Source organism: Azohydromonas sp. (genome assembly GCF_035325925.1).
Lineage (GTDB): Bacteria > Pseudomonadota > Gammaproteobacteria > Burkholderiales > Burkholderiaceae_C > Calidifontimicrobium.
The window spans coordinates 1-55,586 of the sequence record NZ_DAOKZA010000015.1 but is presented as its reverse complement, the minus strand read 5'-3'; the positions used below and the strand labels follow the sequence as shown (position 1 = coordinate 55,586).

Sequence of the window (55,586 nt, the reverse complement as noted above, 5' to 3'; positions counted from 1 at the left end):
TTAGGGCTGCTTGGTTCCCCACCTGACCCGGTTGGCCGCGCTTCCATGCGAGGAGGCCCGTCGCGCACGATTGTAGGTGAGCGGCCTGGCCGGGCGCCGGGGCGCGCGGGCGCCGGCTACAGTTCGTTGCGACTGCCGCCGAAATCAGTCCACCATGCCCGCCTTCGACGCCCAAGCCGCCCGCGCCCTGGCCCGCCGCACGCACGGCGTGCGCGAGATCCTCGCCGAGATGAAGACCGCGATCGTCGCCGCCTGCGAGCGCGGCGAGTTCGAAGCCGCGGTCAAGCTGCCCGACGCGCGGGTCGTGCCCGCGGGCACGTCGAGCAACAACGCCGCGTTCCTCGTCGAGCACCTGCTCGCGCGCGACCTGCCGGCCTGGGCCGAATCGGTGCGCCATGCCGCGCACGCCGGCTACAACCTGCGCCCGTCGTGGTGCGGGCTCGACAACGGCGCCGGCTGCGACGGCGTGCTGCTGTCGTGGAGCCTGGTGCTCGACGAGCCCGAGACGACGCCGCAGCTGATGTCCGCCGCTTCGGCCTACCGGCTGGCGCAGTCGTCGCGCGCACACCACCGCTGGGTCGAGCAGGCGCAGGACGCGGTGCGCCGTGCCGCGGTCAAGGGTGCGTCGCACTGCATCGTGCACGACGAGGCCACCCCGGCGGGCGACGCCGGCTGGGCGCGGCGGCGCGAACTGCTCGAGCAGGCGGGCTTCGCGACCGAGCTCGTGCCGGCGCAGGGCGGCGCGGCGCTGACGATCCGCTGGTGAGCGCCCCCGGCACCGGGCTGCTCCCCTCCGGTCCCCGGAGGGGGAAGGGAAAAGGGTTCGGGCGGCAGGCGCGCGGTCAGCGCAGTTGCAGCTCGTCGGCGCCGAAGACCAGCCCCAGCGGTTCGATCAGCACGCGCTTGTCGCCGGCCTCGACACGCCCGGCGATCCAGGCCTCGTGGCCTTGCGCGCGGGCGACGTCGACGCAGCGTTGCGCGTCGGCCTCGGCGACGTACAGCGCGAAGCCGGCGCCCATGTTGAAGGTGCCGTAGGCCTCGCGGTCGTCGAGGCGCGCGTGCTGCTGGATGAAGCGCAGCACCGCCGGCACCTCGGGCAGCGCGTGCATGCGGTAGGTGAACGCGCCGGGGTGTCGCATCAGCTTGCGCCAGCCGTGGCCGGTGACGTTGGCCGCGTAGTGCACGTCGATGCCGGCGTGCGCCAGCGCCTCGGTGACCGGCGCGTACAGCGGCGTGGGCACCAGCAGCGCCTCACCGTAGTTCAGCGTCGAGGTCACCGGGCTCAGGTAGCCTTGCGGCAGCCGCTCGACGAGCTTACGTGCCAGCGTCAGCCCGTTGGCGTGGATGCCGCTGGCCGCGAGCAGCACGATCGCGTCGCCGGCGGCGAGCCGCGCGCCCACGCTCAGGCGCGACTTCGGCTGCACGATGCCGGTGCACGACGCCGCGAGGTCGATGCGTCCGGCCTCGACGATGCCGGCCAGCGCCGGTGTCTCGCCGCCGCCCCAGGCCACGCCGCAGGCGTCGCACGCGCGCTTCCAGCCGTCGACCAGCGCCTGCGCGCGCTGCGCGTCGGCGAACCAGTCGCTGCCGCCGGCGGCCCAGTAGGCCTGCACCACCAGCGGGGTCGCACCGACCGTGATCAGGTCGTTGACCGCCATCGCGATCGTGTCCTGCGCGATCGCGTCGTAGTGCGAGCGCCCGGTCAGCCGCGTCATCTCGTCGGCCACCAGCGCCTTGCTGCCCAGGCACTCGACGATGCTGGCGAGCAGGAACGGCCCGACGTCGACCACGTAGGCCGACTCGCCGCGCGACGCCGCGACCTCGGCGACGCCGTGCACCGCGAGGTTGGCCGCGGTGGCCGCGGCGGCGCGCTGCGCGGCGACCTTCAGCGGATCGATCAGGTCGTAGTCGACGCCCGACCGGTGGTAGGTCAGGGCGGTGGCGCTCGCGTGGCTCATGCCGGCATTATCGACCCCGGGGCCGCGAGGGACCGGCCCGTAGAATGAAGCGCATGTCGTACGTGGTCCTCGCGCGCAAGTACCGGCCGCGCTCGTTCGAGCAGATGGTCGGGCAGGAGGCGGTGGTGCGTGCGCTGACCAACGCGCTCGAGCGTGGGCGTCTGCACCACGCGTACCTGTTCACCGGCACGCGCGGCATCGGCAAGACCACGGTGTCGCGCATCCTCGCCAAGAGCCTGAACTGCACCGGCCCCGACGGGTGCGGCGGCGTCACCGCGCATCCCTGCGGCGTGTGCCAGGCGTGCACCGAGATCGACGCCGACCGCTACATGGACTACGTCGAACTCGACGCCGCGAGCAACCGCGGCATCGACGAGATCCGCGACCTGCTCGAGCGCGCCGCGTACAAGCCCAGTGTCGGTCGCTTCAAGGTCTTCATGATCGACGAGGCGCACCAGCTGACCAAGGAGTCGTTCAACGCGCTGCTGAAGACGCTCGAGGAGCCGCCCGAGTACCTGAAGTTCGTGCTGGCCACCACCGACCCCGAGAAGATGTTGCCGACGGTGCTGTCGCGCTGCCTGCAGTTCAACCTGCGGCCGATGGCGCCCGAGGTCGTGCACGAGCACCTGCAGCGCGTGCTCGACGCCGAGGGCGTGAGCGCCGAGCCCGGCGCGCTGCGCCTGCTCGCGCGCGCGGCGCGCGGCTCGATGCGCGATGCGCTGTCGCTGACCGACCAGGCGATCGCCTACGGCGGCGGCGCGTTGGACGAGGCCGGCGTGCGCGCGATGCTCGGCAGCGTCGACCCGCACCACGCCGAGCGGCTGGTCGACGCGCTGGCGCGGCGCGACGGTGCCGAGGTGCTGGCCGGCGTCGACACGCTGCGCGAGGCCGGGCTGTCGGCCGCGGCGACGCTCGAATCGATGGCGCTGCTGCTGCAGCGCATGGCGGTGGCGCAGGCCGTGCCCGAGGCGCTCGACGACGCCGACCCCGACACCGCCATCGTGCGCCGGCTCGCCGATGCGCTGCCCGCCGACGAGACGCAGCTGCTGTACAGCCTCGTGGTCCACGGTCGCGCCGAACTGGGCCTGGCGCCCGACGAGTACGCCGGGCTGACGATGACGCTGCTGCGCCTGCTCGCCTTCGCGGCGGGCGGGGCGCCCGGCGCCGCGGCGCGCGCGGCATCGGCCGCGGCATCCGGCGGCGAAGCCGCTCGTGCATCCGGCGGCGAGGCGGCTGCGGCGTCGCGCGCGGGCGCGGCGCCGCTGCGCATCGCGCCGCGCGCGCAAACCACGGTCGCGCGTCCTGGGCCAGCCGCGGCACGCGCGACGCCGCCCGTGGCCGTCGTGCGAGCCGCGCCGACGCGCGCCGCCGAAGCGCCGTCGCACCGCGCCGGCGCCCCCGCGGCCGAGGAGCACGCGCCATGGGACCGCGGTGCCGACGATCCCGCGCGGGCCGAAGACGCGCTCGACGCGGGCGCGCCGGTCACCGCGCCGTCACGCACGGTGGCGCCGGAGGCGGCGCTGGCGCCCACCGCGCTCGGCGAACGCTGGGCCGCGGTCGTCGCCGAGCTCGACCGCCGCCAGGCGATCGGCGCGCTGGTGCGCGAACTGGCGCTGCAGGCCGAACTGGTCGAGGTCGACGACGCGGCGGGGCCACCGCGCTGGCGGTTGCGGGTGGCGCGCGAGTCGCTGCGCGCGCCGGTGCACCGCGACAAGCTGCAGGCCGCGCTGGCCGGGCAGCTCGGGCACGCGCTGCAGCTCGAAGTCGACGCCGGCGAGGTCGCCGACTCGCCGGCGCTGCGCGAGGCCGCCGAGCGCGAGCGGCGCCAGCGCGAGGCCGAGCAGCTGATCCGCGACGACCCGCTGGTGCGCGAGCTGATGGCGCAGTTCGAGACCGCGCGCATCGTGCCCGGCTCGATCAAGCCGCACTGACCCCACGAACCCCACGGACCCGAGGAGCCGACGATGATGAAGAACCAGCTGGCCGGGCTGATGAAGCAGGCCCAGGCGATGCAGGACAACCTCAAGCGCGCGCAGGAGGAACTGGCGACGATCGAGGTCGAGGGCCAGTCGGGCGCCGGGCTGGTGAAGGTGGTGATGACCTGCAAGCACGACGTCAAGCGCGTGGCCATCGACCCCAGCCTGCTCGCCGACGACAAGGACATGCTCGAGGACCTGGTCGCCGCCGCGTTCAACGACGGCGTGCGCCGTGCCGAGCAGGTGACGCAGGAGAAGATGGGCAAGCTCACCGCCGGGCTGCCGCTGCCGCCGGGCATGAAGATGCCGTTCTGATGGTCCCCCCCCGAAGCGGCCCGCGGCCGCCTCCCCCCCGGGGGGGCGCGGCCCGCGGACCGGCAGAGCCGGATCCGCGGCGGCAGCTTGCCGGGGTCGGCGGCATGCATCGCGAGGGCGTGCCCGGCAGCGTGGAAAGCCGAGGCTGACGGTGGCCGAGTCGAGTCTGGCGTCGCTCGTCGACGCGCTGCGCCGCCTGCCGGGCGTCGGCGTCAAGTCGGCGCAGCGCATGGCGTTCCACCTGCTGCAGCACGACCGCGACGGCGCGCTGCGGCTGGCGCAGGCGCTGCGCGACGCGGTCGACAAGGTCGGGCACTGCGCGCGCTGTCACAGCTTCAGCGAGGCGGCGCTGTGCGACACCTGCCGCGACCCGCGGCGCGACGCGCGGCTGCTGTGCGTCGTCGAGACGCCGGCCGACCAGGCCGCGCTCGAGCGCACCGGCAGCTACCTCGGCCTGTACTTCGTGCTGCTCGGACGGTTGAGCCCGCTCGACGGCGTCGGCGCGCGCGACATCGGCGTCGCGCCGCTGCTCGAACGCGCCGGCGACGGCGTCGTCGAGGAGGTGATCCTGGCCACCAGCTTCACCGCCGAGGGCGAGGCCACGGCGCACCTGCTGGGGCAGGTGCTGCGCGAGCGCGGGCTGAAGGTCACGCGGCTGGCGCGCGGCGTGCCGGCGGGCAGCGAACTCGAGTACGTCGACCTGTCGACCATCGCGCACGCGCTGGTCGATCGCCGGTGATCGGACCACCCCCGCGGCGCCTTCGGCGCCTTTGCCTCGAAGGGCGCCGCCAGCGCGCCGGCGGCGCCGGACCCGCGGCCGCCGCGCGAGGGGCGCGCTCGACCACGCGTCGCACGCGACGCGGCCACACTCAACGTCGGCCCGCGCGCTTGGCCGGGGCCTTGGCGGTGGACTTCGGTCCCGGCTTGGTCGCCGCGGCGCTGCGCGCGCCGCCACCGCTGGGGCGCACGTAGACCACCACCTGCGCGCCGGGGGCGAAGCGCGCGCGGGTCGAAACCTTGTTCCAGCGCGCGACGTTGGCCGCGCTGGTGCCGTAGCGCCGCGCCACCGCGACGACGCTGTCGCCCTTCTTGCCGGCGCGGAACACGACGCGCTGCAGCGGCACGCGCTCGGGGGCCAGCGCGATGGTCGCGTGGTCGGCCACCTGCGGCGGCACGTCGGCGTCGCGGTTGCCGCTGCGCGGCACCAGCAGCACCGAGCCGGCGCGCACCAGCATGCGCGGCGGGATCTTGTTGACCTCGCGCAGCCGCGCCTCGGTCATGCCGACGAGCTTGGCGGCCTCGGCCGGCTTGAGCGTGCGCGGCGCGCGCCACGCGGTCCAGCTGGCGAGCGCGCCCTTGTGGTAGGCCAGGTTGCGCACGAACGCGTCGGCGTTGTCGTAGGGCAGCAGCACCTGCGGGGTGCCGGCGGCCAGGATCACCGGCTTGTTCAGCTGCGGATTGAGCTGGTGGAACTGCTCGGCGCTGACGCCGGCCAGCTGCACGACGAGGTCGACGTCGATGTCGCGCTCGATCGGCACGGCGAGGAAGTACGGGTGGTTCTCCAGCGGCGGCAGCGCCAGGCCGAAGGCCTGCGGGTCGAGCACGATGTTCTTCACCGCCTGCAGCTTGGGCACGTAGTGCCGCGTCTCCAGCGGCATGCGCAGGCTCAGGTAGTCGGTGGGCAGGCCCGCGTCGCGGTTGCGCCGGATCGCGCGCTGCACGTTGCCTTCGCCCCAGTTGTAGGCCGCCAGCGCGAGGTGCCAGTCGCCGAACATGTTGAACAGCCGGCCGAGGTAGTCGAGCGCGGCGCGCGTGGACGCCAGCACGTCGCGGCGGTCGTCGCGGAACAGGTTCTGCTGCAGGTCGAAGTGGCGGCCGGTGGCGGGCATGAACTGCCACATGCCGGCGGCCTTGGCGTGCGACATCGCGGTCGGGTTGAACGCGCTCTCGATGAACGGCAGCAGCGCCAGCTCCATCGGCATGCCGCGTTTGTCGAGTTCCTCGACGATGTGGAACAGGTAGCGGCTGCCGCGATCGGTCATGCGCTGCACGTAGTCCGGGCGATCGGCGTACCAGCGCTCGCGCTCGCGGACGAGGTCGGTGTCGAGGTCGACGATCGCAAAGCCGTCGCGCAGGCGCTGCCACAGGTCGGTGTGCGCGCCCTGGGCGTCGAGGTCGACCGCGACGTCGGGGCGCACCGGGTCGATCGCGGTGACCACGGCCGGCGGCCCGGCAGGCGCGTCGACCGGTGCCTCGGCGCGCGGTGGCTCGGCCGGCGCCTCGGGCGCCGAGGCCGGCGCGGCGGGCGGTGCCGGCGGGGCCACCACGGCCGGTGCAGGCGGGGGCTCGACCGGGCGGTCGGGTGCGGTGGCGCAGGCTCCCAGCAGCAGGGCGGCCAGCAGCGGCGCGGCCAGGCGCAGGCGTTGCTTCATCGGAATGCGTTCTTCCATTCGCGCAGCGCGCCGAGCACCTCGGACGGGGTCGAGGCGTCGAGCGCGGGTTGTCGGGCCCGTGCGGCCTGCGCCACCGCGCCGACCGCGCAGCGCAGGAACGGGTTGACCTCGCGTTCGATCGCGATCGTCGACGGCAGCGTCGGCAACCCTCGCGCGCGCAGCGCCTCACAGCGCGCGCGGTAGGCCTGCAGTTCGGCGTTGCCCGGCTCGACCGCGGCGGCGAAACGCAGGTTCGACAGCGTGTACTCGTGCGCGCAGCACACGCGCGTCGCGCCGGGCAGCGCCGCGAGCTTGGACAGCGACGCGTGCATCTGCTGCGGCGTGCCCTCGAACAGCCGACCGCAGCCGGCCGAGAACAGCGTGTCGCCGCAGAACAGCAGCGGCGCGTGGCCGGCGTCGCCGCGCCAGTGGTAAGCGACGTGGCCGGCCGTGTGGCCCGGCACGTCGAGCACCTCGAACTCGAGGCCGAGCAGCGTCACGCGCTGCCCCTCGCGCACCGGCGTCACCGGCCCGGCGATGCGCTCGCCGGCCGGCGCGTAGACGGGACCGTGCCACGACGCGCACAGGTCGTCGAGGCCCCCGACGTGATCGCCGTGGTGGTGCGTCACTAGAATGCCGGCCAACCGCAAGCCCCTGGACTCGAGCGCGGCGCGCACCGGTGCGGCGTCGCCCGGGTCGACCACCAGGGCCTCGCCGCCGCGCGCGAGCAACCAGATGTAGTTGTCGTCGAACGCGCGCAGCGGGGTCAGTTCGAGATGCATCGCCTCGATTATAGAAATCGACCCCGCGCGACCCCCACGTCCTCGACCGCATGGAGCCTCAGCGCCACACCGTGTTCAGCGACTTCGGCCCCGGTGCCGAGCTGGCCGCGTGGCTGGCCACGCCGCCGGGGCGCTACCTGCTCGCGTGGGAACAGTCGCGCGTGGACCAGGTCGTCGGCGACCTGTTCGGCTTCCACGCACTGCAGCTGGGCCTGTGCGCGCTCGACGCGCTGCGCTGCAACCGCATGCCGCACCGCTGGTGCGCGAGCGACCACCTGGACCTGGTGTCCACGCCCGACGTCGCGCCGCCGGCGGCGCTGGCGCTGCACTGCGACTTCGACGCGCTGCCGTTTCCCGCGGCGAGCATCGACCTGGTGGTGCTGCCGCACACGCTCGAGTTCGCGCGCGACGCGCACCGCACGCTGCGCGAGGTCGAGCGCGTGCTGGTGCCCGAGGGGCGGGTGGTGATCTTCGGCTTCAACGCCGCCAGCCTGTGGGGCCTGCGCCAGCGCGGCGGCCGGCTGCGTCGGCGTCTGGGCGGTGCGCGCGACACCTTCCTGCCGCGCGACGGCGAATTCATCGGCTACTGGCGCCTGCGCGACTGGCTGAGGCTGCTGAGCTTCGAGGTCGAGGGCGGGCGCTTCGGCTGCTATGCCCCGCCACTGACGTCGCAGCGCTGGCTGCAGCGATGGGCCTGGATGGACCGCGTCGGCGACCGCTGGTGGCCGGTGTTCGGCGCGGTGTATTCGCTGGTCGCGGTCAAACGCGTGCGCGGCATGCGCCTCGTCGGGCTCGCGCGCGAGACGCGCCGCCGCACGAAGGCCGCCGCGGCGGTGGTCGCGAACCGCCGGCGCGACCTGCACCGTGACCCCCAGTGAGAAGCGAGCACGACCCGTGACGACGGCATCGACGAGCGACGACCCCGTGACCATCTACACCGACGGCGCGTGCAAGGGCAACCCCGGGCCCGGCGGCTGGGGCGCGTGGATCCGCTGGGGCGGGCACGAGAAGGAACTGTGCGGCGGCGAGGCGCACACGACGAACAACCGCATGGAGCTGACCGCGGTGATCGAGGCGCTGGGCGCGCTCAGGCGCCGCTGCCGCGTCACCGTGCACACCGACAGCGAGTACGTGCGCAAGGGCATGACCGAGTGGATGCCGGCGTGGAAGAAACGCGGCTGGCGCACCGCCGACGGCAAGCCGGTGAAGAACGTCGAGCTGTGGCAGCGCCTCGACGCGCTGCGCGACAAGCACGAGGTGCACTGGCGCTGGGTCAAGGGACACGCCGGCGATGCCGGCAACGAACGCGCCGACGCGCTGGCCAACCGCGGCGCGGCGATGGCGCAGGGCCGATGACCGCGCAGACCGCTCGGTTCGGATTTCGACGCTACAGTCAGCGCAAACTCGGGATCGAATCACTTGAGAGCATTGCACACCGTCGTCGCCGTCGTCGGCATTGCGTTGGCCGCGGGTGCGGCGTGGTGGTACCAGCACCGCGCGCCCTCCGGCGCCGGCAACGCCGTCCCGGCGCCGCAGGTCGGCGCGCCGGCCGGACGCGCCGACGCCGCCGCGGGCGGGCCGGTGGCCGTTGAAGTCGGGCGCGCCGAGGCGGTGACGATCGACGACGCGTTCAGCACCGTCGGCACGCTGCGCGCGAAACAGGCCGTGATGCTGCGCCCCGAGGTCAGCGGGCGCGTCGTCACGCTGGGCTTCGTCGACGGCCAGCGCGTGCGGCGCGGCCAGTTGCTGGTGCAGCTCGACGACCGCCTGCCCGCGGCGCAGCTGCAGCAGGCGCAGGCGCAGGCGTCGATCGCACGCGCCAACCTGCAGCGCAACCGCGAACTGGCGGCGCAGAACTTCGTCAGCCAGAGCGCGGTCGACCAGAGCCAGGCGACCCTCGAGGTCGCCGACGCCCAGGTCGCGCTGGCGCGCGCGCAGCTCGAGCGCATGAGGATCGTCGCGCCGTTCGACGGCGTCGCCGGCATCCGCATGGTCAACCTGGGCGACTACGTGAAGGACGGCGCCGACCTGGTGGCGATCGAGGACACCTCGGCGCTGTGGGTCGACTACCGGCTGCCCGAGCGCTACGTCACGCGCGTGCGTGTCGGGCAGACGGTCGAGGTCGCGCTCGACGCCGCGCCCGAGCGCCGGCTGAGCGCACGCATCGAGGCGCTGGACGCGCAGGTCGACGCCGACGGCCGATCGCTGCTGGTGCGCGCGCGCATGGACAACGCCGGCGGCACGATGAAGTCGGGCATGTTCGCGCGCACGCGCACGGTGTTCGCCAGCCGCAGCCGGGCCATCGTCGTGCCCGAGGAGGCGCTGGTACCGCTGGGTGAGCGCCAGCTGCTGTTCAAGGTCGTCGACGGGCCCGGCGGCAAGGTCTCGCAGCGCATCGATGCCAAGGTCGGCATGCGGCTGCCGGGCAAGGTCGAGGTGCTCGAGGGCCTGCGCGAGGGCGACCTGGTCGTCGTCGCCGGCCAGGCGCGGCTGCTGCGCGGCGAGGCGCTGCCGCTGCGCGTGGTCGAGGTCGGCGCCGCGGCGTCGGCACCGGCGCCGGCGGCGTCGGGTGGTGTCGCGCCGCGCCGCGTCGGCGCCGCCGTCTGAGGCTTCCTTCCCGATGCGGCTGTCCGAGACCTCGATCCGCCGGCCGGTGTTCGCCACCGTGCTGTCGCTGCTCGTCGTGCTCGTCGGGCTGGTGTCGTTCGACCGTCTGACGGTGCGCGAGTACCCGCGCATCGACGAGCCGGTGGTCACCGTCAACACGCGGCTGATCGGCGCGTCGTCGGAGGTCATCGAGTCGCAGGTCACGAAGCCGCTCGAGGACTCGATCGCCGGCATCGACGGCGTCGACATCATCACCTCGATCTCGCGCGCCGAGCAGAGCCTGATCACGGTGCGCTTCAAGCTCGAGAAAGACCCCGACAACGCGGCCGCCGACGTGCGCGACCGCGTGTCGCGCGTGCGCGGGCGACTGCCCGACGCGGTCGACGAGCCGATCATCGCCAAGGTCGAGGCCGACGCGACGCCGACGATCTGGCTGGCCTACACCAGCCAGACGCTGTCGCCGCTGGAGCTGACCGACCTGATCAACCGCATCGTCAAGCCGCGCCTGCAGACGGTGCCGGGCGTGGCCGACGTGACGATCGGCGGCGACCGCGCGTACTCGATGCGCATCTGGCTCGACCCGGACAAGCTCGGGGCGTACCGGCTGACGGTGCAGGACGTCGAGGACGCGTTGCGGCGCCAGAACCTGGAAGTGCCGGCCGGGCGCATCGAGAGCCGGCAGCGCGAGTTCAACGTCACCGCGCGCACCGACTTGAACACCGTCGCGCAGTTCGCCGACGTCGCGCTGCGCACCGTCGACGGCTACACGGTGCGCCTGCGCGACGTCGCGCGCGTCGAGGAGGCGGCGGCCAACGAGCGCTCGCGCGTGCGGCTCAACGGCGTGCCGTCGATCTCCACCGGCGTGGTGCGCAACGCCACCGCCAACCCGCTCGAGGTGGCCGCCGGCGTGCGCGCGGTGATGCCGCTGATCCAGCGCGACCTGCCCGACGAGGTGACGGTGCTGCTGGCCAACGACAACTCGGTGTTCATCGACCGCTCGATCCGCGCGGTCTACACCACGGTGGCCGAGGCGGTGGTGCTGGTGGCGCTGGTGGTGTTCGTGTTCCTGCGCACGCTGCGCGCGTCGATCATCCCGCTGGTGACCATCCCCGTGAGCCTGATCGGCGCGTTCGCGATGATCGCCGCGGCCGGGTTCACGATCAACACGCTGACGCTGCTGGCGCTGGTGCTGGCCATCGGCCTGGTGGTCGACGACGCGATCGTCGTGCTCGAGAACATCTTCCGCCACATCGAGGAGGGCCTGGCGCCGTTCCAGGCGGCGCTCAAGGGCATCCGCGAGATCAGCTTCGCGGTGGTCGCGATGACGCTGACGCTGGCGGCGGTGTTTGCGCCGCTGGCGTTCACCCCGGGGCGCACCGGGCGGCTGTTCGGCGAGTTCGCGCTGACGCTGGCCGGCGCGGTGCTGGTGTCGGGCTTCGTGGCGCTGACGCTCACGCCGATGATGTGCAGCAAGCTGCTGCGCCACAACCCGGCGCCCAACCGCTTCGACCGCGGCATGGAGGCGCTGCTGGTCGCGCTGACCGCGCGCTACCGCGCCGCGCTGGGTTGGGTGCTGCGGCACCGCTGGGTGGTGCTGGTGGCGATGGTTGCGGCCGCCGGGTCGAGCTGGTGGATGTTCGTGACCGCGAAGTCCGAACTCTCGCCGATGGAGGACCGCGGCGTGATCATCATGCCGGTGCGTTCGCCCGACGGCGCGACGCTCGAATTCACGGCGCGCTACCTCGACGCGATCGACGCGATCGGCGCGCAGTATCCCGAGTTCGACCGCCGCTTCATGTTCATGGGCGGCGGCCAGGTGTCGCAGGGCACCGCGCTGTTCCGCACCGTCGACTGGACCGAACGCCAGCGCACGACGCAGGCGCTGGCGCGCGACCTGCTACCCAAGGTCAACGCGCTTCCCGGCGTCAGCGCGTTCCCGATCACGCCGCCGAGCCTCGGGCAGGGCTTCCGCTCGCGGCCGGTCGAGTTCGTCATCCAGACCAGCGACAGCTACGCCAACCTGGCGCGCGTCGCGCAGGACTTCCTCGCCGAGATGGCGAACAACCCTGGCATCGTGCAGCCCGACATCGACCTGCAGCTCAACAAGCCCGAGATCTTCATGGAGGTCGACCGCGCCCGCGCCGCCGACATGGGGGTCAACGTCGACGCGGTCGCGCGCACCGTCGAGACCATGCTCGGCGGCCGTGCGGTCACGCGCTACAAGCGCGACGCCGACCAGTACGACGTGATCGTGCAGACCGCCAGCCGCGGCCGCACGACGCCCGAGGACATCGAGCGCCTGTTCGTGCGCGGGCGCAACGACACGATGGTGCCGCTGGCGTCGCTGGTCAAGGTGCGCGAGGCGGTGAGCCCGCGCGAGCTGAACCACTTCAACCAGCGCCGCTCGGTGACCATCACCGCCAACCTGGCGCCCGGCTACTCGCTGGGCGAGGCGCTGCGCTTCATGGACGACACCGCCGCGCGCGTGCTGCCGTCCGGCTACGTGACCGAGCTCAACGGCGTCAGCCGCGAGTTCCGTGCGTCGTCGGGCGCGCTGGGACTGGTGTTCGTGCTCGCGCTGCTGTTCATCTTCCTGGTGCTCGCGGCGCAGTTCGAGAGTTTCGTCGACCCGTTCGTGATCCTGATCGCGGTGCCGCTGACGATGGTCGGCGCGCTGCTGGCGCTGCGCTTCACCGGCGGCACGCTGAACGTGTACTCGCAGATCGGACTGATCACGCTGGTCGGGCTGATCAGCAAACACGGCATCCTGATCGTCGAGTTCAGCAACCAGCTGCGCCAGCAGGGGCGCAGCGTGACCGACGCGGTGCTCGAGGCGTCGAGCATGCGGCTGCGCCCGATCCTGATGACCACCGGCGCGATGGTGCTCGGCGCGGTGCCGCTGGCGCTGGCCTCCGGCGCCGGTGCCGAGAGCCGCCAGCAGATCGGCTGGGTGATCGTCGGCGGCATGTCGCTGGGCACGCTGCTGACGGTGTTCGTCGTGCCCACCGTCTACACCTGGTTCGCGCGCCGCGGCGTGCCCGGCGAGATCACGACGCCCGAGGTCGCGACGCCACAAGGCGCCGAACCCGCCGCACGCTGAGCCGCGCCGCCGCTGCGCGTCAGACGAGCCCGTCGAACGGGGCCACGTCGACGAGTTCGCCGGCGGCGACGTCGCCCTGGCCGTGGTGCAGCACGACCAGCCCGTTGGCCTGGCTCATGCTGCGCAGGATGCCGCTGCCCTGGCTGCCGGTGATCGCCACCTGCCAGCCGCCACCGGCCGCGCGCGTGACGATGCCGCGCTGGTACTCGGTGCGCCCGGGCTTCTTGCGCATCGCCTCCGTGCTGGCGGCGCGCAGCAGCGGCAGCGGTTGCGGCGCGGCGCCCATCATCTGCAGCAGCGCGTCGCGCACGAAGGCGTAGAAGGTGACCATCACCGCCACGGGGTTGCCCGGCAGGCCGAATAGGATCGCGCCGCGCCCGCCGTCGACGGCGATGCGGCCGATCGCCATCGGCCGGCCCGGGCGCATCGCGATGCGCCAGAACAGCACGTCGCCGAGCCGCTTCATGACCTGCTTGGTGTGGTCGGCCTCGCCGACGCTGACGCCGCCCGAGGTGATCACCGCGTCGGCGCTCGCCGCCGCGGCGCGGAACGCCGTCTCGAGCGCCGCCGGCTCGTCGCGCACCACGCCCATGTCGATCAGTTCGACGCCCAGGCGCTGCAGCATGCCCCAGACCGTGTAGCGGTTGCTGTCGTAGACGCAGCCGGCGTCGAGCGGCTCGCCGATCGAGCGCAGTTCGTCGCCGGTGGAGAAGAACGCCACGCGCAGCCGCCGCCACACCGGGACCTCGGCGCGGCCGAGCGACGCGAGAAGCCCCAGGTCGGCGGGGGTCAGCCGCCGGCCGGCGGCAAGCGCCACCTCGCCGCAGGCGAGGTCCTCGCCCTTCAGGCGCCGGTTGTCGCCCGCGCGCACGACACCCGGCGGGATCGTCACGCGGTCGCCGTCGGCGCGGGTGAACTCCTGCGGCACCACGGTATCGAGCCCCGCGGGCATCACCGCGCCGGTCATGATGCGCACGCAGTGGCCCGGTGGCACGTCGGCGTCGAACCGCGCGCCGGCGAAACCGGTGCCGGCCACCGGCAGCGTCGTCGGCGCGTCGGCGCGCAGGTCGGTGCCGCGCAGCGCGTAACCGTCCATCGCCGAGTTGTCGTGCGCCGGCACGTCGATCGTCGAGACCACGTCGCGCGCCAGCACGCGGCCCAGCGCGCTGCGGATCGCGACGCTCTCGACCGCGTCGACGCGCGGCACGAGGCGGGCGATGAACTCCTGCGCCTGCGCCACCGGCAGCGCGTTCGGGTCGTAGCCGGCGACGCACGAGGCGATCTGCTCGAGGCTGGCGGGGGTGTCGGTCATCGTCGTCGCGGCGCGCCGATGTTCAGCCGCCGATGTAGTGCATCTCGACGCGCCGTTCACCGTCGGTCGGCGCCCGTCCGGCGCTGCGCAGTTCCGAGTAGCGGTCGTCGCGGCCGGCCCAAACCTGGCCGACGGCGCCGGCGAGCTGCGCGTCGCTGGCGCCGCCGCGCAGCAGCGCGCGCAGGTCGTGCCCGCGCGTGGCGAACAGGCACAGGTACAGCTTGCCTTCGGTGGACAGGCGCGCGCGGTTGCAGTCGCGGCAGAAGGCCTGCGTGACGCTGCTGATCAGGCCGATCTCGCCGCCGCCGTCGCGGTAGCGCCAGCGCTCGGCGGTCTCGCCGCTGCAGTTCGGCTCGACCGGCTCGAGCGGGAACACCGCGTGCAGCCGCTCGAGCACCTGCGCCGAGGGCAGCACGTGGTCCATGCGCCAGCCGTTGGTCGTGCCGACGTCCATGAACTCGATGAAGCGCAGGATCACGCGGCCCTCGTAGCGCTCGCGGAAGAAGCGCGCCATCGGCACGATCTCGTGGTCGTTGGTGCCGCGCTTGACGACCATGTTGACCTTCAGCGGCCCCAGCCCCACGCGCATCGCCTCGTCGATGCCCTCGAGCACGCCGGCCACCGGGAAGTCGACGTCGTTCATCGCGCGGAACACGCGGTCGTCGAGCGCGTCGAGGCTGACGGTCACGCGCTGCAGGCCGGCGGCCTGCAGCGCCGCGGCCTTGCGCGCGAGCAGCGTCGCGTTGGTGGTCAGCGTCAGGTCCAGCGGCCGACCGTCGACGTCGCGCAGCGCGGCGAGCATCGCGATCAGCTGCTCGAGGTGCTTGCGCAGCAGCGGCTCGCCGCCGGTCAGGCGGATCTTGTGCACGCCGTGCGCGACGAACACGCGCGCCAGCCGCGTGATCTCCTCGAAGCTCAGCAGCGACGCGTGCGGCAGGAAACGGTAGGTGCCGTCGAAGATCTCCTTGGGCATGCAGTAGCTGCAGCGGAAGTTGCAGCGGTCGGTCACCGAGATGCGCAGGTCGCGCAGCGGCCGCCCGAGCCGGTCCGACAGCAGCCCGCTGGGCGGCTGCGGCACCGCCGGCACCGCCGGCACCGACGCGCGGTAGCGGTGGTCGGCGATCGGAATCGTGCGTTCGGCCATGCGGCCGATTGTGCCGCCACGCGCCGCGCCGCCGCCGGCGCGCCGCCTCAGGGCCTGTCGTCGGCAGGGCCGGCCGGCAGCGCAGTGCGCACGAACCGGTCGTCGGCCGACGGCGCGCGGCGCGCGCCGTCGAAGCGGCGCGCCCAGTAGTCGACGCGCAGGCTCTCGACGCGCACTTGCGCGCCGACGCGCGGCGCGTGGATGAAACGCCCGCCGCCGATGTACACGCCGACGTGCGAGAAGCGGCGCCGCAGCGTGTTGAAGAACACCAGGTCACCCGGCTGCAGCGCGTCGCGTTCGACGCCGACCAGGCCCGGGGCGTGCGCCTGCTCGTGCGCGGTGCGCGGCAGCGCCCAGCCGGCGGCGACCGCGTAGACATGGCGCGTGAACCCGCTGCAGTCGAAGCCACCCTGGGTCGGGTGCGCGGCGCCGTCGCCGCCGCGCGCGTACGGGCGGTCGAGGAAGTTCAGCGCGGCGAGCACGATCTCGGGCGCCCCGCCGTGCGGCGCGCCGGCCCCGGGCGACGCTGGCTGCGATTCGCCGGCGCGCGGCACCGGCGCGCCCGCACAGCCTGCCAGCACGAGCACGACGGCGACGGCAGCGAAGACGGCAGTGACCGGGTGTGGCGGCATCGCGGCAGAATACCAGCCGAAGACCCGTCGTCAAGACGGAATGTCGTGACGAGTCAACGACTTACGCACGATTCACCAAGTGGCGCCGAGGCGCCGGGAGTTGTCATGTTCAAGGGTTGGCTGCTGCACAAGGGCGACGGGGCGGTCGACGCCGCGCTCGCCGACATCGACGAGGCGCGCCTGCCCGCCGGCGACGTGCTGCTCGCCGTCGAGTATTCGGCGCTGAACTACAAGGACGGCCTGGCGCTCACGAACCGCGCGCCGGTGGTGCGCCAGTGGCCGATGGTGCCCGGCATCGACGGCGCCGGCACGGTGCTCGAGAGCACGCACGCCGACTGGAAGCCCGGCGACCGCGCCGTGCTCAACGGCTGGGGCGTCGGCGAGACGCACTGGGGCTGCCTGGCCGAACGCGCGCGGCTGAAGGGCGAGTGGCTGGTGCCGCTGCCCGCGGCGTTCACGCCGCGGCAGGCGATGGCCATCGGCACCGCCGGCTACACGGCCATGCTGTGCGTGATGGCGCTCGAGCGCCACGGCGTGCAGCCGGGCGACGGCGACGTGCTGGTCACCGGCGCCACCGGCGGCGTCGGCAGCGTCGCGGTCGCGCTGCTGGCGCGCCTGGGCTGGCGCGTCACCGCGGCGACCGGCAGGACCGCCGAGGCCGACTACCTGACCTCGCTTGGCGCCGCCGCGGTGGTCGACCGCGCCGAGTTCGCCATGCCCGGCAAACCGCTGCAGAAGGAGCGCTGGGCGGCGGCGATCGACGCGGTGGGATCGCACACGCTGGCCAACGTGCTGGCGCAGACGCGCTACGGCGGCATCGTCGCGGCGTGCGGACTGGCGCAGGGCATGGACCTGCCCGGCACCGTGGCGCCGTTCATCCTGCGCGGCGTCACGCTCGCCGGCGTCGACAGCGTGATGGCGCCGATGCCGCGCCGGCGCGAGGCGTGGCAGCGGCTGGCGCGCGACCTCGACCCGGCGCGGCTCGAGGCGATGACCGCCGAGGTGGCGCTGGCCGAGGCGGCCGACGCCGCGCGGCGGCTGATGGACGGCCGGGTGCGCGGTCGCATCGTGGTTCGCGTCGCCGGCTGAGCGCCGCGGCGCACGGCCCGCCCGTCCCGTTGACGCCGGCGACGGTCCGTCGCCCGCCCGGGCATTTCGTCGCCGGGGCGGCGCAGCCCGTCGCAGGCCCCCTGGGCGCGCCGCCGACGCAGGCATAGACTGCGCGCGCTTCACGAGAGCGACGCGATCGCGGCGGTCACGCGCCGTCGCGACAGGACAAGGCAAAGGACGGTGCGATGAACAAGAGGCGCATGGCCTGGGGGGTGGGCGCGCTGCTGATGGCGGCGGCGCTGGCCGCCACGGCGACGGTCGGTGGCGGCAAGGGCTGGTTGGGGTTCGGCAAGAAGAAGGACAAGCCCGAGGTCACGCTCGAGTTCGCCGCCGCCGAGGTGGTGCGGCCGCAGGCCGCGACGATGCCGCTGGTGCTGTCGTTCTCCGGGCCGCTGGTGGCGCCGAACAGCGCGGTGGTGCGCACCAAGTCGCCCGGCACGCTGCTCGCGCTCGCGGTGGCCGAAGGCAGCCGCGTGCGCGCCGGCCAGGTGCTGGCCACGCTCGACCTCGCCGAACTCGACGCGCGCCTGGGCGAGCGCCACGCGATGCTCGAGTCGGCGCGCGCGCAGCTCGCGCGCGCCGAGCGCGACCACGCGGCCAACCGTGCGCTGGCCGACCAGAACTTCATCTCGCCGAACGCGCTGCAGGCGTCGCAGACCGCGCTCGACGCGGCGCAGGCGCAGCTGCGCGCGGCGCAGGCGCAGGTCGACACGCTGCGCGTGACGCGCCGCGATGCGGCGCTGGTGGCGCCGATCGCGGGGCTGGTCGCCAAACGCCACGCGCTGCCGGGAGAGAAGCTCGCCGCCGAGCAGCCGGTGCTGACGCTGGTCGACCTGCGCACGCTCGAACTCGCCGGCAGCGTGGGCACGCACGAGGTCTCGCGGCTGGCGCCCGGCATGCCGGTGCAGGTGCAGGTCGAGGGCGTCGACGCCGCGCTGCAGGCCACGCTGGCGCGCATCGCGCCGGCCGCCGAGGCTGGCACGCGCGCGATCGGCGTCGTCGTCGCGCTGGCCAACCCCGACGAGCGGCTGCGCGCCGGGCAGTACGCGATGGCGCGCGTGACGCTCGACGACGGCGTCGAGCGGCTGACGCTGCCGGCCGGCGCGATCGTCGGCGCCGCCGGCCAGCACGCGGTATGGGTCATCGCCGACGGCGCGCTGGCGCGCCGCAGCGTCACGCTGGGGCGCCGCGACGGCGCCGGCGGACGCGTCGAGGTGCTCGGCGGCGTGTCGCCGGGCGACACGGTGCTCGGCGCGCGCTTCGAGCAGCTGCGCGAGGGCGCGAAGGCGGTGGTCGCCGCGGGCGCGTCGACGGCGCCGGTGGCGTCGAATCCGGCGGCGCCGGCGGTGAACTGAGGGCGCGGCGATGTGGATCACCCGCGTGTCGATCGCGCACCCGGTGTTCGCGACGATGGTGATGGTCGCGCTGACCGTGCTCGGCCTGTTCAGCTATGCGCGCCTGGGCGTCGAGCAGATGCCCGACGTCGCGCCGCCGGTGGCCTACGTCGACGTGCGCTACCCGGGCGCGAGCCCGGAAGCGGTCGAGCGCGAACTGACCAAGCCGATCGAGGAGGCGCTCAACGGCATCGCCGGCGTCAAGCGCATCACCTCGCGCAGCTTCGAGGGGCGCAGCCAGACCAGCGTCGAGTTCAGCCTGAATGCCGACATGGGCCGCGCGATGCAGGACGTGCGCGACCGCGTCGCCGCGGTGCAGGCAGCGTTCCCGCGCGACGCGAAGGCGCCCACGGTGGCGCGCTACGACAGCGAGAACAGCCAGCCGGTGGTCGTCGCCGCGCTGCGCTCGGCCACGCGCAGCCCGCGCGAGCTGTCGCTGCTGGCCGAGCAGACGGTGGCGCGCCGGCTGCAGCGCGTCGAGGGCGTCGCGCGCGTCGAGGTCAACGGGCTGGCCACGCGCGAGGTGCGCGTCGACCTCGACCCGGCGCGGCTGGCGGCTTACGCGGTCACGCCGGCCGAGGTGGCGCAGGCGCTGGCGCAGGTCAACACCGACCAACCGGTCGGGCTGCTCAGCGAGCCGCTGGCCGACGCGTTGCTGCGCGTCGAGGGCCGCGTGCGCGACCCGCGCGAGTTCGCCGACCTCGTGGTCGCGCACCACCAGGGGCTGCCGCTGCGACTGGGCGACCTGGGCACGCTCGTCGAGCGCGAGCGCGAGGCCGAGTCGGTGGCGCGCATCAACGGCCAGCCGGCGGTCAACTTCAACGTCTTCAAGCAGCAGGACGCGAACATCGTCGCCACCGGCGAGGCGGTCAAGGCCGCGCTCGACGAACTGCGCAAGACGCTGCCCGCCGACGTCGACCTGCCGCTGGTCTACGCCAACAGCGACTGGGTGCAGGACAGCCTGCGCGGGCTGCAGCGCACGCTGATCGAGGGCGCGGCGCTGACGGTCGCCATCGTGTTCCTGTTCCTGCACTCGTGGCGCAGCACGGTGATCACCGGGCTGACGCTGCCGATCGCGGTGATCTCCAGCTTCATCGCGGTGCACGCGTTCGGCTTCACGCTGAACTTCATGACGATGATGGCGCTGAGCCTGTGCATCGGCCTGCTGATCGACGACGCGATCGTCGTGCGCGAGAACATCGTGCGCCACCTCGCACTGGGCAAGGACCACCATCGCGCGGCGCGCGAGGGCACCGAGGAGATCGGACTGGCGGTGATGGCCACGACGTTCGCGATCTGCGCGGTGTTCGTGCCGGTCGCGTTCATGGGCGGCATCGTCGGCAAGTTCTTCTACCCCTTCGGCATCACGGTGGCGGTGGCGGTGCTGGTGAGCCTGTTCGTCAGCTTCACGCTCGACCCGATGCTGTCGTCGGTGTGGAAGGACCCGCCCGGCGAACGCCTGCGGCGCCTGCCGGTGCTCGGCAGCCTGATCCGCGCCACCGACCGCGGCCTCGACGCGCTGCACGCGCTGTACGAGCGGCTGATCCGCTGGGCGTTCAGCGCACGACGCTTCGCGCTGCCGTGGCCCGCGTACGGCCACCCGTTCGACGCGCAGGCGCGGCGCGACAAGACCCAGCCGCGGCGCTGGCGGCGCGCGACGCTGACGCCGCGCGGCGTGATCGTCGCCACCGGCGCGGCGAGCTTCGTCGTGGCGCTGGCGCTGGCGCCGGTGGTCGGCAGCGAGTTCGTCCCCGAGACCGACCAGAGCTTCACGCAGCTGAGCGTGCGCATGCCGGTGGGCTCGAGCCTGGCGCGCAGCGACGCGAAGATCCGCCAGATCGAGGACATCCTCGCCGGCTTCCCCGAGGTCAGGACCGTGTCGACCAACGTCGGCGGCGAGGGCCAGGGCCTGGCGGTGGGACGCAACCAGGCGGTGCTCAACATCGGGCTGGTCGACCGCGACCAGCGCCGCCGCACGCAGAAGCAGGTGGAGGACGCGATCCGCGAGCGCATCGCGAAGATCCCGGGCATCGAGGTCTCGATCGGCTTCAACCGGCCGATCTACGTCGCGATCCTCGGCCACGACGCCGACGGGCTGGTCAAGGTCGCGCAGGACTTCGCCGAGCAGGTCAAGCGCATCCCCGGCGTCGTCGACCTCGAACTGTCGGCCAAGCCGGGCCTGCCGACCTACGCGGTGCGGCTGAAACCCGCGGCGGTGCGCGAGCTCGGGCTGACGCCGCCGCAGCTGGCGTCGAGCCTGCGCGCCTACGTCAGCGGCGAGGTCGCGACCTACTGGACCACGCCGGACGGCGAGCAGGTCGAGGTGCTGCTGCGCCTGCCGCAGGTGCAGCGCGAACGCGTCGAGCAGTTGCGTGCGCTGCCGGTGGCCTTTGCGCGCGACGGCACCGCCATCGCACTCGACCGCGTCGCCGACATCGTCGCGGTGGCCAACCCCGAGGTGATCCGCCGCCAGGACCTGCAGCGTCGCGAGGCGATCTTCGCCGGCGTCGAGGGCCGCCCGGCGGGCGACGTCGGCGCCGACGTGCAGAAGCTCGTCAAGAGCACGCAGCTGCCGCCGGGCTACCGCTTCGACGTCGGCGGCGCGACGCGCGACCAGCAGGAGGCCTTCGCGGCGATGCTCGGCGCGATGGCCCTGGCGGTGATCTTCATCTACATCGTGCTGGCCAGCCAGTTCGGCAGCTTCCTGCAGCCGATCGCGATCATGGCCAGCCTGCCGCTGGCGCTGATCGGCGTGATGCTCGCGCTGCTGCTGTGGCGCAGCACGCTCAACGTGTTCTCGATGATCGGGCTGGTGATGCTGATGGGGCTGGTGGTGAAGAACGCGATCCTGCTCGTCGACTTCGCCAACCATGCGCGCCGCGCCGGGGCCAGCGTGCCCGACGCGCTGCTGCAGGCCGGGCTGATCCGCATGCGCCCGATCATCATGACCACCGCGGCGATGATCTTCGGCATGCTGCCGCTGGCGCTGGCGCTCAACGACGGCGGCGAGATCCAGGCGCCGATGGGCCGCGCGATCATCGGCGGGCTGATCACCTCGACGCTGCTGACGCTGGTCGTCGTGCCGGTGCTCTACAGCTACCTGGTGCGCCAGCGCCGACCGGCCGCGGCGGGCGAGGGCGGCGGCGCGGTGCTGCCCGCGGCGATGCCGGCCGATCGGCACTGAGGCCGCCCGGATGCCGGCCGCGCCGTGCGTCAGCGCATCGCGGCGAGCAGTTCGTCGTCGAGGCGCAGCGCACGCCGGCGCGCCGGGCGCTGCGCCAGCCGGTCGGCGTAGGCCGCGAAGCTGTCGCGCCGTGGCAGGCTGCCGAACTGCAGCGCGAACGCGACGCTGGCACCGACGTAGACGTCGGCGGCGCTGAAGCGGCGGCCGGCGATGTGTTCGCGCCCGGCCAGCGCGCGGTCAACGGTGTCGACGACGGCGTCGAACGAGCCGTACCCGACGAAGCCGCGCTGCGCGTCGGTCGGTTCGACGCCGAGCGCGCGGTCGGTGATCGCCGCCTCGAGCGGGCCGGCGGCGAAGAACAGCCAGCGGTAGTACGCGCCGCGCTCGGCCGGCGGCGGCGCCAGCTGCGCCTGAGGGAACGCGTCGGCGAGGTAGGCGCAGATCGCGGCGCACTCGGTGACGACGACGTCGCCGTGGCGCAGCGCCGGCACCTTGCCCATCGCGTTGATCGCCAGGTACTGCGGCGACTTCATCGTCGTTGCGAAGGCCAGCGGCTCGACGCGGTACGGCACGCCGATCTCCTCGAGCATCCAGCGCACGGTGCGACCGCGCGAGCGCGGGTGCGTGTACAGGGTCAGGTCGTGGTCCGTCGGCGAAGTCCTCGCGCAGCGCGCGGAGCATGACCTCGGCCGCGACCCGCGGCGGCCGCGCAGCGGACAATGCACCTGGCGGCCCCGACGCTGATGCCCGCACGCCAGCGGCCCGGCCGCACGCACGAACGATGAACACGAGCACCACGGCGACTCCGACCCTCGTGGCGGCCGATACCCCGGCGCCCGCCCCGGCCTGCGAGCTGCGCCTGCCGGTCGGCGGCATGACCTGCGCGTCGTGCGTGCGCCGCGTCGAGAAGGCGCTGCTCGGCGTCGACGGCGTGCAGGCCGCCAGCGTCAACCTGGCCACCGAGACCGCGACGGTGCAGGCGTCGCCGGCGGTGTCGGCGCAGCGGCTCGTGGCCGCCGTGCGCCAGGCCGGCTACGAGGTGTCCGACGCCGAGCACACGCTGCGCATCGACGGCATGACCTGCGCGTCGTGCGTGGCGCGCGTCGAGAAGGCGCTGATGCGCGTGGACGGCGTCGCCGCAGCGAGCGTCAACCTGGCCACCGAGACGGCGCGCGTGACCGCGCTGGCGACGGTGACGGCCGACGCGCTGGTCGCCGCGGTCCGACGCGCCGGCTACGCCGCGCACGTGCAGACCGAGGCCGACGTCGCCGGCACCGCGCAGGGCTGGCGCGCGCCGCCGTGGCTGCCGGTGGCGCTGTCGGCGCTGCTGACGCTGCCGCTGGTCGCGCCGATGCTGGCGATGCCGCTGGGCATCGACGCGATGCTGCCCGGCTGGCTGCAGTGGCTGCTGGCCACGCCGGTGCAGTTCGTGTTCGGCGCGCGCTTCTACGTCGCCGGCTTCAAGGCGGTGCGCGCGGGCGCCGGCAACATGGACCTGCTGGTCGCGCTGGGCACCAGCGCCGCCTACGGGCTGTCGCTGGTGCTGCTGTGGCGGCACGCCGACCACGGCACGCCGCATCTGTACTTCGAGGCCTCGGCGGCGGTGATCACGCTGGTGCTGCTGGGCAAGTGGCTCGAGGCGCGCGCCAAGCGCCAGACCAGCGATGCGATCCGCGCGCTGCAGGCGCTTCGACCGGCGTCGGCGCGTGTGCGTCGCGACGACGGCGCCGAGGCCGAGGTGCCGCTGGCCGAGGTGCGCGCGGGCGACGTGGTGGTCGTGCGGCCGGGCGAGAAGCTGCCGGTCGACGGCGAGGTGCTCGAAGGGCGCAGCCACGTCGACGAGTCGCTGATCACCGGCGAGAGCCTGCCGGTGGCCAAGGGCGCGGGCGACCGCGTGACCGGCGGTTCGGTCAACGCCGAAGGCGTGCTGGTGCTGCGCACCACCGGCGTCGGCGCCGAGACCACGCTGGCGCGCATCATCCGGCTGGTCGAGTCGGCGCAGGCGGCCAAGGCGCCGATCCAGCGCCTGGTCGACCAGGTCGCCGCGGTGTTCGTGCCGGTGGTGCTGGTGATCGCGGCGCTGGCGTTCGCCGGGGGCTGGTGGCGGCTCGGCGACGCGCAGGCAGCGCTGATCAACGCGGTGTCGGTGCTGGTCATCGCCTGCCCGTGCGCGCTGGGGCTGGCCACGCCGACGGCGATCATGGCCGGCACCGGCGTCGCCGCGCGCCACGGCATCCTGATCAAGGACGCGCAGGCGCTCGAGGTGGCGCACCGCGTGACCCATGTGGCCTTCGACAAGACCGGCACGCTGACCGAGGGCCGGCCTGCGCTGGTCGCGCTGGTCGCCGCCGACGGCGACGACGAGCCGGCGCTGCTGCGCGACGCGGCGGCGCTGCAGGCGCGCAGCGAGCACCCGCTGGCCCGCGCGGTGCTCGAGCGCGCGCGCGCCGACGGCATCGGGCCCGCGGCTGCCGACGGCGTGCGCGCGCTGCCCGGGCGCGGCATCGAGGCGGTGGTCGACGGACGGTTGCTGGCGATCGGCAGCACTCGGCTGCTGCACGAGCGCGGGCTCGATGCCGGCGCGCTGGCCGGGCGCGCCGCGGCGCTCGAGGCCGACGGGCGCACGCTGTCGTGGCTGCTCGAGGGCGAGGGCGCGACAGGCACCCCGGCGCGCGTGCGCGGCCTGCTGGCCTTCGGCGACGCGCCCAAGGCGTCGGCCGCCGACGCCGTCGCGCGGCTGCGTGCACTGGGCATCGAGGCGGTGATGCTCACCGGCGACAACCCCGGCAGCGCGCAGGCGGTGGCGCGGCGGCTGGGGATCACCGAGGTGCGCGCCCAGGTGCTGCCCGAGGCCAAGGCGCAGGCCGTGATGGCGCTGAAGGCCGGCGGCGCGACGGTGGCGATGGTCGGCGACGGCATCAACGACGCGCCGGCGCTGGCGGCCGCCGACGTCGGCATCGCGATGGGCAGCGGCACCGACGTCGCGATGGAGACCGCAGGCATCACGCTGATGCGCAGCGACCCGCGGCTGGTGGTGGCGGCGATCGACATCTCGCGCCGCACCTACGCGAAGATCCGCCAGAACCTGTTTTGGGCCTTCGCCTACAACGTGGTCGGCATCCCGCTCGCCGCGGTGGGGCTGCTCAACCCGGTGATCGCCGGCGCGGCCATGGCCTTCAGCAGCGTCAGCGTGGTGACCAACGCGCTGCTGCTGCGGCGCTGGCGCCCGCCGCCGACGTGACGAAGCCCGCCGCCTCGCGGCGGCGGGCTGCGGCGCGGGACCGCGTTACTTGACGGTCAGCACCCAGGCCGCGAGCTGCTTGGCCTCGGCCTCGCTGACCTGCGGGTTGGCGGGCATCGGCACCTGCCCCCACACGCCCTTGCCGCCCTTGATGATCTTCTGCGCCAGTTCGTCGGCGGCGCCCGCCTTGCCGGCGTACTTCGCCGCCACGTCCTTGTACGACGGGCCGACGAGCTTCTTGTCGAGCGCGTGGCAGGCCATGCAGTTCTTCTTCTTCGCCAGTTCGGCGTCGGCGAAGGCGGGCGAGGCGGCGAACAGGCCGGCGACGACGGTCAGTGCGAACAAAGTCTTCATGTTTCCTCTCGGCGGGTCGAAATAGCGCGTTAACGTACAGGTACCGAAACGGAATTCTAGGCCCGGCGGTTGACCCCGCCGGCGCGAAAGGGGTTGACGATGGCGTTCGTGGTTCTCGGCGTGCTGCTGATCGCCGCCAAGCTCGCGGAACTCGGCCCGGTGGCCGACCTGTCGTGGTGGTGGGTGCTCGCGCCGTTCGCCCTGGCGGTGCTGTGGTGGTCGTTCGCCGACTCGTCGGGGCTGACGAAGAAGCGCGAGATCGACAAGATGGAGCAGCGCAAGGCCGAGCGCCGGCGCAAGCACCTGGACCACCTCGGCATGGACGAGCACGGCCGGCGCGTCAAGTGAGCGTGCCGCGCCGGCGTGGCGCCGGCGTTCACGATTCGTAACGATCGAGCACCGCGCCGTGGCTGGCGCTGGCCGCGTTGTGCGCGAACTTGGCGAGCACGCCACGCCGGTAGCGCGGTGCCGGCGGTTGCCACGCGGCACGGCGGCGCGCGATCTCGGCGTCGTCGACCTCGAGCTGCAGCAGCCGGCGGTGCGCGTCGATGGTGATCGTGTCGCCCTCTTGCACCAGCGCGATCGTGCCGCCCTCGTGGGCCTCGGGTGCGACGTGGCCGACGACCATGCCCCAGGTGCCGCCCGAGAAGCGCCCGTCGGTGATCAGCCCGACCGACTCGCCCAGGCCCTGGCCGATCAGCGCGCCGGTGGGCGCGAGCATCTCGGGCATGCCGGGGCCGCCCTTGGGGCCGAGGTAGCGCAGCACCATCACGTCGCCGGCCCGGATGCGCCCGGCCATGATCGCCGCCAGCGCCGACTGCTCGTCGTCGAACACGCGCGCCGGTCCGGTGATGCGCGGGTTCTTCAGCCCGGTGATCTTGGCCACGCTGCCCTCGGGGCTGAGGTTGCCCTTGAGGATGGCCAGGTGCCCCTCGGCGTACAGCGGGTTCGACAGCGGCCGGATCACGTCCTGGTCGGCGCGCACGGTGGACGGCACGTCGGCCAGGTTCTCGGCCAGCGACTTGCCGGTGATCGTCATGCAATGGCCGTGCAGCAGGCCGGCGTCGAGCAGCAGCTTCATGACCTGCGGGATGCCGCCGGCGCGGTGCAGGTCGATCGCGAGGTACCTGCCGCTGGGCTTGAGATCGCAGATCACCGGCACCTTCTGGCGCACGCGCTCGAAGTCGTCGATGGTCCACTCGACGCCGGCGGCGTGTGCGATGGCCAGGAAGTGCAGCACCGCGTTGGTCGAGCCGCCGATGGCCATGATCACCGCCACCGCGTTCTCGATGCTCTCGCGCGTGACGATGTCGCGCGGCTTGAGGTCGTTCTTCACCGCCTCGACGAGCACCGCGGCGGCGCGGCGCGTCGCGGCGACGATCTCGTCCTCGACGTTGGCCATCGTCGACGAGCCGGGCAGGCTCATGCCCAGCGCCTCGAACGCCGAGCTCATCGTGTTGGCGGTGTACATGCCGCCGCACGAACCGCTGCCCGGGATCGCGCGGCGTTCGATCTGGCAGAAGTCCTCGTCGCTCATCTTGCCGGCGCTGTACTGGCCCACCGCCTCGAAGACGCTGACGATGTTCAGGTCCTGGCCCTTGTAGCGGCCGGGCAGGATGGTGCCGCCGTAGACGAACAGGCCGGGCACGTTGGCGCGCAGCATGCCCATCATCGCGCCGGGCATGTTCTTGTCGCAGCCGCCGATCACCAGCACGCCGTCCATCCACTGGCCCTGCACCGAGGTCTCGACGCAGTCGGAAATCACCTCGCGCGAGACCAGCGAGTACTTCATGCCCTCGGTGCCCATCGCCATGCCGTCGCTGATCGTCGGCGTGCCGAACACCTGCGGGTTCGCGCCGGCCGCCTTCAGCCCCTCGACCGCCGCGTCGGCGAGCCGCTGCAGCCCCGAGTTGCACGGCGTGATCGTCGAGTGCGCATTGGCCACGCCGATCATCGGCTTGCTGAAGTCCTTGTCGGAATAGCCCATGCCGTAGTACATGGAGCGGTTCGGCGCGCGCGCCACGCCTTCGGTGATGTTCGCGCTGCGGCGGTTGATCTTCAGCGGTTCGGTCATGGTCTCTCCGGTGGGCGGGGCTCGTGCGAAGCAGCGGGGATTCTAGGCCGGCGGGGGTCGCGCGCCGGGGCGCTGCTAGCATGCGTGCCATGCTCATGCACCCCCGGTTCGACCCGGTCGCGATCTCGCTGGGCCCGGTGCAGATCCACTGGTACGGGCTGACCTACCTGGCCGCGTTCGCGCTGTTCCTGTGGCTGGCGTCGCTGCGCGTGAAACAGCCGGCGTTCGCGCAGGCCGGCTGGACGCGCCGCGACGTCGAGGACCTGCTGTTCTGGGGCGTGGTCGGCGTGATCGTCGGCGGTCGGCTCGGCTACGCACTGTTCTACAAGCCGGGGCACTACGCGGCGAACCCGCTCGAGGTGCTGGCGCTGTGGAAGGGCGGCATGTCGTTCCACGGCGGCCTGCTCGGCGTGATCGCGGCGATGGCGCTGTACGCGCGTTCGCGTGGTCGGCCGTTCCTGCAGGTCACCGACCTGATCGCGCCGTGCGTGCCCACCGGGCTGGCGGCCGGGCGCATCGGCAACTTCATCAACGGCGAGCTGTGGGGGCGCGCGGCCGATGCGTCGCTGCCGTGGGCAATGGTGTTCCCGCAGTCGGGCAGCGACGTGCCGCGCCACCCGTCGCAGCTGTACCAGTTCGCGCTCGAGGGGCTGCTGCTGTTCGTGCTGCTGTGGCTGTACGCGCGCGGCCGGCGCGCCACCGGCCAGGTCTCGGGCGCGTTCCTCGTCGGCTACGGCGTGCTGCGATTCGTCGCCGAGTACTTCCGCGAGCCCGACGGCTTCCTCGGCCTGCTGGCGCTGAACATGAGCATGGGCCAGTGGCTGTGCGTGCCGATGGTCGCCGCCGGCGCCTGGCTGTGGCTGCGCGCGACGCGCCGAACGCACTGAACCGACACCGACGATGCGACAGATCTTCCTCGACACCGAGACCACGGGCCTCAGCCCCGAGAGCGGCGACCGCATCATCGAGATCGGCTGCGTCGAGATGGTCAACCGGCGCCTGACCGGGCGCAACCTGCACCACTACCTGAACCCCGAGCGCCGCAACAGCGACGACGCGGTGCGCATCCACGGCCTGACCGACGAGTTCCTCGCCGACAAGCCGTTGTTCGCCGCCGTGGCCGACGAACTGCTGGAGTACCTGGCCGGCGCCGAGGTCGTGATCCACAACGCAGCCTTCGACATCGGTTTCCTCGACGAGGAGCTGCGCCGCATCGGCCGGCCGGCGTTTCGCGAGCACGTGGCCGGCGTCGTCGACAGCCTGCTGATGGCGCGCGAGATGTTTCCCGGCAAGTCGAACTCGCTCGACGCGCTGTGCAAGCGCCTGGACGTCGACAACGCCAGTCGCACGCTGCACGGCGCGCTGCTCGACGCCGGGTTGCTCGCCGAGGTGTACATCCGCATGACGCGGGGTCAGGAGTCGCTGGTCATCGACGGGCTCGATGCCGAACAGGCGCAGGCCGCCGCCGAAGCCGTCGACCTGCGCCAGTTCGCGCTGCCGGTGCTCGCCGCCAGCGCCGACGAGTGTGCCGCCCACGAGGTCGTGCTCGCCGACCTCGACCAGGCCAGTGGCGGCAAGACGGTGTGGCGCGTCGCCATGGCATAATCGCGGCCTTGCCGGAAAGCGGCCAGCCGACTTCCGGGCAGTTAGCTCAGCGGTAGAGCACTGCCTTCACACGGCAGGGGTCGCAGGTTCGAACCCTGCACTGCCCACCAAGTAAATCAACACCTTAGCGCGAAGTGCCCACTAACCGGGCCTTCGCGCTAAGTGCTTTGTAAGTGCCGCTGCAGCCTAAGTGCCGCCGAGCACTTACGCCGCCTGCCGGCGGTCGAGCTCGTCGACGGCGGCCAGCAGTCGCGGTGCGTCGCTCGGATCGGTGAGCACGGCCAGATCACGGGCGACGAGGTCGCCGGCGGTGGCGGCGTCGCAGAGGATGACGCTGCCGCTGCAGATCTCGAGGCGGTTGTCGACGCGCACGCGCAGCGTCGTCTTGAGGGTGAACTTCAGGCTGTCGGTCATGGTGTATGGGAGGGGCGCCGGGCTTCTCAACCCGCGCATCGCCGTGAATCAACTTGCGGTGGGGGGTGGGAGGTCGGCGTCCGTTCCCGCGGCTGCCGCTGGCGGAGAACCAGTCAGCAAGCGCCGACCTCCCGAAACTGTCAGTGCGTGCGCTGCCAGGCGCCGGACGGCCCGGCCTGATGCCACGGCGTCGTGACGCGCAGCATCCGCGCGATGTCGGCGCGGCGTGCGGCGAGCGCACGCTCGCGGTCGTCGTCGTCGATGAAGGTGCCCGCCATCTGCTCGGCGCAGGCAAGTGCGTCCTCGAGGTCGACCGCGACGACGTCGCCGGTGCGGTGCGGCTTGCCGCCGATCCAGACGTTGCGCAGCAGGCGAATCTTCGCGGTGGGGTTTGCCATCGGGTGCTCCATCAGGTAATCGAGGTCGACTTCGCGATCGTCGAAGGATGATCGACGGCCCAGTCGATCGACAGCATCAGCCGCACACCGATGCCGCCGTACCTGAACGCGGTCGGCGACGCGAGCGGGCTGATCGTGACCTCGACCGTCCCCCAGCGCGCCTCGGCGATCAGCGTCGGGTCGAGCAGCACCATCGCATCGTCGGGCGCGGCACGGCTGACGAAGACGTCGAGGCCGTCGAGCTTGCCATTGCTGTAGATCGGCTCGCCCGAGGTGATCTTCGCTCTCTGGCGCAGCAGCCGCGCGACGTCGACGCCCATGATTGCGACCGGCGCGCCGCCGTAGCCCTCGGCGGCGGCGATCATCGTGCACACCCCGCTGTAGGCGAGGGTCGTGCCCGACTGGCTGACGGTGTTCGGCACCTGAAGCAAGCCCAGCGGCTCGCCGCCGCTGCCGCCGCCGCTGATGAAGGCAACGTCGACCGCCTTCGCCAGCGCGGCCCCCATCTGCTGCTCGACGAACGAGATCGCGCCGGGCGACTGCAGGTCGAACTGCTTGCTGACGAACTGCGTCGTCGCGATCGTCTTCGGCGTCATCGACCGCTGACCGACGACGGGCGCACCATCCGGCGCCTGCGTCGCCTCGTCACTCAGCCAGGCCACGGTCGGCGCGGTCGTCACGGCGGCGATCGTGCCGTTGCCGGTCAACTGCGCGCGGCGCAGCGGCAGGCGGGCGGTGATCGACGTCGCGAACAGCGCACCCGCGAAGCCCGCGTTCTGCGTGCCGACGAGATAGTTCGATCCACTGGATCCGCTGGCGGTCATGTCCCTGACGAGCACGTCGTTCGGGATGTAGAACGAGCGGAACGTCGTCGGCTGCTGCCCCGTCTTCGCGGCGATCGCTTCGCTGATCTCCCTGTAGAACGGCAGCACCGACTTGTCGTCGTGGGCGGCGGCGCGGATGAGCTCGCCGAGCGAGTAGCGGCTCGCCTGACGCACGGTCAGGTCAAGAAAGCCGCTTTGGGGGAGGTGTTCGCGTTGCATCATGGTTCGGCATGGTGCCGACCACGATCGCGGCGCTCAAAGGGTTTGGACGGCTTCCAGCACCCATCTCCTGCTGCCCGCTTCGGCCGGCAGGCGCACCAGGCGAAGACCATCGACGGCGGCGCCGGCCTGCGCGACCTGCCCGAGCAGGATGCCGAGCTTGTGCGGGTCGAGGTTGCACGTCTGCAGCAGCACCTTCTTCGCCTCGGGATCGAACCTCGCCGCGTCGACGACGCCGGCCGTCGTGAAGCACTCGCCGGCCTCGAACATCGCGATGATGATCTGCATCGTCCTGCGCTGCGGCGGCGTCAGCCGGTCGGCGAACAGGCGCTCGAGCTCCTGCCGGATGACGCGGCGCACGACGTGCTCGAGGTCGGCGAGGTCGGTCACGATGCGGCCTCGCCGTCCGGGTCGAGGTCGTCGGCCATCTGCTGCCGCGCGCGGCGCGCCTCGTCCAGCGCCATATGCCGCAGTACGGCGGGTGAAGTCTCGACCGCAATGCGCGGCACCAGTCGGTCAATCATCGCCTCGGCGGCGGCGTCGAAACTGCGCAGACAGGCAGCGAACGCGGCCGTCGCCACAGCAGCCGGCACCATCTGCTCGCGCAGCGCGGCCACCTTCGCCTCGGCCAGGTCGGCGTCGGCGCGGGCCTTGCGCGTTTCGGCCTGGCGCAGCGTCTCGCCGCCGTCGTGCGCCCTGGCGCGGGCCACAGCGCGGTCCAAAAGCCAGCGGTGCGCCGCGGCGAACGGGACCTGGCGCCCGTTGACGCCACGCCCCGCAGGACCGGCAGGCATGCCCTCGGCCACGTACTGCGCGACAGTCTGCCGCGACAGTCCCAGCATCCTCCCAAACTCACTCATCGAAACCGTAACAGTCGTTACCATTGTGAAATGCCTGCTTAAAAATTAAGCACAAACCCGAAAACATTGCGGCGCGAATTACCCGCAGTTGGGGTGCGCCGTGGAAGGACCCGACGCACCGTTGGGTCCTCTGTCGGCGTCCGCCATGCGGGTACGTTCGATGCCCGATTGCTCGGCGTTTTTTGCCGAAACGCATTAGGGGATACGTCACGGTCCGATCCGCCACCGCGTCGGCAGCGTGACGTCGTGGCCCGCATCGCGCAGCGCCCGCAGGCTGACGCTGCGGCAGCCGGGCAGGTGCACGGTGACGTCGTCGCTGCCGCGCCGCGCGGTGTAGACCAGGCACAGACCATCGACGACGAGGTACTCGTCGGCGCGCCACGGCTGCGTCAGCCGGCGGTCGGTGAATAGGTCGGCGAACAGGTCGGTGCGATCAAGCATGCTTGGCCTCACGCTCGCGCAGCCGCGACACCATTGACTCGATGAACTTCTCGCGCGTGGGCCACGTGGTGTCGTACTGCGCGCAGACCTTGCCGTCGGGCATCACGATGCCGCCGCGCTGGTTGGCGCCGAGCTCGTCGACCGTGACCGGCTCGGCGGTCGGGCCGACGATGCGCCAGGCCACGACGGGCACCTCGTCGACCTCGTATTCCGGCCCGTCGTCGGTGTTGCCGTAGTAGGTGACGACAAGCATGGTGTCGCCGGGGCGTGACGGCACGTGCAGGGAGGTCGCCCGCTCGAGGTCGTCGGCGTCGATAGGGCTGAAATCGACCGTGCTGCCGTCGCTCATGCGGGCACAGAAAACCTTGCCGTACAGATTCACGCTCACGATGCGGTCGATGTTGAGCAGGCGGCTGCCGATGCGGAAGAACATGGTTTCTCCTACGTGGTGATGTGGACGAACCCGCCGCACCTCTGCGGCAGCGTGGGAAGGTCGAGGCCGAGCCAGGGCGAACGCAGCCCCGCCCGCCTGTGGTTTCCGCAGCGGCGGCTGTTGGGCAGGAAGTGACCACAGGCGAGGCAGGTGACGCGCTCGTCGGTGGGGCTCGAAATTTCAGCGTCACCCCCCTCCCGGCTCACTGACAAAACTGACAGAACCCCCCTTTTGTCAGTTCTGTCAGTGCCCCCAGAGGGGGGTGCAGCGAAATTCACGGGCGGGGTAGGACCGGACTCCGGGAACGAAATTTCAGCGTCACCCCCCTCCCGGCTCACTGACAAAACTGACAGAACCCCCCTTTTGTCAGTTCTGTCAGTGCCCCCGGAGGGGGGTGCGGCCAAATTCACGTGCAGCCGGTCAATCCACTTCGCCACGGCGCACCTCCTCGGCCAGCGTGTAGACGGTCGTCGGGCGCCCGCCGCTCTCGACCGTGGCCTCCGTCACCCAGCCGTGCGCCGCCAGCATGTCGAGCGCCTCGGCCACGGCCTCGCGTTCCGTCAGCCCCGACCACTGTGGGCGGTACACGTCGCGGGCGGAGAACGGCTCGGCCAGCGCGCCGGTCTTGACCTTGTCCACGATCAGGCGCGCGGCGCGCACGGCGGCGCGGTGTCCACTGGCGTGCAGCCTGCGGGCGTGGCTGTCGAAGTAGTCGCCGAGCGCGAGAGCGCGCAGCATTGCCTTCTGCGTCACGGGTCCGGCGCCGCCGTCGCACAGGTGCACGGTGAGCGCGAACGCCGGGACGTGATGCCGAAACTTGGCGAGCGCGGCCTCGCACGGGTCTTCGCCGGGGGCGCGCAGGCGGTGCTCGAGCTCGGCCCGCCACTCCGAGAACGCCGCGCGCGCCTCGTCGTCGAGCCGCAGGAACGGGAGCCCGACGGGTTCGGTACCGATCATGTTCTGCTCGGCCTTCAGACTCCACAGCGACGCGGCGTCCAGGCGGTCGAACACCTCGCGCACACGCGAGCGCGCCTCGCTGTCGGGCAGCCGGTCCACGTCGCGCCACGGGCCGGGGTCGTCCGGCCACGCGACGAGGAAGCGCTCGATCAGCCCGTCGTCGCCGCGTCCGGCGCGGCTCGCCCGCATGATGTGGCCCAGCGGCCCGGGCTGGATGGCGCCGATGATGGACAGGCGCATGTCCTCGGCAGTGATGGTGCCGCGGCCGATGCGGTCAGCCGTGAACTTGCCGCCGCTCCAGCACTGGACGAAGAAGGACCGCGTCTCAGAGTTCTCCTCGCGTGCCATCTCAAAGAACCATCCCGACATCTCGTCGCGCGTCATCAGCAGCGCGCCGTCGCCTTCGGCCAGGAGCTCGTGCAGCTTCTCCCACGTCGGCGAGTTGACGACGTAGCGCCCACGCTTCGGTGCGGCCGGCTCGTCCGATGCGGCGGCGAGCAGGCTCGAGACGTCGGCGGCGATGTCGGCCTTCAGTGCCTTCTTTGCCTCGGACATTCGCACGTCGGCCAACACCTTCGCCGACACGAGGTCCAGCTTGTGCTGCGCCATCGCTTCGTTGTACGTCTCGACGGCGCGCGCCTCGAGGCGCTCGATGGGCGCCAGCGCGGCGCGCATTGCGGGCGACTTCATCATCCCGGGGCGCCCGACGATCAGCGCCCACAGGTTCGCCGGCTCGCTCCAGTCGTCGAGCTTGCGCAGCCGGACAACGACGCGCCGCGCCGCCAGCGACGCCGCCGCGACGAGCAGCGGCACGGCCACGAAGTCGGGCGGGCACTGCATGCGCTCGCACACGTCATCTACCCACGGCTTGAACGACGCCGGCAGGGCGTCCATCGGGAACGCCTCGACGGGCGCGAGCTCGGGTGGCAGCGGCGTTGCCTTCGGCGCCTCCCGGCTCGTGGCCCCGCCGCTACCGGCACCCTGGCCGCTGTAGCGCTCGCCGCCCATAGCGAGCACGGAGTCGATGGTCAGCCAGCCGTAGGTCGTCTCGCCGCGCGGATCGTCCCACTTCGGCCGCATCAGCATGCTGCGCCGGAACAGACGGTCGAGCTGCGCACGATCCTGTGTCCAGAAGGCCAAGATGCCGACGAGCGCGGCGTCGGCGCTCGACGGGTCCTCGCCAGCGTCACCGGACCACAGGCGGGTGAACTTGGCGCCGTTCCTAGCCTCGCGTGCCCGGCGAAGCACCTCCTCATCGGTCAGCCCGCCGGAAGCGCCTGTAGGGGCCTTCTCGGCCTTCGGCGCGGCCTTCTGCATGAAGGTGTCGTGCAGCCAGTCGAGCGCGTCCTGCGCCTCGACAACCTCGCCCCCGCCGAGCCGGTGGCCGGTGTAGGTCAGATACCTCGGCGACGTCTTGTCGTAAACCTCGAGCCGGTTCGACGGTCCACCCTTGCCACAGCGGCGTGCGACGCCACGGCAGAAGATGCGCAGGCCGTCGCCGCTCGGGCTGCGCTCGGCGTAGCAGCCGGCGAACTTCTGCAGCACCTCGGTCGCCCACGCTTCAATCACGCCCGTCTCCGGGTCGAGCACGTGGTCGAGGTCAATGCCGACCAGGTCCTCGGCCAACACCAAGCCAATGCCGTCGTGCTCCGGGGCCACAGCGGCGGCGGCTTCGAACGTGGACCAGGTCGCAGGGTCGTTGGTCTTCGCCATCCCCGGACCTGTGGCCCTCGACGGCGGCTTCGTCCACCTGCCCTCGCGCAGGACGTAGTCCCATGCGACCCACGAGCCGGTGCGGCGCAGGGCATCGGGCACGGCGTCGAGCCTGGGCCGCAGCGGCGTCGGCTTGTCGGTTGTAGTATTCGCGTGCATTGGATTTAGTCCTTAGGCCCGCCTCGCGCGGGCCTTCTTCTGATTGCGCTGCAGCGCGCCGACCATCGCAGCACGGGCGCACTCGTCGATAGGCGGCGTCGACTCGTGGATCTCGATGACGTGCCTCGGCTCGAAGCGCACGATGTCGCCGAGGTCGAGGCCCTTGTCGTCGAAGACCGGGACGGCGTCGAGTTCGCCGACGATGACGCCGTCGGCGTCCATGGGCTCGAGCAAGCGCACCCACAGGCGCTCGGTGACGCCGTCGCCGCAGGCCGCGACGGTCGGCGAGGTCGGGCATCCAGAACGTGTCCGGGTGCTCGCGGTTCATCTGCTCGCCGTCGATCAGGGTGTAGAGGACCGCGTTCATCACGCGGCCTCCGTCAGCTTGCGCTGCAGCAGCCGCTGCAGTTCGACGTCCGGGATCAACCGGCGCTTGCCGATCTTCGTGCTGCGCAATTCACCGGCGGCGAGCAGCGCGTAGATCAACCTCAAGGGGACGCCGAGGCGCTTCGCCGCGCTCTCGGGTGAGTGAGCCAACGGCTCCGAGGTGGCGAGGTGTGACATAGCACGCTCCTGGGTGGTGGCGTGCTATGGCCCCTTGTCTGCCGTTGCACGCCGGGTTGATGAACTTGCGTGCTTCGGCACTCTAGAAACGAAGTCGGAACTAGCCCGGCCGCTTCCGAATTCTCTTGAGCTTGACGACGTCGTGCACCGTGCGCTCGCTGACGCCAAAGGCGCGAGCCAGCGCCTTGACGGCGCCGTACTTCTGGCCGTCGCGCACGCGGTGCGCGTACTGGTCACGCATCCGCCGCTGCTGCTCCTCGGTCAGCGTGCCGCCCTGTAGCGCGCGGTCGCGCTGCTGCTGGCTGGCCTTGGCGTGCTCCATGTCGCGCAGCGCAAGCACGAGCTTCGGCACGAGCAGACCACGGGCGGCGGGCTGCTCCTCCACCGCGATGCACAGGCGCATGAGCAGCGCCGCCTTCTTCTCGCTGCGCTCGGCGTCGGACTTGTCGAGGAGCAGGTACGCGACGACGGCGCGGTCGTTGTCGGCCAGGTCGTCTACCGCGATGCTCATGCGCTCGCAGGCGGCGCGCAGGCGCTGCTCGGCGTAGCGGCGCACTTTCTGCAGCGCCCATGCCTGCGCGGCCGGCGTGGTGCTCAACAGCGCCGCGAAGATGTTGTCGGTGTCGAGCTTCACTTCGCCCCTCCCAACATCGCGACCGCGTCGGCCAGGTGGCCGGGCCGCAGGTGCGCGTAACGCTGCGTCATCACGCTCGACCCGTGGCCGAGCAGCGCCTGCACGGCGTACAGGCTGACGCCGCGCACGACCAGCTGCGAGGCGAAGTCATGCCGCATGTCATGCCAGCGAAAGTCGACGAGCTTCGCGGCCTCGCAAAGGTTCGCCCACGCCTTCTTGGTGTCGGTGAACATGCCGCCGGTCTTCGGCGACTTGAAGACGAGGCCGGCGGCGATGGTCGGCTTGATCGCGTTGAAGACGTCGAGTGCCTCGTCGTTCAGCGGGATGACGCGCGTCTTATTACTCTTGGCGGTCGCCGCCTTCACGGTGATCTGCCGCAGGTCGAGGTTGACCGCTTCCCATGTGAGCGCGAACAGTTCGCCCTGCCTGAGCCCGGTGTTCAGCGTGATCAACACCATCGGCGACACGTGATCGGCGAACCTGCCGATTGCTGGCAGCTGCGGCAGCCCGCGCTGCCTGCGCCATGCGTTGTAGCGTTCACGCTCGGCACGCGCGGCGTCGTCGCGGTCGGCGAGCGCCTGGCGCAGTCGCGCGGCCTCGTCCTTCGTCAGGTAGCGCACCCGCTTGTCGTCGGGCTCCTCGACCTTGTCGAAGCCGTCGCCGCGCAGCGGGTTCTCGGTCTTCGACTGCTTCGCCCAGTACGTCAGCACGCTCGACAACGCGGCGACGTCGCGATTGATGGTCGACGGTGCCCTGCCTGCCACCAGGCGCTTCGTGCGCAGCGCCTCGACGTCGGTCGCGGTGATCTCGTCGACGCGCCGGTCGAGCAGCGGCGCCCATGCGGCCCTGATGCGCTTGAGCGTGGCCTCGGCGTCCTTCTTGTGGGCAGTGGCGAAGGTCTTGTAGTCGCCGTCGACGAGGTCGCGCAGCGTCGTTCCTGCCGGTGCCTTGCGCGCCTGCAGCGCGGCCTCTGGATCGCGCATGATCGCCTTCGCGCGTTCCTCGGCCTGCTTCAGCGTCAGGTGCGACGTTGATCCGACCTTGACCCGCTTGCCGCGCGCGATCTGGCAGTAGAAGGTCCGCTTGCCGCTCGGCTGCACACGCAGCAGCAGCCCGTGGACGCGCTCGGAGCGGATCTCGTAGGGCTTGTTGGGCTTGTCGGCGGCGGCGGCGACCTTCGCGATGGTCGACCGGGTGACCTCTGCCATGATCTGCTCCCGCCTGCGTAAGTGCAGGCTAAGTGCAGATTCTATCGAGCAGTCGCAGACAACGGCAGGTAGTGGCAGGCTAAGTGCTTGATTCTGAAGGATTCTTCTTTCAGATCAACACCTTAGGAACGATAGAAAATGCCTTCACACGGCAGGGGTCGCAGGTTCGAACCCTGCACTGCCCACCAAGAGACTTCTAAGAATCAAGGACTTGCCAGCGATGGCCGGTCCTTTTTTCTTTCTCGTTGTCAAGTTGGCGTCCAACAGTGCGGGGCCTGCGGCCGCCAGTCCCATCTGCTGATCGCCGAGCGTCCGGACTGCGCCGAGGAATCGCTCATCACCTGGTCGGAAGTGCCGCCCACTGAAACGCCGCGGCACGTCCGTTGCCTTCACTTCGATGCAGTCGTGCGTGCGCTCGACTCACCGACGAGCAGCGGCCGGCGTACCGCAGCTGTGACGAACCAACGCGGCCCTTCCCGTGCCCGGGGTGCGCGCTCGCACCACGCCCTTGTCGCTGCGCGCCAGGCACGCGAGCGTTTGACGATCTGACGGGCGTGCGGCGCGCACCGCGGCGCTGCGCGCGCCGCACGCCGGCCAGGCGATCAGCCCGCCGCGGCTCGACCGTCGCGCCAGTCGCACCGCTGCGGCACACCCGTGCTCACGCCGTGAGCGTCGGAGCGGCATTGCACGACGCGCGCAGTCCATCCAGAGCGCACCGAAGACAAGGTCGGCGCGCTGGTGCACGTCACACTGCAACAGGCGGTCGTTGCGTCCGTGCCCGCGCGATCGCGGACGTCCAGGGCAGCATGCGGGTTGGCCATCCGAAGACCGCGCGGCAATCGGCCTGACGCCCGGCACGCGGGCGGCGCGGGTGGCGTGCGCTGTCACCTTCTGGTCGCCGCCGGCGTCCAATGCACAGACCAAGGAGAGATGCGATGACGGCCACCTTCGAAAGCCAGATCGGCAGTCGATCGCCTGCCGAGAGCGATCTCGATCTCACGCTGCGCGCGCGCGGCGGCGATGCGGCCGCGTTCGAGCTGATCATGCGCCGGCACAACCGCCTGTTGTTCCGCGCCGCGCGCGGCATCGTCGCCGACGACGCCGAAGCGCAGGACGTCGTGCAGGACGCCTACCTGCGCGCGTTCATGAGCCTCGATTCGTATCGCGGCGACGCCGCGCTCGGCACATGGCTGGCGCGCATCGCGATCAACGTCGCGCTGGATGTGCAGCGCAGGAAGGGTCGCACCGTGCCGATCGACGACAACCCGGACATGAACGACGAAACCGCAGCGGAGCATTCGAAGTCTTTCGTCGACACGCGCGACGAAGGCCCGGACGCCGCCGCCGAGCGCGGCCAGCTGCGCGCGCTGCTGCAAGCCGCGATCGAGCGGCTGCCGCCGATCTACCGCAGCGTCTTCATCCTGCGCGCGGTCGAGGAGAAGAGCGTGGAGGAAACCGCGTTCTGCCTGGGCGTCAGCGGCGACGTCGTCAAGACCCGCTACCTGCGCGCCCGCGCACTGCTGCGCGATGCGCTGGGTGCGCAGCTCGAGGCGCACGCGAACGAGGCTTTCGCCTTTGCCGGTGAACGCTGCGACGCCGTCGTGAACCGCGTCATTGCCGCCCTGCACGCGCAGGGCCTCATTCGCCCGCGCTGATGCGCGGGTGTTTCTCGACCTCACCCGCACTGATGCGCGGGTGTTTCTCGAACCGAACGGAGACCGTCATGACCGACCAGCTCGTCCTTCCCCCCACGCATCTGCTGCGCTCACGCCGGCGCGCGCTCGTCACGGGCGGCGCAGTGCTGTCGGCGGTGGCGGTCGCGCTGCTCGGCGGGCGCGAGGCGCTCGCCGCCAAGGCCGGCGGCAGCGTCGCCGAAGCCGACATCCGCATCCTCAACACCGCGCTGGGCGCCGAACTCGAGGCGGTGGCCGCGTACCAGGTCGGCGCCGAGAGCGGGCTGCTCGGCAAGTCCGCGCTGGCGGTCGCGCTGCAGTTCCAGGGGCACCACAAGGAGCACGCGAGCGCGCTCGAGGCCACCGTGCGCAAGCTCGGCGGCAAGCCGGTGGCGGCGAAGGCGAAGTACATGTTTCCGGTCGACAAGCTCGAGTCCGAGGCCGACGTACTGCGCTTCGCGGCGGGACTGGAGAAGGGCGCGGTGTCCGCGTACCTCGGCGCGGTGCCGCTGTTTGCCGAGCGCGAACTGGCGAAGGTCGCCGCCAGCATCCTCGGCGACGAAGCGATGCACTGGGCGGTGCTGCGGCAGGTGCTCGGCGAGAACCCGGTGCCCTCGGCGTTCGTGTCGTGAGCGTGCGCGCGATCGTGGCCTGCGCCTGCGCTGCGCTGTCGCTGTCGGCAGCGCACGCTGCGCCCGACGCGCAAGCGTTGCAGCGCGGCGGGCAGGTGTACGAGCGCTGCATCGCGTGCCACTCGATCGAAGCCAACCGTACCGGCCCGCAGCACTGCGGGCTGTTCGGACGCCGGGCCGGCACGGCGCCGGGTTACGACGGTTACTCGAAGGCGCTGCGCGACTCGAAGATCGTGTGGAACGAAGCCACGCTCGACACGTTCCTGCAGCACCCGATGCAAGCCGTTCCGGGAACGACGATGGGATACGCGGGCATCGCCGACGCGCACGAGCGCGCCGACCTGATCGCCTGGCTGCGCGAGGCGACGCGCCCGGGAACGACCTGCCACCCGAGCCGTTGAACGCGGCGGCGCCGGTGCCTCGCGCGCCTGGCGGACCGACATCGACCGAACGACGAGGAGAACGCTCGTGAGGACCTCTTGCACCCATGTTCCGCCCCTTTCGTGAGCGGCGTCGTGCGCGCGCTGCTGCTGGCCGGCGTCGCCGCGGCGGCGAGCGCCTGCGGCGGCTCGTCGGACGAGGTCGCCGCCGAGCAGGCGGCGCTGGTCGAGCAGGGCAGGCAGATCTTCCGCTTCGACACCTTCGGCGACGAAGCGCAGTGGACCGATGCACTGCGCCTGCACGAGGTGATCGAAGCGGCGGTCGATCCGCTGACCGCACTGTCGGTCGGCCTGAAGGTCGATGCCGACGCGCTGCCACCGCAGGTCGTCGACGGCATCCGCAACGGCAGCGTCGACCTCCAGAGCCGCCTGGGCACGACGCTGGCGCTGCTGAAGCTCGACGCGGTCGTCGGCGTCAGGGGCACGGTGGAGACGGTCGGCGGCGTCGATCGACTCCAACGCGTCGGTATCACGTGCGCGCTGTGCCACTCGACGGTCGACGACTCGTTCGCACGCGGCATCGGCAAGCGGTTGAACGGCTGGCCGAACCGCGACCTGAACCCCGGCGCGATCATCGCGCTGCCGCCTGCGCTCGATGCGGCGACCACCGCTGTGCTCAATTCGTGGGGCAAGGGCAGGTTCGATCCGGGCCACAACGTCGATGGCCTGGACAAGCCGGTCGTGATCCCGCCGGCGTACGGACTCGCCGGCATCGGGCGCATCACGTACACGGGCGACGGCAGCGAGATCGCGTACTGGAGCCGCTATGTCGCGGTCGTCGAGATGGGCGGGCTCGGATCGTTCACCGAGCCGCGGCTGGACCTGAGCGTCACGCACGGCAACGTGGAGCTCGTCGGCAGCAAGCTGCCGGCGTTGCAGGCGTACCAGCTGAGTCTCGAAGCGCCGGCGGCGCCCGCCGGCAGCTTCGACGCAGCCGTCGCGGCACGCGGCAAGCTCGTGTTCGAGGCTGCCGGCCGCTGTGCCACCTGCCACAGCGGACCGCACTTCACCGACGCGAACCAGCGGCTGCATCCGTCGGCCGACTCGATGGCCGAGCCCGAATCGCCGAGCTACGCCTCGCGCTCGGCGACCAGGTTGTACCGCACGTCGCCGCTGCGCGGCGTCTGGCAGCATCCGCCGTATTTCCACGACGGCTCCGCGGCGACGCTGGACGACGTGGTCGCGCGTTACGACGCGCGGCTCGCGCTCGGGCTGACGGCGGCGCAGCGGGCCGATCTGGTCCAGCATCTGAAGTCGCTCTGACGCGGCGTGGCCGCGGGTCGATGAAGGAGACGACGTGAGCACTTTCGAGACGACGCTGATTGCACGCGAGGAAGTGGCGGATCGGACGATGGCGTTTCACTTCGCCAGGCCCGGCGGATTCGAGTACACCGCGGGCCAGGCGATCGACCTGTGCCTGAGCGGCGTGCCGGTGGGTGCGGCGGCGGGCATATGCCATGCGTTTTCACTGGTGAGCGCGCCGTTCCAGCCCGAGCTGACGATCGCGACAAGGCTGCGCGACAGCGCGTACAAGCGCGCGCTCGAGTCGCTTCCGATCGGCGTCGGCGCGACGATCGACGAGGAACTGCTCAGGCGCGTGGTCGGCGATCCGGGCGCGCCGACGTACTGCGTCGTCGGCCCGCCGGCGCTGGTCGAGGCGATGCAGGCGACGCTGCAGTTCGCCGGTGTCGTGCCGCAGCGGATCGCAACCGAAGCGTTCCACGGCTACGAATGAAGATCCAGATCCTGTCGGACCTGCACCTGAGCGTCGCGCCGATGGAGGTGCCGCGCACCGCGGCCGACGTGGTGGTGCTCGCCGGTGACATCGCGCGGCCGCGACAGGCGATCGAGTGGGCTCTCGGCTTTGCGCAGCCGGTGGTCTACGTTCCCGGCAATCACGAGTACTACGGGGGTTCCTTGCCCGCCGTCGCTGCCGAGTTGCGTGCGCTGGCGCGGGCGACGCACGTGCACGTGCTGGACGAGGACGCGCTCGAACTGGAGGGTGTGCGCTTCGTCGGCGCCACGTTGTGGACCGACTTCCTGCTGTTCGACGATCCGCGCGCGTGCGACGAGGCGAGCGCGGCCGCGGCGCGGCTGATCGCCGACTTCAGGCGCATCGCGGTCGAAGGCGGCGCGCCGTTCACGCCCGAACACTGCCGCCGACTGTGCCGGCGCGCGGCGGGCTGGCTGTCGCAGCAGCTTGCCGGGCAGGCTGGACCGACCGTGGTCGTCACGCATCACGCACCTTCGGCGCGCAGCGTCGAGCCGAAACACGCCGCCTCGCCGCTGAACGTCGCCTTTGTCTCCAACCTCGATGCGCTGGTCGAGCGGTCCGGCGCCGGTCTGTGGATCCACGGCCACACGCACTACCCGGTCGACTATGCGATCGGCGCCACCCGCGTGTTCAGCAACCCGCGCGGTTACGCGCGCGACGGCACGCCGGAGAACCCGCGCTTCGACCCGTACTGCGTGGTCGAGATACCCGCCTGAGGGCTGCCGCTTCGCCGGCGCCATCGCCTTGTCCGCGTCGGTGCAGGTGCGCGCCCCGTCCCTCATGCACACGTCGATCTGGCCGACGCCGATGTCCCGCGTCAGGCCAGCGCCAGCGACCACGGCCGTCGTGGCGATCCCTAGGGTGGCGCCAGTTGCGCCCCTTCGCTGCGCATCAGCCGCCAGGCCGCCTGCGTCAGCCAGACCATGGCCACCAGCGCCGCCAGGGCGATGAGCCCGCGCCCGACGCGAACCTGGTCATCGAGCAGGTAGGCGTTGCACAGGCGCAGCGGGGAGTCGATGTACAGCTGGCCCACGACGACCATCATGGGCAGCAGCATCCCCAGGAAGAAGCTCTGCACCACCAGCCCCGCAGGCCGCCAGGACACGCGCAGCGCGGCCCCGGCCACCAGCAGTCCCGCGCACTTCGCGGCTTCGATGCCCGCGTCGCGCAGCGCCAGATCGAGCACGCGCGGCACCATCAGCACCGACAGCACCACGACCACCCCGACGAGGCCGGCGATGCCATGGGCGTTGCTGCCGGCGATGGCGACGCGCGCGCGTCGCGGCAGCGCGTCGGCCAGCAGGTGGCCCGCCGCCATCCACAGCGGGAACTGCAGCAGCATGTGTCGCGACATGCTGGCTTCGAGCCACTGGCGCACGCCGGGCCAGGCCAGCACGACCAGCAGGGTGAGCGCCAGGGCAAGCTGGTGGCCGTGGCGGCAGTCCAGGCGTTTCATGGCGACCTGGCCGACAGATGCCGCGCGAAGTCCAGCGCCAGCTGCTGCTCGGCCAGATCGAAGATGCGCACCATGCGCGCGCGCGCATCGAACACCAGCAGCGCGGCGTTGTGCTCGAAGTCACCGCGGCCGTCGGGTGTCACCACCACACCCAGCGTGCGCAGCAGGTGCTGCTGCTGGGCGGTGTCCGGCACGCGCACGAAGCGCCACAGTGCGGGGTCGGCGCGCAGGCGTTGCGCATAGGCCTGCAGCGCGGCGGGGTCGTCACGTGCATTGTCGAAGCTGATCGACAGCAGCCCGACCCTGGAGGCGCTGCCCGCCGCGCGGTCGGCCTGCAGCGCGGCCTGCAGTTGCTGGAAGCCGCCGCCGAGCGACAGACACACCGTCACGCAACGCGTGTAGACGAAGTTCACGATCGTGGCGCCGCCGACCTCGGCGAGCAGGGCCGCGAGGTGGCTGCTTCCCGCCGGACCCTGCACGCTCACGGGCGGCGCTTCGACGGGACGCAGGGCCACCTGGAGGCGGCGCGCACCCTCGTCGGTCCAGACCTGGAAGTCGTACGTCAGCCAGCCGGCTGCCGCCCAGCCGCCGAGCAGCAGCAGCGCGCTGGCGACGGCGGTGCGCAGCATGGCTCACCGGGACAGGGCTTCGAGGGCTGCCTCGCCCTCGAACGGCGTCGTTCGCTGGCCGTCCTTGCGCTCGCGGGCAAAGAGCTCGGCGGGCACGTCGCCGGCGCGGTTGGACCAGCTGCCGCGGATGAAGCTCGCGATGCCGGCGAGCTCGGAGTCGCTCAGCTGCGAGAAGGCCGGCATGACGCCCTGGTACTTGCTGCCCTTGACGGTGATCTCGCCCGTGACGCCGTGCAGCAGGATGTTGGCCAGCACGCGCGGCTCGCCGCGCACCCACTCCGAGCCGTCGAGCGGCGGGAACACGCCCGGCAGGCCGGCGCCCGTGGCCTGGTGGCAGGCGGCACATTGCGCGGCATACAGTGCCTTGCCGTCGACCGCCGCGCCAGCCGCCTGCGCCGGTGCGGAGAGCTCGGCTCGGGTGCGTTGATCGCCCAGGGAGGACAGGTTCAGAGGCTCGGTGGTCAGGATGTAGACCACCGCCCACACCACCATGCCGGCGGCCACCAGCAGGGCGGCCAGGGGCATCGGGCGGACGGCCTCTTCGGGGTCTTCGTTCTCGCGCTGCTGTGCGCGCGTGGCCGGTTCCTGGCTCATGGTCACCGTGCTTTCAAGTCGCGGGCGTGGGCCGGGGCTCCGGCGTCGCTGGAGAAGCCTTGGCCCCCGGGGCCTGGTGCGGCTCGGGCGGCAGCACCGGGTAGTCGCGCCTGAGCGCCTGCAGGTACTTCACGAGATCCAGCGCCTCGGGCGTGGGCACCACGACCTTGCCCGGCGGGACGTGGCCCGGCGGCAGCTTGATGGCCTGCTCACCCGGATCGGCCTCGTCCTTGACGTCGAACAGGTACGGGTAGGCCGGCATGATCGACCCCGGCACATAGGCGCGCGGCTGGTACAGGTGGCCCAGGTGCCAGTCCCTGCTGGGCTGCCGCAGCCCGATGTTGAGCAGATCCGGCCCGGTGCGCATGCTGCCCAGCAGATGCGGCTTGTCGTAGAAGTAGTCGCCCGGCACCGAGGCACGACCCCAGCCGCGCTTGGCGTCGGGAGCGAAACTCGCCGAACGCGGCTGCTGGGTGTGGCAATACATGCAGCCGTTGGCGATGTAGCTGGCGCGCCCGCGCAGCTCGGCGCTGGTGTACGGAGCGAGCCCCTGCGGTGCCTTCACGTCGCGCACCTGCAGGTACGGCACGATGACCAGCGCCGAGACGGCGATGGCGAAGGTCACCATCGCGCCGGCCGTGAGCTTGACTTCATTCTCCATGGGCGAGCTCCGGGACCCGGTGTCGTTGGCTGAACAGCGCGGCACCGACACGGTCGGGCCCGAAACGCAGGGCCATGGCCAGGAAGTGGCCCACGAAGACCAGGTGGCTGGCCACCATCAGCGCGCCGCCGACGCTGCGCCACTGCAGCCACGGGATGGTCACCGCCACGGAGTCCATGAACGGCCGCGCCTCGTCGAGCATGGCCAACCCTTGCAGCCAGCCGCCGTAGGTCAGCCCCACGAAGTAGGTCGCGATGCCGATGGCCGCCAGCCAGAAGTGCCACGAGATGAGCTTCGGGAACGGCCACTCCCAGTGCAGGATGCGGGGCATCATGAAGTAGATGGCCCCGAACAACACCATGGTCACGAAGCCATAGGCGCCCAGGTGGGCGTGGGCCACGGTGAAGTGCGTGAAGTGGGCCACCTGCTGCACCGAGCGCAGCGCCTCGAAGGAGCCCTGCAGCGAAGACAGCAGGTACATGGCGCCGCCGAACATCACGAAACGCAGCGTCGGCGAGTACCGTGCCAGGCGCATGCGTCCGTTCATCGTCAGCGCCATGTTGATGCCGAACGCCAGCACCGGCACGATCATCATCATGCTCTGCACGATGGACAGCGTGACCAGCCAGCCCGGCACCGGCCCGCCCACCAGGTGGTGCCCGCCGACCTGCGCGTAGAAGAAGGCCAGCGTCCAGAAACCCAGGATCGACAGGTTGTACGAGCGTATCGGCCGCGCGATGATCTTCGGCAGGAAGTAGTAGATGGCGCCCACGGCCACGGGCGTGAACCACAGGCCCAGGACGTTGTGGCCGTACCACCAGTTCATCGCCGCCTGCTGCACGCCGAAGTGCACACCGGGCATCTTGCCGACGATGAACAGCATCGTGATCCACAGCAGGGCGGCGGTGTGGTACCAGGTGGTCACGTAGAGCGACTCGACCTTGCGGTTGACCAGCGTGTACATCACCGGGACGATGATGCAGACCATGCCGGCGGCAAAGAAGATGCCGATCTGCCAGGGCATCTCCAGGTATTCCATCCCGTCGGTCCAGCCCGCGCCGATGGCGCCGATGCCGCTGGCGATCGCCACGTTGACGAGCGCGCCGCCGATCATGATCCACATGCTGCCGATCAGCGGCCGGCGCAGCAGGCGCGGCATGAGCCAGATGATGATCGCCAACTCGGCGTTGGTGATCCAGCCGTAGAGCACGGCTGTCAGGTGCACGGTGCGGATGCGCCCGAAGGTCATCCAGGCTTCGCTCACCAGCCAGTCGGGCCAGTGCAGCTTCAGCGAGGCCGTCAGTCCCGCGATGCCGCCCAGCAGCAGCCACAGGCAGGCAAAGGCGATGAACATGAAGACCGGGAAGGCGCTGGAGCGGTCCGCGGCGATGCGGTCCGCGATCTCCTGCGCGTCGGGCACGTGGCGGGCATCACCCGGCTCGGTGGCCGCGGCCTGAAAGCGCCGCCGGGCGGTCGGGGTCAGTGCCGGATCGTCGGTGTGGCCGACCTCGCCCCGGGCGAAGATGGCCGAGGCGGCCCGCGGGTTCTCCACGAGCAGGCCCTTGCGCAGCGACCAGATGAAGACCAGCAGCCCGATGATCGACAGCAGGAAGGCGCCCAGCAGGCTCGAAACGGCACTGTCCATCGGTGCGAGTCCCCCTCTTGTCGGCCCGGCGCGCCCGGCGCGCCATGGGATGGGCGCCGCGCACGCTGCTCGATGGGCATCCGCGCCTACCCGTGGCGACGAATCATAAGATTTACGAAGAATGACTCTTTGGGCGCCGCCGCTTGCCCATGACGACCTCCGGGGCTCTGAGGCCGGCAAGCCGAAGCAGCGGACCGCCGGTGCCGGTGTGGCTGACGACGAGGCGTGCAGCGGGCCGATGCCCAGGGCCGGCCGGGCAGCACCGGGGCACTGCATCGGTGCCCGCACCGACTCACCGCCGAAGGTTGAGCCGCACCGGGTTTCGCGGAGGCCCGCTGGCTTGAGTACGCCGCCACGAGGTGGTCGATGCGCTGCACGAGTTGCCTGACGCTGGTGACCGAGCCGCGTCGGATGACCATGTCGGTGACGAGCGAGAAGAAGTCCAGACCCATGCCAGTGATCTGCGGGACATCACGCCAGCGGCCGGCTGCTATAGCGCGGCGCGGTCGCCTTCGGGCCCGTCGCGCAGCAGCCGGGCCATCAGCGTGCGCACGAACGCGAGCCCCGGCGCCTCGGTGCGGCGCACCAGCGTCACCAGACCGAAGCGGGCGGTGGCGTCGAGCGCGGGACGCAACTCCAGCTCCACGAGCTCGGGCGCGGCTGCACGGATCGCGAGCAGCACCGCGTCGCTGCGCTTGGCGACCGCGACCAGGCTCGGGATCTCCTCGCAGCGCAGCGTGACGCATTCGCTCGGGTGGGCTTGCGGCCCGTAGCGCTCGACGAGGATGCGCGCGACCTCGTCGGACAGCGGGGTCGACGCGATCGGGAACCGCAGCAGCTCGTCGAAGCTCACGCCCGTGCGCCGCTTCAGCAGTGGGTGGCCGCGGCGCACCATGAAGGCACCGCGCATCTCGTGCACGAACTCGGCGTGCACGTCGGGCGTCGGCCGCAGCGACCGCGCATCGACCACCAGCGCATCGAGCGCGCGCGATCGCAGCGCGTGCACGAGCAGGTCGGTGCCGGCACGCACGACCTCGACGTGCAGTTGCGGCCGCTGCTGTGCCGCGTGCATGAGCAGCGGCGTCATCAGCATCGCGCCCGGACCCGAGCCCAGGCCGATGCGCAGCACGCCGGCGCTGCCGTCGCGCAAGCGCTCGCCGCTGCGCCGCAAATCGTCGGCGTCGGCCAGCAGCTGGTGGGCGCGCGCCAGCATCTCGCGCCCCACCGGCGTCGGCTCGACACGCCGGCCGACGCGATCGAACAACGGCACGCCCAGCTCGTCCTCGAGGGCGCGGATGCTGCGGCTGAGTGCAGGCTGGGTCAGGAACTGCGCCTGCGCCGCTTTGCTGAAGGACCCGCTCTGCGCGAGGGCCACGAGGTGGCGCAGCTGGACGAGGGTCATCGCGGGCCGCACCTCATGTATGCATCTAGGGAATCTTAATGCATCGAACAATGCATTGGACTTTGCATTTGCGCCTTCCTACATTGGGCTGCGCGTTCCAACCAGCACCAGGAGACCCCGATGCCGAACCCCGTTCGCCGCCTTGCCCTGATCGCCGGCCTGCTGCTCGCGGCCGGCGCCAGCCTCGCCCAGACGTTCCCGGTCAAGCAGGTCAACCTGATGGTGCCCTACCCGGCCGGCGGCCCGTCGGACGCGATCGCGCGCATCATCAACACGCCGGTGGGCAAGGAGCTCGGCCAGCAGGTGATCGTCGAGAACCTCGGCGGCGTCAGCGGCGCACTGGCGGCGCAGAAGGTGCTCGGTGCACCGGCCGACGGTCACTACCTGTTCCAGGGTTCGCCGAACGAGGTGATCCTGGCGCCGCTGGCCAACGCCGCGGTCAAGGTCAAGGCCGAGGACTTCCGGCTCGTGCACCCGGTCGCCGAGGCCACGATGGTGGTCGTGACGCGAGCCGACCTGGGCGTGCGCAGCGTCGACGAACTGATCGCGCTGGCGCGCAAGGCGTCCGACCGCCCGCTCACCTACGGCAGCGTCGGCATCGGCTCGCTGTACCACTTCATCCTCGAGGACGTGCAGCAGCGCACCGGCATCAAGCTGCAGCACGTGCCGTACAAGGGCAACGCGCCGCTGATGCAGGACCTCGGCGGCGGGCAGGTCGACTTCGCCGTGCTCGTCTACAGCGCGGCGATGGGGGCGCTGGCCGACCAGGGGCGGCTCAGGGTCATCGCGCAACTCGGCGCGCAGCGCTCGGAGCTGCTGAAGAACGTGCCGACCGTCGGCGAAGGCGAGTCGCTGAAGAACTTCTCGTACCGCATCTGGACCGGCTTCATGGTGCCGAGGGACACGCCCGAGGACGTCGTGCAGCGCCTGCACGGCGCCATCGGCAAGGCGCTGCAGGACCCCGGCGTGCGCAGCCAGCTCGCGGCGCAGACGCAGCTCGCGGCGGCGCCGGTGTCGCTGGCCGACGCGGCGCGGTTCTTCGAGGACGAGACGGCGCACTACCGCGCCCTTGCCAAGAAGATCCAGCTGCAGCCGCAGTGAGGACATGAGCCGATGAGCCCCCTGCTCGACGCGATGCGCGCCCAGGCGGACGAATTCGTCGCCGTGCGGCGCGACATTCACCGCCACCCCGAGCTCGCGTTCGAGGAGCACCGCACCGCGTCGCTGGTGGCCGAGCGGCTCGCCGGCTGGGGCTACACGGTCGAGCGCGGCATCGGCGGCACCGGTGTCGTCGGCACGCTCGTGCGCGGGGCAGGCTCGCGCCGGCTCGGCCTGCGCGCCGACATGGACGCGCTGCCGATCGACGAGGCTTCCAGCGTCGCGTGGTCGAGCGCCCATCCCGGCGTCATGCACGCGTGCGGCCACGACGGGCACACCGCGATGCTGCTCGCGGCCGCCCGGCACCTGGCGCTGGCGGGCCGTTTCGACGGCACGCTGCACTTGATCTTCCAGCCGGCCGAGGAAGGTGGCGGCGGCGCCCTGCGCATGATGGCCGACGGATTGTTCGAGCGCTTCCCCTGCGACGCCGTGTTCGCGATGCACAACATGCCGGGCGTGCCGCAGGGCCACCTGGTGCTGCGCGAAGGCGCGGCGATGGCCTCGTCGGATTGCGCGACGATCACGCTCGCCGGCGTCGGCGGCCACGGCGCGATGCCGCACCGCGCCGCCGACCCGGTGGTGGCCGCGGCAAGCCTGGTGATGGCGCTGCAGACGGTCGTGTCGCGCAACGTCGATCCGCTGCACGCCGCGGTGGTCACGGTCGGCGCGCTGCACGCCGGCCGCGCCAACAACGTGATTCCGGCGACGGCGACGCTCGAGCTCAGCGTGCGCGCGCTCGACCGGCACGTGCGCGCGAGACGGCCTTCGCGCGCGAGGTGGCGCTGGACCTGCTCGGCCCCTCACGCGTGACGCTTCAGGGCCCGCCGCTGACCGGCAGCGAGGACTTTGCATTCATGCTCGAACGCGTGCCTGGAAGCTACGTGCTGATCGGCAACGGCGTCGGTGGCGACGGCCGGCCACAGAGCGCCTGCATGGTCCACCACCCCGGCTACGACTTCCACGACGACAACATCGCGGTAGGCAGCGCCTTCTGGGTGCGGCTGGCCGAACGCTTCCTGAGCGCGGAGGGGCCGTCACCGCTGCCATGAGCGCATGGCCGTGCACGAGAGCGCCGTGCTGCGGGGCCGCTGCGGCGGCGGCCTTCCCGGGTGGGGTGGCCATCGTGGCCCCGGATGTGGTTGAGGTGCGACCCATCAACCTGTCCGAAGGAGATCCCACGATGACCACCGCCACGATGCCATCGACTGGACTCGCCAAGACCAGAGTGTGGACACGCCCCCGGTTTGGGGCGGGCAGCGCGTGCAGCGCACGAACGTTCGCGGTCGGCACAGGTGCCGCGCAGCGTTCGAGGCCAGGATGATCGAGCAGGCGGTGCGCCCGCAGGTGTCGAGGGCGGGTCTGGCGATGCGCAACTCGGTCGACGCCAGCCGGCTGCGTCGCTGGGTGAGGATGCACCGTCAGTGCGCGCGCGGCGCTGCGACGGTGGCAGCCAGTCTGCTGCCGGTGACGATCGGCGTGCCGACGACCGTGATGCCGGTGGCGGCCTGCGCCGATCGCGCCGCGCCGCCGATCGAGATCGCGCTGGACGGCGCCGTCGTGCGCGCGAGCGACGGCGCGGACGCGCAGCAGTCGCGTATCGTCTGGCGGGAGCTGCGCGCCTGACCGGCCTGCCGGTGCGCGAGTGAACCGACCCACCGCCGCAGCGCCTTCGGCGCCTCCTCCTTGAGGGCGCGCCGCCTGCGGTCCGGCGGAGCCGGGTCTGTCGCGGCCGCTTGACGGCGCATGACGGGCGGGCGCGGATGGCCGGTGGCGCGATGGCGCACCTGCGATGATGCGCCGCGCACCGCCGGAGCCGCCCTTGCCGTATCCCCACCTGCTCGCCCCGCTCGACCTGGGCTTCACGACGCTGGCCAACCGCGTGCTGATGGGCAGCATGCACACCGGGCTCGAGGACGCGCGCGCCCACCTGCCGCGCATGGCGGCGTTCTACGCCGAGCGCGCGCGCGGCGGCGTCGGGCTGATCGTCACCGGCGGCTTCGCGCCGAACATCGAGGGCTGGGCCAAGCCGTTCGCCGGCACGCTGGCCACGCACGCCGCGGCGCGCCGCCACCGCGAGGTCACTGCCGCGGTGCACGCCGAGGGCGGCAAGATCGCGCTGCAGATCCTGCACACCGGTCGCTACGGTTACCACCCGTTGTGCGTCGCGCCGTCGCGCCTGCGCAGCCCGATCTCGCCGTTCACCCCGCGCGCGCTGAGCGCGCGCGGCATCGAGCGGCAGATCCGCGCCTTCGTGCGCTGTGCCGCGCTCGCGCGCGAGGCCGGCTACGACGGCGTCGAGATCATGGGCAGCGAGGGCTACTTCATCAACCAGTTCCTCGTCACGCACACCAACCGGCGTGACGACGACTGGGGCGGCGACTATGCGCACCGCCTGCGGCTGGCGGTGGAGGTCGTGCGCCGCGCGCGCGACGCCGTCGGGCCCGACTTCATCATCGTCTACCGCATCAGCCTGATCGACCTGATCCCCGATGGCAGCTCGTGGCCCGAGGTGCTGCAGCTCGCGCGCGCGGTCGTCGCCGCCGGCGCGACGATCCTGAACACCGGCATCGGCTGGCACGAAGCGCGCGTGCCGACCATCGCCACCAGTGTGCCGCGCGCGGCGTTCACGTGGGTGACGAAGAAGCTGCGCGACGCGCTGCGCGCCGAGGGCATCGGCACGCCGGTGGTCACGAGCAACCGCATCAACACGCCCGAGGTTGCCGAGCAGGTGCTCGCGCGCGGCGACGCCGACCTGGTCAGCCTGGCGCGGCCGTTCCTCGCCGACGCCGAGTTCGTCGCCAAGGCCGCGCAGGATCGCGCCGACGAGATCAACACCTGCATCGCGTGCAACCAGGCGTGCCTGGATCACACCTTCGCCAACAAGCTGTCGAGCTGCCTGGTCAACCCGCGCGCCTGCCACGAGACCGAACTGGTGATCGCGCGCGCGCCGCGGCGCCGCCGCTACGCGGTGGTCGGCGCCGGCCCGGCGGGGCTCGCCGCGGCGACCACGCTCGCCGAGCGCGGCCACGAGGTGCACCTGTACGACGCGGCCGCGCGCATCGGCGGCCAATTCCTGATGGCGCAGCGCATCCCCGGCAAGGAGGAGTTCGCCGAGACGCTGCGCTACTACGCGCGCCGCCTCGAGGTGACCGGCGTGCGGCTGCAGCTGGGCACGCGCGTCGACGCGTCGACGCTGCAAGGCGCCGGGTTCGACGCGGTGGTGCTGGCCACCGGCGTCACGCCGCGCGACACGCGCATCCCGGGGCGGGACCACCCGCAGGTGCTGAGCTACGTCGACGTGCTGCTGCACCGCGAGCCGGTGGGCCGCCGCGTGGCGATCGTCGGCGCCGGTGGCATCGGTTTCGACGTCGCCGAGTACCTGGCCACCGGCACCGACCTGGGCCACGTCTCGCCGACCACCGATCTGCCGATCTGGCTGCGCGAGTGGGGCGTGGCCGACCCGACGCAGCGACGCGGTGGCGTGACGCGCGCGCAGCCCGAGCCGCCGGCACGCGAGGTGCTGCTGCTGCAGCGCAAGAGCGGCAAGCACGGCGCGTCGCTGGGCAAGACCACCGGCTGGATCCACCGCGCGGCGCTGAAGATGAAGAACGTCGAGATGCTCGCCGGCGTGAACTACGAGCGCATCGGGCCGGCGGCTGAGCCCGGTCGCGTCGCGTTGGCGGTGAGCTTCGGTGCCGACCGGCGCGACGCCACCGTGCTGTCGGTCGACACCGTCGTGCTGTGCGCCGGGCAGGAGCCGCTGCGCGAGCTGCACGCGCCGCTGGCGGCCGCCGGCGTCGCGGTGCACCTGGTCGGCGGTGCGCTCGAGGCCGGCGAACTCGACGCCAAGCGCGCGATCGACCAGGGGACGCGGCTGGCCGCCGGTCTGTGATTCTCGCGCCGCGTCAGCGCCAGAGGGGCAACGCGTCGATGCGCGACTCGATCTCGGCGGTCTGGCGTTCGTACGCCGGGGCGCCGACGCCGCCGTAGCGCGCCACGAACTCGCGCGCCGACAGGAACTCGGGCAGCGCGGCGACGTCGGGCATGAAGTCCGGCTCGTCGGCATCGGCGAGCACGGCCTGCAGCCGGCGCGCCTCGCGCACCGCCGCCTCGCCCAGCCGGGTGCCGGCGCGGTCGGCGGCGAGGTCGGCGAAGCTGAAGCCGCTGCCGCCACGGCGGGTGTCGTCGAGCTCCTTCCACAGCCCGACGGCGTCGGCCAGCGGCGTGCCCGCCTCGGCGGCGATCAGCGCCGAGACCAGGAAGTGCAGCGCCAGGTCGCGGCGGCCGCGCAGCGTCACGCCCAGCGGCCGCGCCGCCGGCCAGGCCGAGGCTTCGGGCACGAGCAGCACCGGGCTGCGGTGGTTCGCGTACAGCGCGAGCGCGAGCAGTGCCGCGCGGTTCTCGGCGGCGGCGGTGTCGTCGGCGCCGGCGCGGCTGCGCTCGGCGGCCAGCACGAACTGCGCGCGCATCAGCGTGGCCAGCGGCAGCGTGCGCCCCGGGAAGTCGCGCACTCGGGCCGACAGATGCGAGTGATGCGCCTGCAGGCGCTCGCGGTCGGCGGGGGCCACCAGCGCGGCGCGCAGGCGACGCACGCTGTTGCGGTCGATGCGGTAGACCACGGCCACCTGACCGGGTGTCAGCGTCACCTGGTCGATCCACTCGACCACCTGCAGCGCGTCGGCCGGCAGGCCGCGCTGCGTCGCCACGCGGCGCAGCAGCGGCAGCGCGAGCGCCGGCGGCAGCGGCAGGCGGCCGACGCGCAGGCGCTCCACCTGCGGCAGCCCGTCGCCCTGGCGCAGCACCACCTCGGCGTTCAGCCAGCGACCGGCCGGCAGCGCCAGGCTGGCACGCAGTTCGAGCCGCCCGGCGTGCAGCCGCACGCGGGTATGCGCGCCGAGCGCGCGTTGCGCCGCCTGCGCGACCAGCAGGTCGACGTCGCGTTCGCCGAGCAGCACGCGGCGCTGCTGCCCGGGCAGCGCACGGCGCGGGTCGTGGCGCCGCGCGAGCGCCACCGCGCGGTCGACGTCGGCCGCGGTGACGTCGTCGCGCGCGGGCACGCTCGGCGCATCGTCGACGGTGAGCCCCCAGGCCAGCGCGGCGGCCAGCAGCAGCGCGAGCAGCGTGCCCGCCAGCGCGTGGATCAGGGTGCGCATCGCACGCCAGTCTGCCAGCGCCGGGTGCGGTGCGCGCTCAGGCGCCGCGGCCGACGGCCGCGCGCACGCCGCCGAGGTAGGTGTCGACCGCCGCCTGCCCGACGCGGCACAGGTCGAATGCGCCGGGGTCGGGGATCCACTGGCGCAGCAGCCCGTCGACCAGCGCGTGCAACCCGAGCGCCAGTGCGCGCACTTCGCGCCGCGGCGCGCCGGCGCGCTGCAGTGCGGCCTCGACCTGTGCCAAGTGGCGGGCACCCGCCTGCTGCAGGCGTTCGCGCACCCGCGCCATCGCCTCGCCGTGCTCGCTGCGCTGCAGCGCGATCTC

At 72.1% G+C, this 55,586-nt stretch carries 52 protein-coding genes, 1 tRNA gene, 1 other RNA gene and 2 pseudogenes (1 of these 56 running past the window's edge); 26 read left to right on the top strand and 30 right to left on the bottom strand.

Annotation, left to right across the window (positions count from 1 at the left end):
- Positions 1-62, bottom strand: an RNA gene (gene ffs, locus PKC53_RS07860) — signal recognition particle sRNA small type; it reaches 36 nt to the left of the window's first position.
- A gap of 92 nt (positions 63-154) precedes the next feature.
- Here ffs and PKC53_RS07855 point away from each other — a divergent pair.
- Entirely contained in the window at positions 155-766 is a 612-nt protein-coding gene (locus PKC53_RS07855; protein ID WP_324427867.1) for a hypothetical protein, read from the top strand.
- A gap of 76 nt (positions 767-842) precedes the next feature.
- Here the strand turns inward: PKC53_RS07855 and PKC53_RS07850 are convergent, their stop codons facing one another.
- Positions 843-1,958, bottom strand: a complete 1,116-nt coding sequence (locus PKC53_RS07850; RefSeq protein ID WP_324427865.1) for an AIR synthase-related protein — start codon at positions 1,956-1,958, stop codon at positions 843-845.
- 53 nt (positions 1,959-2,011) lie between these two features.
- Between PKC53_RS07850 and dnaX the strand changes: the two genes are divergently transcribed.
- From dnaX to recR, 3 genes are all read left to right on the top strand, one after another.
- A complete protein-coding gene (dnaX, locus tag PKC53_RS07845) occupies positions 2,012-3,889 on the top strand; it encodes a DNA polymerase III subunit gamma/tau (protein WP_324427863.1) in 1,878 nt (625 codons plus the stop codon).
- A 33-nt stretch (positions 3,890-3,922) separates the two neighbouring features.
- Positions 3,923-4,249 (top strand): YbaB/EbfC family nucleoid-associated protein, encoded by a 327-nt coding sequence (locus tag PKC53_RS07840; RefSeq protein WP_324427861.1) that lies wholly within the window; start codon positions 3,923-3,925, stop codon positions 4,247-4,249.
- 151 nt (positions 4,250-4,400) lie between these two features.
- Positions 4,401-4,988, top strand: coding sequence for a recombination mediator RecR (recR, locus tag PKC53_RS07835; RefSeq protein ID WP_324427859.1), 588 nt, complete (start codon positions 4,401-4,403; stop codon positions 4,986-4,988).
- Between the two features lie 130 nt (positions 4,989-5,118).
- Here the strand turns inward: recR and PKC53_RS07830 are convergent, their stop codons facing one another.
- Together PKC53_RS07830 and gloB are read right to left on the bottom strand one after the other, a co-directional pair.
- Positions 5,119-6,681, bottom strand: a complete 1,563-nt coding sequence (locus PKC53_RS07830; protein WP_324427857.1) for a transglycosylase SLT domain-containing protein — start codon at positions 6,679-6,681, stop codon at positions 5,119-5,121.
- Positions 6,678-7,463 (bottom strand): hydroxyacylglutathione hydrolase, encoded by a 786-nt coding sequence (gloB, locus tag PKC53_RS07825; protein WP_324427855.1) that lies wholly within the window; start codon positions 7,461-7,463, stop codon positions 6,678-6,680. Before gloB ends, PKC53_RS07830 begins: the two co-directional genes overlap by 4 nt.
- Positions 7,464-7,513: 50 nt before the next feature.
- Here gloB and PKC53_RS07820 point away from each other — a divergent pair, with 50 nt between their 5' ends.
- The 4 genes from PKC53_RS07820 to PKC53_RS07805 all read left to right on the top strand — a co-directional run bounded on the left by PKC53_RS07820 (position 7,514) and on the right by PKC53_RS07805 (position 13,170).
- On the top strand, positions 7,514-8,341 hold the full coding sequence (locus tag PKC53_RS07820; protein WP_324427853.1) for a methyltransferase domain-containing protein: 828 nt from the start codon (positions 7,514-7,516) through the stop codon (positions 8,339-8,341).
- A 46-nt stretch (positions 8,342-8,387) separates the two neighbouring features.
- Positions 8,388-8,819, top strand: coding sequence for a ribonuclease HI (rnhA, locus tag PKC53_RS07815; RefSeq protein ID WP_324427851.1), 432 nt, complete (start codon positions 8,388-8,390; stop codon positions 8,817-8,819).
- A 63-nt stretch (positions 8,820-8,882) separates the two neighbouring features.
- Positions 8,883-10,070, top strand: coding sequence for an efflux RND transporter periplasmic adaptor subunit (locus tag PKC53_RS07810; RefSeq protein ID WP_324427850.1), 1,188 nt, complete (start codon positions 8,883-8,885; stop codon positions 10,068-10,070).
- 13 nt (positions 10,071-10,083) lie between these two features.
- Positions 10,084-13,170 carry an efflux RND transporter permease subunit gene (locus PKC53_RS07805; protein WP_324427849.1) on the top strand — a complete coding sequence of 1,029 codons (3,087 nt, stop codon included), beginning with the start codon at positions 10,084-10,086 and terminating at the stop codon, positions 13,168-13,170.
- Positions 13,171-13,189: 19 nt separating this feature from the next.
- On the opposite strand, the gene glp is transcribed toward PKC53_RS07805, so the two are convergent.
- From glp to PKC53_RS07790, 3 genes are read right to left on the bottom strand one after another with little or no spacing between them, the layout of a single operon-like run.
- On the bottom strand, positions 13,190-14,482 hold the full coding sequence (glp, locus tag PKC53_RS07800) for a gephyrin-like molybdotransferase Glp (protein WP_324427848.1): 1,293 nt from the start codon (positions 14,480-14,482) through the stop codon (positions 13,190-13,192).
- Between the two features lie 22 nt (positions 14,483-14,504).
- The gene (gene moaA, locus PKC53_RS07795; protein WP_324427847.1) at positions 14,505-15,626 is read right to left on the bottom strand and encodes a GTP 3',8-cyclase MoaA; all 1,122 of its coding nucleotides are present in this window, start codon (positions 15,624-15,626) and stop codon (positions 14,505-14,507) included.
- Positions 15,627-15,673: 47 nt separating this feature from the next.
- The gene (locus PKC53_RS07790; RefSeq protein WP_324427846.1) at positions 15,674-16,258 is read right to left on the bottom strand and encodes a C40 family peptidase; all 585 of its coding nucleotides are present in this window, start codon (positions 16,256-16,258) and stop codon (positions 15,674-15,676) included.
- A 105-nt stretch (positions 16,259-16,363) separates the two neighbouring features.
- On the opposite strand from PKC53_RS07790, the gene PKC53_RS07785 reads away from it, so the two are divergent.
- From PKC53_RS07785 to PKC53_RS07775, 3 genes are all read left to right on the top strand, one after another.
- Positions 16,364-17,347, top strand: coding sequence for an MDR family oxidoreductase (locus PKC53_RS07785; RefSeq protein WP_324427844.1), 984 nt, complete (start codon positions 16,364-16,366; stop codon positions 17,345-17,347).
- 206 nt (positions 17,348-17,553) lie between these two features.
- The gene (locus tag PKC53_RS07780; RefSeq protein WP_324427842.1) at positions 17,554-18,723 is read left to right on the top strand and encodes an efflux RND transporter periplasmic adaptor subunit; all 1,170 of its coding nucleotides are present in this window, start codon (positions 17,554-17,556) and stop codon (positions 18,721-18,723) included.
- Positions 18,724-18,733: 10 nt separating this feature from the next.
- On the top strand, positions 18,734-21,946 hold the full coding sequence (locus tag PKC53_RS07775; RefSeq protein ID WP_324427840.1) for an efflux RND transporter permease subunit: 3,213 nt from the start codon (positions 18,734-18,736) through the stop codon (positions 21,944-21,946).
- A 29-nt stretch (positions 21,947-21,975) separates the two neighbouring features.
- Here PKC53_RS07775 and PKC53_RS07770 read toward each other — a convergent pair whose 3' ends face one another.
- Entirely contained in the window at positions 21,976-22,536 is a 561-nt protein-coding gene (locus PKC53_RS07770) for a glutathione S-transferase family protein (RefSeq protein WP_324427838.1), read from the bottom strand.
- Positions 22,537-22,727: 191 nt separating this feature from the next.
- Here PKC53_RS07770 and PKC53_RS07765 point away from each other — a divergent pair, with 191 nt between their 5' ends.
- Positions 22,728-25,187, top strand: a complete 2,460-nt coding sequence (locus PKC53_RS07765; RefSeq protein ID WP_324427837.1) for a heavy metal translocating P-type ATPase — start codon at positions 22,728-22,730, stop codon at positions 25,185-25,187.
- Between the two features lie 45 nt (positions 25,188-25,232).
- Here PKC53_RS07765 and PKC53_RS07760 read toward each other — a convergent pair whose 3' ends face one another.
- Positions 25,233-25,541, bottom strand: a complete 309-nt coding sequence (locus tag PKC53_RS07760) for a c-type cytochrome (protein WP_324427835.1) — start codon at positions 25,539-25,541, stop codon at positions 25,233-25,235.
- A gap of 99 nt (positions 25,542-25,640) precedes the next feature.
- On the opposite strand from PKC53_RS07760, the gene PKC53_RS07755 reads away from it, so the two are divergent.
- Positions 25,641-25,889 carry a TIGR04438 family Trp-rich protein gene (locus PKC53_RS07755; protein WP_324427833.1) on the top strand — a complete coding sequence of 83 codons (249 nt, stop codon included), beginning with the start codon at positions 25,641-25,643 and terminating at the stop codon, positions 25,887-25,889.
- 28 nt (positions 25,890-25,917) lie between these two features.
- Here the strand turns inward: PKC53_RS07755 and ilvD are convergent, their stop codons facing one another.
- Positions 25,918-27,615, bottom strand: coding sequence for a dihydroxy-acid dehydratase (gene ilvD / locus PKC53_RS07750; protein WP_324427831.1), 1,698 nt, complete (start codon positions 27,613-27,615; stop codon positions 25,918-25,920).
- Between the two features lie 89 nt (positions 27,616-27,704).
- Here ilvD and lgt point away from each other — a divergent pair, with 89 nt between their 5' ends.
- From lgt to PKC53_RS07735, 3 genes are all read left to right on the top strand, one after another.
- Complete coding sequence (lgt, locus tag PKC53_RS07745; protein WP_324427829.1) at positions 27,705-28,502, top strand: prolipoprotein diacylglyceryl transferase; 798 nt, start codon at positions 27,705-27,707, stop codon at positions 28,500-28,502.
- Positions 28,503-28,515: 13 nt separating this feature from the next.
- Positions 28,516-29,220, top strand: a complete 705-nt coding sequence (gene dnaQ / locus PKC53_RS07740; protein ID WP_324427827.1) for a DNA polymerase III subunit epsilon — start codon at positions 28,516-28,518, stop codon at positions 29,218-29,220.
- Positions 29,221-29,255: 35 nt separating this feature from the next.
- Positions 29,256-29,330: transfer RNA gene (locus PKC53_RS07735), tRNA-Val, on the top strand.
- Positions 29,331-29,424: 94 nt separating this feature from the next.
- Here PKC53_RS07735 and PKC53_RS07730 read toward each other — a convergent pair.
- The 12 genes from PKC53_RS07730 to PKC53_RS07675 all read right to left on the bottom strand — a co-directional run bounded on the left by PKC53_RS07730 (position 29,425) and on the right by PKC53_RS07675 (position 38,044).
- Positions 29,425-29,634: a hypothetical protein gene (locus PKC53_RS07730; protein ID WP_324427825.1), complete on the bottom strand. Its 210-nt coding sequence runs from the start codon at positions 29,632-29,634 to the stop codon at positions 29,425-29,427.
- A 140-nt stretch (positions 29,635-29,774) separates the two neighbouring features.
- A complete protein-coding gene (locus tag PKC53_RS07725; RefSeq protein WP_324427823.1) occupies positions 29,775-30,032 on the bottom strand; it encodes a hypothetical protein in 258 nt (85 codons plus the stop codon).
- 11 nt (positions 30,033-30,043) lie between these two features.
- Positions 30,044-31,078: a phage major capsid protein gene (locus tag PKC53_RS07720; RefSeq protein WP_324427821.1), complete on the bottom strand. Its 1,035-nt coding sequence runs from the start codon at positions 31,076-31,078 to the stop codon at positions 30,044-30,046.
- Between the two features lie 33 nt (positions 31,079-31,111).
- Complete coding sequence (locus PKC53_RS07715) at positions 31,112-31,465, bottom strand: hypothetical protein (RefSeq protein ID WP_324427819.1); 354 nt, start codon at positions 31,463-31,465, stop codon at positions 31,112-31,114.
- The gene (locus PKC53_RS07710; protein WP_324427817.1) at positions 31,462-31,935 is read right to left on the bottom strand and encodes a hypothetical protein; all 474 of its coding nucleotides are present in this window, start codon (positions 31,933-31,935) and stop codon (positions 31,462-31,464) included. Before PKC53_RS07710 ends, PKC53_RS07715 begins: the two co-directional genes overlap by 4 nt.
- A gap of 207 nt (positions 31,936-32,142) precedes the next feature.
- On the bottom strand, positions 32,143-32,376 hold the full coding sequence (locus PKC53_RS07705) for a hypothetical protein (protein ID WP_324427815.1): 234 nt from the start codon (positions 32,374-32,376) through the stop codon (positions 32,143-32,145).
- Positions 32,369-32,809 (bottom strand): hypothetical protein, encoded by a 441-nt coding sequence (locus PKC53_RS07700; protein ID WP_324427813.1) that lies wholly within the window; start codon positions 32,807-32,809, stop codon positions 32,369-32,371. The genes PKC53_RS07705 and PKC53_RS07700 overlap by 8 nt, the downstream gene beginning before the upstream one ends.
- Before the next feature lie 420 nt (positions 32,810-33,229).
- Complete coding sequence (locus PKC53_RS07695) at positions 33,230-35,638, bottom strand: DUF3987 domain-containing protein (RefSeq protein WP_324427811.1); 2,409 nt, start codon at positions 35,636-35,638, stop codon at positions 33,230-33,232.
- A gap of 12 nt (positions 35,639-35,650) precedes the next feature.
- Entirely contained in the window at positions 35,651-35,860 is a 210-nt protein-coding gene (locus tag PKC53_RS07690; protein ID WP_324427809.1) for a hypothetical protein, read from the bottom strand.
- A gap of 144 nt (positions 35,861-36,004) precedes the next feature.
- Positions 36,005-36,202: an excisionase family DNA-binding protein gene (locus PKC53_RS07685; RefSeq protein ID WP_324427807.1), complete on the bottom strand. Its 198-nt coding sequence runs from the start codon at positions 36,200-36,202 to the stop codon at positions 36,005-36,007.
- Between the two features lie 100 nt (positions 36,203-36,302).
- A complete protein-coding gene (locus tag PKC53_RS07680) occupies positions 36,303-36,836 on the bottom strand; it encodes a hypothetical protein (protein ID WP_324427805.1) in 534 nt (177 codons plus the stop codon).
- The gene (locus PKC53_RS07675; RefSeq protein ID WP_324427803.1) at positions 36,833-38,044 is read right to left on the bottom strand and encodes a site-specific integrase; all 1,212 of its coding nucleotides are present in this window, start codon (positions 38,042-38,044) and stop codon (positions 36,833-36,835) included. The genes PKC53_RS07680 and PKC53_RS07675 overlap by 4 nt, the downstream gene beginning before the upstream one ends.
- Positions 38,045-38,979: 935 nt before the next feature.
- Here PKC53_RS07675 and PKC53_RS07670 point away from each other — a divergent pair.
- The 6 genes from PKC53_RS07670 to PKC53_RS07645 all read left to right on the top strand — a co-directional run bounded on the left by PKC53_RS07670 (position 38,980) and on the right by PKC53_RS07645 (position 43,279).
- Complete coding sequence (locus tag PKC53_RS07670; protein WP_324427801.1) at positions 38,980-39,699, top strand: RNA polymerase sigma factor; 720 nt, start codon at positions 38,980-38,982, stop codon at positions 39,697-39,699.
- A gap of 68 nt (positions 39,700-39,767) precedes the next feature.
- Entirely contained in the window at positions 39,768-40,349 is a 582-nt protein-coding gene (locus tag PKC53_RS07665) for a ferritin-like domain-containing protein (RefSeq protein ID WP_324427799.1), read from the top strand.
- Positions 40,346-40,750 (top strand): c-type cytochrome, encoded by a 405-nt coding sequence (locus tag PKC53_RS07660; RefSeq protein WP_324427797.1) that lies wholly within the window; start codon positions 40,346-40,348, stop codon positions 40,748-40,750. Before PKC53_RS07665 ends, PKC53_RS07660 begins: the two co-directional genes overlap by 4 nt.
- 102 nt (positions 40,751-40,852) lie before the next feature.
- Positions 40,853-42,052 carry a hypothetical protein gene (locus tag PKC53_RS07655; RefSeq protein ID WP_324427795.1) on the top strand — a complete coding sequence of 400 codons (1,200 nt, stop codon included), beginning with the start codon at positions 40,853-40,855 and terminating at the stop codon, positions 42,050-42,052.
- Positions 42,053-42,086: 34 nt separating this feature from the next.
- Positions 42,087-42,524: a hypothetical protein gene (locus PKC53_RS07650; RefSeq protein ID WP_324427793.1), complete on the top strand. Its 438-nt coding sequence runs from the start codon at positions 42,087-42,089 to the stop codon at positions 42,522-42,524.
- Positions 42,521-43,279, top strand: a complete 759-nt coding sequence (locus PKC53_RS07645; RefSeq protein ID WP_324427791.1) for a metallophosphoesterase — start codon at positions 42,521-42,523, stop codon at positions 43,277-43,279. The genes PKC53_RS07650 and PKC53_RS07645 overlap by 4 nt, the downstream gene beginning before the upstream one ends.
- Positions 43,280-43,419: 140 nt before the next feature.
- Here PKC53_RS07645 and PKC53_RS07640 read toward each other — a convergent pair whose 3' ends face one another.
- From PKC53_RS07640 to PKC53_RS07615, 6 genes are all read right to left on the bottom strand, one after another.
- On the bottom strand, positions 43,420-44,019 hold the full coding sequence (locus tag PKC53_RS07640; protein ID WP_324427789.1) for a hypothetical protein: 600 nt from the start codon (positions 44,017-44,019) through the stop codon (positions 43,420-43,422).
- Positions 44,016-44,648 carry an SCO family protein gene (locus PKC53_RS07635; RefSeq protein ID WP_324427788.1) on the bottom strand — a complete coding sequence of 211 codons (633 nt, stop codon included), beginning with the start codon at positions 44,646-44,648 and terminating at the stop codon, positions 44,016-44,018. Before PKC53_RS07635 ends, PKC53_RS07640 begins: the two co-directional genes overlap by 4 nt.
- A gap of 3 nt (positions 44,649-44,651) precedes the next feature.
- Positions 44,652-45,242, bottom strand: a complete 591-nt coding sequence (locus tag PKC53_RS07630) for a c-type cytochrome (RefSeq protein WP_324427908.1) — start codon at positions 45,240-45,242, stop codon at positions 44,652-44,654.
- Between the two features lie 13 nt (positions 45,243-45,255).
- A complete protein-coding gene (locus tag PKC53_RS07625; RefSeq protein ID WP_324427787.1) occupies positions 45,256-45,903 on the bottom strand; it encodes a cbb3-type cytochrome c oxidase subunit II in 648 nt (215 codons plus the stop codon).
- Positions 45,893-47,548, bottom strand: a complete 1,656-nt coding sequence (locus PKC53_RS07620; protein ID WP_324427785.1) for a cbb3-type cytochrome c oxidase subunit I — start codon at positions 47,546-47,548, stop codon at positions 45,893-45,895. Before PKC53_RS07620 ends, PKC53_RS07625 begins: the two co-directional genes overlap by 11 nt.
- Before the next feature lie 490 nt (positions 47,549-48,038).
- Positions 48,039-48,950, bottom strand: coding sequence for a LysR family transcriptional regulator (locus tag PKC53_RS07615; protein WP_324427783.1), 912 nt, complete (start codon positions 48,948-48,950; stop codon positions 48,039-48,041).
- Between the two features lie 120 nt (positions 48,951-49,070).
- Between PKC53_RS07615 and PKC53_RS07610 the strand changes: the two genes are divergently transcribed.
- The 4 genes and pseudogenes from PKC53_RS07610 (at position 49,071) to PKC53_RS07595 (ending at position 54,000) form a co-directional block, all read left to right on the top strand.
- Entirely contained in the window at positions 49,071-50,051 is a 981-nt protein-coding gene (locus PKC53_RS07610; protein ID WP_324427781.1) for a tripartite tricarboxylate transporter substrate binding protein, read from the top strand.
- A 12-nt stretch (positions 50,052-50,063) separates the two neighbouring features.
- Positions 50,064-51,157: pseudogene (locus tag PKC53_RS07605) on the top strand (amidohydrolase).
- 415 nt (positions 51,158-51,572) lie between these two features.
- On the top strand, positions 51,573-51,731 hold the full coding sequence (locus PKC53_RS07600) for a hypothetical protein (RefSeq protein WP_324427779.1): 159 nt from the start codon (positions 51,573-51,575) through the stop codon (positions 51,729-51,731).
- Positions 51,732-51,900: 169 nt separating this feature from the next.
- Positions 51,901-54,000: an NADPH-dependent 2,4-dienoyl-CoA reductase gene (locus PKC53_RS07595; RefSeq protein WP_324427906.1), complete on the top strand. Its 2,100-nt coding sequence runs from the start codon at positions 51,901-51,903 to the stop codon at positions 53,998-54,000.
- Positions 54,001-54,013: 13 nt separating this feature from the next.
- Here PKC53_RS07595 and PKC53_RS07590 read toward each other — a convergent pair whose 3' ends face one another.
- Together PKC53_RS07590 and PKC53_RS07585 are read right to left on the bottom strand one after the other, a co-directional pair.
- Entirely contained in the window at positions 54,014-55,261 is a 1,248-nt protein-coding gene (locus PKC53_RS07590; RefSeq protein WP_324427777.1) for a hypothetical protein, read from the bottom strand.
- Positions 55,262-55,298: 37 nt separating this feature from the next.
- A pseudogene (locus PKC53_RS07585) lies at positions 55,299-55,586 on the bottom strand (TetR family transcriptional regulator); the annotation flags it as partial.

Excerpts from the sequence above, each read along its gene's own strand:
- PKC53_RS07725 (WP_324427823.1), bottom strand. The coding sequence starts at position 30,032 with ATGGCAAACCCCACCGCGAAGATTCGCCTGCTGCGCAACGTCTGGATC.
- PKC53_RS07695 (WP_324427811.1), bottom strand. The coding sequence starts at position 35,638 with ATGCACGCGAATACTACAACCGACAAGCCGACGCCGCTGCGGCCCAGG.
- PKC53_RS07705 (WP_324427815.1), bottom strand. The coding sequence starts at position 32,376 with ATGCTTGATCGCACCGACCTGTTCGCCGACCTATTCACCGACCGCCGG.
- dnaX (WP_324427863.1), top strand. The coding sequence starts at position 2,012 with ATGTCGTACGTGGTCCTCGCGCGCAAGTACCGGCCGCGCTCGTTCGAG.
- PKC53_RS07685 (WP_324427807.1), bottom strand. The coding sequence starts at position 36,202 with ATGTCACACCTCGCCACCTCGGAGCCGTTGGCTCACTCACCCGAGAGC.
- PKC53_RS07645 (WP_324427791.1), top strand. The coding sequence starts at position 42,521 with ATGAAGATCCAGATCCTGTCGGACCTGCACCTGAGCGTCGCGCCGATG.
- lgt (WP_324427829.1), top strand. The coding sequence starts at position 27,705 with ATGCTCATGCACCCCCGGTTCGACCCGGTCGCGATCTCGCTGGGCCCG.
- PKC53_RS07635 (WP_324427788.1), bottom strand. The coding sequence starts at position 44,648 with ATGCTGCGCACCGCCGTCGCCAGCGCGCTGCTGCTGCTCGGCGGCTGG.
- PKC53_RS07690 (WP_324427809.1), bottom strand. The coding sequence starts at position 35,860 with ATGGACGCCGACGGCGTCATCGTCGGCGAACTCGACGCCGTCCCGGTC.
- PKC53_RS07855 (WP_324427867.1), top strand. The coding sequence starts at position 155 with ATGCCCGCCTTCGACGCCCAAGCCGCCCGCGCCCTGGCCCGCCGCACG.
- PKC53_RS07675 (WP_324427803.1), bottom strand. The coding sequence starts at position 38,044 with ATGGCAGAGGTCACCCGGTCGACCATCGCGAAGGTCGCCGCCGCCGCC.
- PKC53_RS07840 (WP_324427861.1), top strand. The coding sequence starts at position 3,923 with ATGATGAAGAACCAGCTGGCCGGGCTGATGAAGCAGGCCCAGGCGATG.
- PKC53_RS07670 (WP_324427801.1), top strand. The coding sequence starts at position 38,980 with ATGACGGCCACCTTCGAAAGCCAGATCGGCAGTCGATCGCCTGCCGAG.
- PKC53_RS07830 (WP_324427857.1), bottom strand. The coding sequence starts at position 6,681 with ATGAAGCAACGCCTGCGCCTGGCCGCGCCGCTGCTGGCCGCCCTGCTG.
- PKC53_RS07770 (WP_324427838.1), bottom strand. The coding sequence starts at position 22,536 with ATGCTCGAGGAGATCGGCGTGCCGTACCGCGTCGAGCCGCTGGCCTTC.
- gloB (WP_324427855.1), bottom strand. The coding sequence starts at position 7,463 with ATGCATCTCGAACTGACCCCGCTGCGCGCGTTCGACGACAACTACATC.
- PKC53_RS07720 (WP_324427821.1), bottom strand. The coding sequence starts at position 31,078 with ATGATGCAACGCGAACACCTCCCCCAAAGCGGCTTTCTTGACCTGACC.
- PKC53_RS07620 (WP_324427785.1), bottom strand. The coding sequence starts at position 47,548 with ATGGACAGTGCCGTTTCGAGCCTGCTGGGCGCCTTCCTGCTGTCGATC.
- dnaQ (WP_324427827.1), top strand. The coding sequence starts at position 28,516 with ATGCGACAGATCTTCCTCGACACCGAGACCACGGGCCTCAGCCCCGAG.
- PKC53_RS07700 (WP_324427813.1), bottom strand. The coding sequence starts at position 32,809 with ATGTTCTTCCGCATCGGCAGCCGCCTGCTCAACATCGACCGCATCGTG.
- PKC53_RS07630 (WP_324427908.1), bottom strand. The coding sequence starts at position 45,242 with ATGAGCCAGGAACCGGCCACGCGCGCACAGCAGCGCGAGAACGAAGAC.
- PKC53_RS07775 (WP_324427840.1), top strand. The coding sequence starts at position 18,734 with ATGTGGATCACCCGCGTGTCGATCGCGCACCCGGTGTTCGCGACGATG.
- PKC53_RS07615 (WP_324427783.1), bottom strand. The coding sequence starts at position 48,950 with ATGACCCTCGTCCAGCTGCGCCACCTCGTGGCCCTCGCGCAGAGCGGG.
- PKC53_RS07780 (WP_324427842.1), top strand. The coding sequence starts at position 17,554 with ATGAACAAGAGGCGCATGGCCTGGGGGGTGGGCGCGCTGCTGATGGCG.
- PKC53_RS07625 (WP_324427787.1), bottom strand. The coding sequence starts at position 45,903 with ATGGAGAATGAAGTCAAGCTCACGGCCGGCGCGATGGTGACCTTCGCC.
- PKC53_RS07805 (WP_324427849.1), top strand. The coding sequence starts at position 10,084 with ATGCGGCTGTCCGAGACCTCGATCCGCCGGCCGGTGTTCGCCACCGTG.
- glp (WP_324427848.1), bottom strand. The coding sequence starts at position 14,482 with ATGACCGACACCCCCGCCAGCCTCGAGCAGATCGCCTCGTGCGTCGCC.
- PKC53_RS07760 (WP_324427835.1), bottom strand. The coding sequence starts at position 25,541 with ATGAAGACTTTGTTCGCACTGACCGTCGTCGCCGGCCTGTTCGCCGCC.
- PKC53_RS07640 (WP_324427789.1), bottom strand. The coding sequence starts at position 44,019 with ATGAAACGCCTGGACTGCCGCCACGGCCACCAGCTTGCCCTGGCGCTC.
- PKC53_RS07610 (WP_324427781.1), top strand. The coding sequence starts at position 49,071 with ATGCCGAACCCCGTTCGCCGCCTTGCCCTGATCGCCGGCCTGCTGCTC.
- PKC53_RS07665 (WP_324427799.1), top strand. The coding sequence starts at position 39,768 with ATGACCGACCAGCTCGTCCTTCCCCCCACGCATCTGCTGCGCTCACGC.
- PKC53_RS07820 (WP_324427853.1), top strand. The coding sequence starts at position 7,514 with ATGGAGCCTCAGCGCCACACCGTGTTCAGCGACTTCGGCCCCGGTGCC.
- PKC53_RS07730 (WP_324427825.1), bottom strand. The coding sequence starts at position 29,634 with ATGACCGACAGCCTGAAGTTCACCCTCAAGACGACGCTGCGCGTGCGC.
- PKC53_RS07765 (WP_324427837.1), top strand. The coding sequence starts at position 22,728 with ATGAACACGAGCACCACGGCGACTCCGACCCTCGTGGCGGCCGATACC.
- ilvD (WP_324427831.1), bottom strand. The coding sequence starts at position 27,615 with ATGACCGAACCGCTGAAGATCAACCGCCGCAGCGCGAACATCACCGAA.
- moaA (WP_324427847.1), bottom strand. The coding sequence starts at position 15,626 with ATGGCCGAACGCACGATTCCGATCGCCGACCACCGCTACCGCGCGTCG.
- PKC53_RS07590 (WP_324427777.1), bottom strand. The coding sequence starts at position 55,261 with ATGCGCACCCTGATCCACGCGCTGGCGGGCACGCTGCTCGCGCTGCTG.
- PKC53_RS07790 (WP_324427846.1), bottom strand. The coding sequence starts at position 16,258 with ATGCCGCCACACCCGGTCACTGCCGTCTTCGCTGCCGTCGCCGTCGTG.
- PKC53_RS07850 (WP_324427865.1), bottom strand. The coding sequence starts at position 1,958 with ATGAGCCACGCGAGCGCCACCGCCCTGACCTACCACCGGTCGGGCGTC.
- PKC53_RS07710 (WP_324427817.1), bottom strand. The coding sequence starts at position 31,935 with ATGAGTGAGTTTGGGAGGATGCTGGGACTGTCGCGGCAGACTGTCGCG.
- PKC53_RS07595 (WP_324427906.1), top strand. The coding sequence starts at position 51,901 with ATGCGCCGCGCACCGCCGGAGCCGCCCTTGCCGTATCCCCACCTGCTC.
- PKC53_RS07755 (WP_324427833.1), top strand. The coding sequence starts at position 25,641 with ATGGCGTTCGTGGTTCTCGGCGTGCTGCTGATCGCCGCCAAGCTCGCG.
- PKC53_RS07785 (WP_324427844.1), top strand. The coding sequence starts at position 16,364 with ATGTTCAAGGGTTGGCTGCTGCACAAGGGCGACGGGGCGGTCGACGCC.